45 protein-coding genes and 2 pseudogenes are annotated in these 48265 nt (G+C 65.6%); 33 read left to right on the plus strand and 14 right to left on the minus strand.

The window, feature by feature from the left end; genetic code table 11:
- The 5 genes and pseudogenes from ACIQ3B_RS08205 to ACIQ3B_RS08225 form a co-directional block, all read left to right on the plus strand.
- Positions 1 to 106 (plus strand): annotated as a pseudogene (locus ACIQ3B_RS08205) (IS5/IS1182 family transposase); the annotation flags it as partial.
- Positions 107 to 673: 567 nt separating this feature from the next.
- The gene (locus tag ACIQ3B_RS08210; RefSeq protein ID WP_397401442.1) at positions 674 to 1912 is read left to right on the plus strand and encodes an MFS transporter; all 1239 of its coding nucleotides are present in this window, start codon (positions 674 to 676) and stop codon (positions 1910 to 1912) included.
- Between the two features lie 25 nt (positions 1913 to 1937).
- On the plus strand, positions 1938 to 2885 hold the full coding sequence (locus tag ACIQ3B_RS08215) for a sugar phosphate isomerase/epimerase family protein (protein ID WP_397401444.1): 948 nt from the start codon (positions 1938 to 1940) through the stop codon (positions 2883 to 2885).
- Between the two features lie 26 nt (positions 2886 to 2911).
- Positions 2912 to 4033, plus strand: coding sequence for a Gfo/Idh/MocA family protein (locus tag ACIQ3B_RS08220; protein WP_397401446.1), 1122 nt, complete (start codon positions 2912 to 2914; stop codon positions 4031 to 4033).
- On the plus strand, positions 4030 to 5085 hold the full coding sequence (locus ACIQ3B_RS08225; RefSeq protein WP_397401448.1) for a sugar phosphate isomerase/epimerase family protein: 1056 nt from the start codon (positions 4030 to 4032) through the stop codon (positions 5083 to 5085). Before ACIQ3B_RS08220 ends, ACIQ3B_RS08225 begins: the two co-directional genes overlap by 4 nt.
- On the opposite strand, the gene ACIQ3B_RS08230 is transcribed toward ACIQ3B_RS08225, so the two are convergent.
- On the minus strand, positions 5082 to 6458 hold the full coding sequence (locus ACIQ3B_RS08230; RefSeq protein WP_397401450.1) for an MATE family efflux transporter: 1377 nt from the start codon (positions 6456 to 6458) through the stop codon (positions 5082 to 5084). The genes ACIQ3B_RS08225 and ACIQ3B_RS08230 overlap by 4 nt on opposite strands.
- Before the next feature lie 90 nt (positions 6459 to 6548).
- Entirely contained in the window at positions 6549 to 7364 is an 816-nt protein-coding gene (locus tag ACIQ3B_RS08235; RefSeq protein ID WP_397401452.1) for a DUF1080 domain-containing protein, read from the minus strand.
- A 158-nt stretch (positions 7365 to 7522) separates the two neighbouring features.
- Between ACIQ3B_RS08235 and ACIQ3B_RS08240 the strand changes: the two genes are divergently transcribed.
- Both ACIQ3B_RS08240 and ACIQ3B_RS08245 read left to right on the plus strand, forming a co-directional pair.
- Entirely contained in the window at positions 7523 to 9256 is a 1734-nt protein-coding gene (locus ACIQ3B_RS08240; protein ID WP_397401454.1) for a GMC oxidoreductase, read from the plus strand.
- A complete protein-coding gene (locus ACIQ3B_RS08245; RefSeq protein WP_397401456.1) occupies positions 9253 to 9828 on the plus strand; it encodes a gluconate 2-dehydrogenase subunit 3 family protein in 576 nt (191 codons plus the stop codon). The genes ACIQ3B_RS08240 and ACIQ3B_RS08245 overlap by 4 nt, the downstream gene beginning before the upstream one ends.
- A gap of 8 nt (positions 9829 to 9836) precedes the next feature.
- Here ACIQ3B_RS08245 and ACIQ3B_RS08250 read toward each other — a convergent pair whose 3' ends face one another.
- A complete protein-coding gene (locus ACIQ3B_RS08250; RefSeq protein ID WP_397401458.1) occupies positions 9837 to 10406 on the minus strand; it encodes a DUF1080 domain-containing protein in 570 nt (189 codons plus the stop codon).
- A complete protein-coding gene (locus ACIQ3B_RS08255) occupies positions 10292 to 10690 on the minus strand; it encodes an NAD(P)-binding protein (RefSeq protein ID WP_397401460.1) in 399 nt (132 codons plus the stop codon). The genes ACIQ3B_RS08250 and ACIQ3B_RS08255 overlap by 115 nt, the downstream gene beginning before the upstream one ends.
- 147 nt (positions 10691 to 10837) lie before the next feature.
- Here ACIQ3B_RS08255 and ACIQ3B_RS08260 point away from each other — a divergent pair, with 147 nt between their 5' ends.
- Positions 10838 to 11638, plus strand: a complete 801-nt coding sequence (locus tag ACIQ3B_RS08260; protein WP_397401462.1) for a DUF1080 domain-containing protein — start codon at positions 10838 to 10840, stop codon at positions 11636 to 11638.
- On the opposite strand, the gene ACIQ3B_RS08265 is transcribed toward ACIQ3B_RS08260, so the two are convergent.
- The 3 genes from ACIQ3B_RS08265 to ACIQ3B_RS08275 form a co-directional block, all read right to left on the minus strand.
- A complete protein-coding gene (locus tag ACIQ3B_RS08265; RefSeq protein ID WP_397401464.1) occupies positions 11639 to 12790 on the minus strand; it encodes a GDSL-type esterase/lipase family protein in 1152 nt (383 codons plus the stop codon).
- A 12-nt stretch (positions 12791 to 12802) separates the two neighbouring features.
- On the minus strand, positions 12803 to 13777 hold the full coding sequence (locus ACIQ3B_RS08270; RefSeq protein WP_397401466.1) for an SMP-30/gluconolactonase/LRE family protein: 975 nt from the start codon (positions 13775 to 13777) through the stop codon (positions 12803 to 12805).
- A 206-nt stretch (positions 13778 to 13983) separates the two neighbouring features.
- Positions 13984 to 15261, minus strand: coding sequence for an MFS transporter (locus ACIQ3B_RS08275; RefSeq protein WP_397401467.1), 1278 nt, complete (start codon positions 15259 to 15261; stop codon positions 13984 to 13986).
- Positions 15262 to 15433: 172 nt separating this feature from the next.
- Between ACIQ3B_RS08275 and ACIQ3B_RS08280 the strand changes: the two genes are divergently transcribed.
- From ACIQ3B_RS08280 to ACIQ3B_RS08305, 6 genes are all read left to right on the plus strand, one after another.
- Positions 15434 to 16531 (plus strand): Gfo/Idh/MocA family protein, encoded by a 1098-nt coding sequence (locus ACIQ3B_RS08280; RefSeq protein ID WP_397401469.1) that lies wholly within the window; start codon positions 15434 to 15436, stop codon positions 16529 to 16531.
- A 73-nt stretch (positions 16532 to 16604) separates the two neighbouring features.
- A complete protein-coding gene (locus ACIQ3B_RS08285) occupies positions 16605 to 18863 on the plus strand; it encodes a TonB-dependent receptor (RefSeq protein ID WP_397401471.1) in 2259 nt (752 codons plus the stop codon).
- Positions 18864 to 18907: 44 nt separating this feature from the next.
- Entirely contained in the window at positions 18908 to 19330 is a 423-nt protein-coding gene (locus ACIQ3B_RS08290) for a VOC family protein (RefSeq protein WP_397401473.1), read from the plus strand.
- 23 nt (positions 19331 to 19353) lie between these two features.
- Positions 19354 to 20376 carry a phytanoyl-CoA dioxygenase family protein gene (locus ACIQ3B_RS08295; protein ID WP_397401475.1) on the plus strand — a complete coding sequence of 341 codons (1023 nt, stop codon included), beginning with the start codon at positions 19354 to 19356 and terminating at the stop codon, positions 20374 to 20376.
- A 2-nt stretch (positions 20377 to 20378) separates the two neighbouring features.
- Positions 20379 to 21365 carry an NAD-dependent epimerase/dehydratase family protein gene (locus ACIQ3B_RS08300; protein ID WP_397401477.1) on the plus strand — a complete coding sequence of 329 codons (987 nt, stop codon included), beginning with the start codon at positions 20379 to 20381 and terminating at the stop codon, positions 21363 to 21365.
- Positions 21366 to 21384: 19 nt separating this feature from the next.
- The gene (locus ACIQ3B_RS08305) at positions 21385 to 22830 is read left to right on the plus strand and encodes an MFS transporter (protein WP_397401479.1); all 1446 of its coding nucleotides are present in this window, start codon (positions 21385 to 21387) and stop codon (positions 22828 to 22830) included.
- Between the two features lie 51 nt (positions 22831 to 22881).
- Here the strand turns inward: ACIQ3B_RS08305 and ACIQ3B_RS08310 are convergent, their stop codons facing one another.
- Positions 22882 to 24057, minus strand: coding sequence for an acyl-CoA dehydrogenase family protein (locus tag ACIQ3B_RS08310; protein ID WP_397401481.1), 1176 nt, complete (start codon positions 24055 to 24057; stop codon positions 22882 to 22884).
- A gap of 75 nt (positions 24058 to 24132) precedes the next feature.
- Here ACIQ3B_RS08310 and ACIQ3B_RS08315 point away from each other — a divergent pair, with 75 nt between their 5' ends.
- From ACIQ3B_RS08315 to ACIQ3B_RS08370, 12 genes and pseudogenes are all read left to right on the plus strand, one after another.
- Entirely contained in the window at positions 24133 to 25014 is an 882-nt protein-coding gene (locus tag ACIQ3B_RS08315) for a hypothetical protein (protein WP_397401483.1), read from the plus strand.
- A 143-nt stretch (positions 25015 to 25157) separates the two neighbouring features.
- Positions 25158 to 25649, plus strand: a pseudogene (locus tag ACIQ3B_RS08320) (SLC5 family protein); the annotation flags it as partial.
- Between the two features lie 151 nt (positions 25650 to 25800).
- Positions 25801 to 26523: a hypothetical protein gene (locus ACIQ3B_RS08325; RefSeq protein WP_397401485.1), complete on the plus strand. Its 723-nt coding sequence runs from the start codon at positions 25801 to 25803 to the stop codon at positions 26521 to 26523.
- Entirely contained in the window at positions 26524 to 28638 is a 2115-nt protein-coding gene (locus tag ACIQ3B_RS08330) for an alpha-galactosidase (protein WP_397401487.1), read from the plus strand.
- Positions 28635 to 30587: a beta-galactosidase gene (locus ACIQ3B_RS08335; RefSeq protein WP_397401489.1), complete on the plus strand. Its 1953-nt coding sequence runs from the start codon at positions 28635 to 28637 to the stop codon at positions 30585 to 30587. The genes ACIQ3B_RS08330 and ACIQ3B_RS08335 overlap by 4 nt, the downstream gene beginning before the upstream one ends.
- The gene (locus ACIQ3B_RS08340; RefSeq protein WP_397401491.1) at positions 30587 to 31222 is read left to right on the plus strand and encodes a TetR/AcrR family transcriptional regulator; all 636 of its coding nucleotides are present in this window, start codon (positions 30587 to 30589) and stop codon (positions 31220 to 31222) included. Before ACIQ3B_RS08335 ends, ACIQ3B_RS08340 begins: the two co-directional genes overlap by 1 nt.
- Before the next feature lie 59 nt (positions 31223 to 31281).
- Positions 31282 to 32244, plus strand: a complete 963-nt coding sequence (locus ACIQ3B_RS08345; RefSeq protein ID WP_397401493.1) for a phytanoyl-CoA dioxygenase family protein — start codon at positions 31282 to 31284, stop codon at positions 32242 to 32244.
- Between the two features lie 22 nt (positions 32245 to 32266).
- On the plus strand, positions 32267 to 33232 hold the full coding sequence (locus ACIQ3B_RS08350) for an aldo/keto reductase (RefSeq protein WP_397401495.1): 966 nt from the start codon (positions 32267 to 32269) through the stop codon (positions 33230 to 33232).
- Between the two features lie 92 nt (positions 33233 to 33324).
- Positions 33325 to 35049 (plus strand): IlvD/Edd family dehydratase, encoded by a 1725-nt coding sequence (locus tag ACIQ3B_RS08355; protein WP_397401497.1) that lies wholly within the window; start codon positions 33325 to 33327, stop codon positions 35047 to 35049.
- The gene (locus tag ACIQ3B_RS08360; RefSeq protein ID WP_397401499.1) at positions 35049 to 35798 is read left to right on the plus strand and encodes an SDR family NAD(P)-dependent oxidoreductase; all 750 of its coding nucleotides are present in this window, start codon (positions 35049 to 35051) and stop codon (positions 35796 to 35798) included. Before ACIQ3B_RS08355 ends, ACIQ3B_RS08360 begins: the two co-directional genes overlap by 1 nt.
- The gene (locus ACIQ3B_RS08365; RefSeq protein WP_397401501.1) at positions 35795 to 36709 is read left to right on the plus strand and encodes a 2-dehydro-3-deoxygalactonokinase; all 915 of its coding nucleotides are present in this window, start codon (positions 35795 to 35797) and stop codon (positions 36707 to 36709) included. The genes ACIQ3B_RS08360 and ACIQ3B_RS08365 overlap by 4 nt, the downstream gene beginning before the upstream one ends.
- Entirely contained in the window at positions 36706 to 37323 is a 618-nt protein-coding gene (locus ACIQ3B_RS08370; RefSeq protein WP_397401503.1) for a 2-dehydro-3-deoxy-6-phosphogalactonate aldolase, read from the plus strand. Before ACIQ3B_RS08365 ends, ACIQ3B_RS08370 begins: the two co-directional genes overlap by 4 nt.
- 7 nt (positions 37324 to 37330) lie before the next feature.
- Here ACIQ3B_RS08370 and ACIQ3B_RS08375 read toward each other — a convergent pair whose 3' ends face one another.
- Positions 37331 to 38410: an acyl-CoA dehydrogenase family protein gene (locus tag ACIQ3B_RS08375; RefSeq protein ID WP_397401505.1), complete on the minus strand. Its 1080-nt coding sequence runs from the start codon at positions 38408 to 38410 to the stop codon at positions 37331 to 37333.
- Between the two features lie 9 nt (positions 38411 to 38419).
- Entirely contained in the window at positions 38420 to 39598 is a 1179-nt protein-coding gene (locus tag ACIQ3B_RS08380) for an acyl-CoA dehydrogenase family protein (RefSeq protein ID WP_397401507.1), read from the minus strand.
- A 102-nt stretch (positions 39599 to 39700) separates the two neighbouring features.
- On the opposite strand from ACIQ3B_RS08380, the gene thrB reads away from it, so the two are divergent.
- The 3 genes from thrB (at position 39701) to ACIQ3B_RS08395 (ending at position 41636) form a co-directional block, all read left to right on the plus strand.
- Complete coding sequence (gene thrB, locus ACIQ3B_RS08385; RefSeq protein ID WP_397401508.1) at positions 39701 to 40666, plus strand: homoserine kinase; 966 nt, start codon at positions 39701 to 39703, stop codon at positions 40664 to 40666.
- Entirely contained in the window at positions 40663 to 41115 is a 453-nt protein-coding gene (rnhA, locus tag ACIQ3B_RS08390) for a ribonuclease HI (protein ID WP_397401510.1), read from the plus strand. The genes thrB and rnhA overlap by 4 nt, the downstream gene beginning before the upstream one ends.
- A gap of 74 nt (positions 41116 to 41189) precedes the next feature.
- Positions 41190 to 41636: a MarR family winged helix-turn-helix transcriptional regulator gene (locus ACIQ3B_RS08395; RefSeq protein ID WP_397401511.1), complete on the plus strand. Its 447-nt coding sequence runs from the start codon at positions 41190 to 41192 to the stop codon at positions 41634 to 41636.
- Positions 41637 to 41645: 9 nt separating this feature from the next.
- On the opposite strand, the gene ACIQ3B_RS08400 is transcribed toward ACIQ3B_RS08395, so the two are convergent.
- The 4 genes from ACIQ3B_RS08400 to ACIQ3B_RS08415 form a co-directional block, all read right to left on the minus strand.
- Positions 41646 to 42035 (minus strand): hypothetical protein, encoded by a 390-nt coding sequence (locus ACIQ3B_RS08400; RefSeq protein ID WP_397401513.1) that lies wholly within the window; start codon positions 42033 to 42035, stop codon positions 41646 to 41648.
- A gap of 105 nt (positions 42036 to 42140) precedes the next feature.
- Positions 42141 to 42593 carry a hypothetical protein gene (locus tag ACIQ3B_RS08405; RefSeq protein ID WP_397401515.1) on the minus strand — a complete coding sequence of 151 codons (453 nt, stop codon included), beginning with the start codon at positions 42591 to 42593 and terminating at the stop codon, positions 42141 to 42143.
- Positions 42594 to 42601: 8 nt separating this feature from the next.
- Positions 42602 to 44011 carry a M20/M25/M40 family metallo-hydrolase gene (locus tag ACIQ3B_RS08410; protein ID WP_397401516.1) on the minus strand — a complete coding sequence of 470 codons (1410 nt, stop codon included), beginning with the start codon at positions 44009 to 44011 and terminating at the stop codon, positions 42602 to 42604.
- A 62-nt stretch (positions 44012 to 44073) separates the two neighbouring features.
- Positions 44074 to 45228: a serine hydrolase domain-containing protein gene (locus tag ACIQ3B_RS08415; RefSeq protein WP_397401517.1), complete on the minus strand. Its 1155-nt coding sequence runs from the start codon at positions 45226 to 45228 to the stop codon at positions 44074 to 44076.
- A gap of 137 nt (positions 45229 to 45365) precedes the next feature.
- Between ACIQ3B_RS08415 and ACIQ3B_RS08420 the strand changes: the two genes are divergently transcribed.
- From ACIQ3B_RS08420 to ACIQ3B_RS08435, 4 genes are read left to right on the plus strand one after another with little or no spacing between them, the layout of a single operon-like run.
- Positions 45366 to 46436: an MBL fold metallo-hydrolase gene (locus tag ACIQ3B_RS08420; RefSeq protein WP_397401518.1), complete on the plus strand. Its 1071-nt coding sequence runs from the start codon at positions 45366 to 45368 to the stop codon at positions 46434 to 46436.
- Positions 46437 to 46469: 33 nt separating this feature from the next.
- Positions 46470 to 47435 carry an oxidoreductase gene (locus ACIQ3B_RS08425; RefSeq protein WP_397401519.1) on the plus strand — a complete coding sequence of 322 codons (966 nt, stop codon included), beginning with the start codon at positions 46470 to 46472 and terminating at the stop codon, positions 47433 to 47435.
- Positions 47436 to 47442: 7 nt separating this feature from the next.
- Entirely contained in the window at positions 47443 to 47937 is a 495-nt protein-coding gene (locus ACIQ3B_RS08430) for a GNAT family N-acetyltransferase (protein ID WP_397401521.1), read from the plus strand.
- Positions 47934 to 48152, plus strand: coding sequence for a hypothetical protein (locus ACIQ3B_RS08435; RefSeq protein ID WP_397401520.1), 219 nt, complete (start codon positions 47934 to 47936; stop codon positions 48150 to 48152). The genes ACIQ3B_RS08430 and ACIQ3B_RS08435 overlap by 4 nt, the downstream gene beginning before the upstream one ends.
- Positions 48153 to 48265 lie beyond the last annotated feature (113 nt).

Here is a 48265-nt window from a genome sequence, read left to right on the forward strand (position 1 = left end):
CGGACGCCTCAAGGACTGGCGGCGCATCCACACCCGATACGACCGATGCGCACACACCTTCATGTCCGCCATCGCTCTCGCTGCCACCGTCATCTTCTGGCTATGATCAATGAGTCCTGAGCCTAGCAAGCATCGCTGTATGCGATCTGATCCTTTGCGAGATATTGCGGACGGCAATGCCACCAGCCAACAGGCCGGTCATTCCTTTATCTTCCGGGCAGACCGGAAGAACACCACGACAGAACTCCTGCTAATCCAGAAGTGGAGCCTGCTTGGCGCAGTCCTCGTCCTAGGGGTGGCGATAGTGGGTGCCGCTGCGATGGTCTTTCAACTCTCAGCAGGCGTTCTCTTGGGCCGTGACCGAGGTCTTGCGGTCGTCGTTGTATGCGGGCTGCTGTTCGGCTCTGCGGCGATGTTTGGTATGAGTAGATTGGCCGGGCGGATGCGGTTGGACCGGTCGCGCCTACCCGGCGATTAGGCGGACCAGGCGGGGCCGCTAACGTCCTTTGCGGTCATCCCCCTAGTCCACTCCCGGCGATCCGCCGCCCCGCACCAGCCCCTCACCCCCTGTTGCCCCCCACCACGCCGCTTGCTATCCCTGAAATCGGTTACATCGGACCCGCAGAAGCCGCCCCAATGAGCTTCTGAGCCGCGTAAACCCGGGAGCGCAGACATGACGGTGCAAGTGCGGCTGTTCCTGATGATGGTGCTGCAGCTGGCCGTCTGGGGGGCCTGGGCGCCGAAGCTGTTTCCGTACATGGGCCTGCTGGGCTTCGCGCCCTGGCAACAGTCGCTGGTGGGCAGTTGCTGGGGCGTGGCGGCGCTGGCGGGCATGTTCTTCTCCAACCAGTTCGCCGACCGCAACTTCGCCGCCGAGCGCTTCATGGCGGTCAGCCACGCGTTGAGCGGCCTGGCCCTGATCGGCGTGGCGTTCTCCACCACCTTCTGGCCGTTCTTCGCCTGCTACATGGTCTACAGCCTGCTCTATGTGCCGACCTTGTCGGTCTCCAACTCCATCGCGTTTGCCAATCTGAAGGACCCGGCCAAGCAGTTCGGCGCGGTGCGGATGGGCGGCACGGTGGGCTGGATGCTGGTGAGCTGGCCGTTCATCTTCCTGCTGGGCGCCAAGGCCGACATCGAGCACATCCGCTGGATCTTCCTGGTGGCGGCTATCGTGTCGTTCGCGCTGGCCGCCTATAGCCTGACCCTGCCGCACACCCCCCCGCGCCGTGAGGCCGAGGGGGTCGACAAGCTGGCCTGGCGGCGTGCGGTGAAACTGCTGGGCGTGCCGTTCGTCGGCGTGCTGTTTGCCGTCACCTTCATCGATAGCGTCATCCACAACGGCTACTTCGTGATGGCCGACGGGTTCCTGACCAACCGGGTGGGGATCGCCGGAAACCTCAGCATGGTGGTGCTCAGCCTCGGCCAGCTGGCCGAGATCGGCACCATGCTGATCCTCGGCCCGGTACTGGTGAAGCTGGGCTGGAAGCTGACCATGATCATTGGCGTGCTGGGCCACGCGGCACGGTTTGCGGTGTTCGCCTTTTTCGCCGACAGCCTGCCGGTGATCGTCGCCGTCCAGCTGCTCCACGGCGTCTGCTACGCGTTCTTCTTCGCGACGGTCTACATCTTCGTCGACGCTGTCTTCCCCAAGGACGTGCGGTCCAGCGCTCAGGGCCTGTTCAACCTGCTGATCCTGGGGATCGGCAGTGTGGTGGCCAGCTTCCTGTTCCCCACCCTGATCGGCCGTTTGACGACCAAGGTCACAGACATCAGCGGCGCCGAGACGCAGATCGTCGACTATCAGATGCTGTTCCTGGTCCCGACCGGGATGGCGCTGGCCGCCGTCGTGATCCTGGCCCTGTTCTTCCGTCCGCCCACGCGGGCGCCCGAAACCCCCGACATCGCCTGACCATGACCTTCAACGGAGACGCCGCATGCGCCCGATATCGTCCGACCTGCACCGACGCGGGTTCCTCGCCGCCGGTCTCGCAGCCATGACGGCCACCGGCGCGGACGCCGCCGCCAAGCCGTTCTTTGAGCAGCGCAAACTGCCGATCAGCATCCAGCTCTACACCCTGGGTCCGGACGTGGCGAAGGACCTGGATGGCACGCTCGGGACGGTCTCGAAGATCGGCTACAAGGCCGTCGAACTGGCGAGTTTCCTGGGCCGGACCCCGACGGACCTGCGGGCGGCCATCGACCGGGCCGGCCTGACCTGCCGCAGCGCCCATATCCAGGGACGTGGCGGTCTCGACGGCGACCTGGCCAAGCTGGCCGGAGACCTGAACACGCTGGGCGTCACCAATGCCGTGATGCCGATCTTCTACATTCCGGATCGGTTCGGGCGGGCGCCGGCGGTCGGTGAAACCTTCCCTGGCTTCCTGCGTCGCATCGCCGAGGGCATGACCGCCGACGACTGGAAGATGAACGCCGACTTCCTCAACGCCAAGGGCTCAGTGCTGAAGACGTCCGGGATCACCATCGGCTACCACAACCACAATCCGGAGTTCGCTCCGCTGGGCGATACCACCGGGCTGGAGATCCTGATCAAGAACACCGACCCGGCCATCGTCTCCTTCGAACTGGATGTGGGCTGGGCGGCGGCCGCCGGGATTGATCCGGGCGCCCTCCTGACGAAGCACAAGGGACGGTTCACCCAGATGCACGTGAAGGACCTCAAGGCCACCACCAAGCCCAACTACGTCCTCAGCATGGATCCCACCGAAGTAGGTTCCGGCGCGCTCAACTGGAAGACTCTGCTGCCGGCCGCCTATGCGGCAGGGGTTCGCGGGTTCCATGTGGAACAGGAACCGCCCTTTGCCCGTCCCCGGATCGAGGCGGCGAAGATCAGCCATGACTATCTGGCCGGGGTGGTCGCCTGACCATGTCGGCTCAGGCGCCCTTGAGGATGGCGATGGTCGGCGGCGGGCCGGGCGCCTTCATCGGGCCCGTCCACCGCATGGCCGCCGAACTGGACGGTCGCTTTCGGCTCGTGGCAGGTTCGTTCAGTCGCGACGCCAGCCGTAACGCCGAGGCAGGACGGATGTGGGGGGTCCGCGACGACCGCATCTACGGCGACTACCATCAGATGATCCGCGCCGAAGCGGCCCGCCCTGACGGCGCCCAGCTGGTGGCCGTGGTGACATCCAACGACACCCATTTCGCCATATCGGCCGCGGCCCTCGACGCCGGGCTGCATGTGATGAGCGACAAGCCCGCGACGCTCAATCTGGCGGAGGCCAGGGCGCTGGCCGGCAAGGTGGCGGCCTCGGGCAAGGTCTACGGCCTGACCTATATCTACACCGGCTATCCGATGGCCCGCGAGGCCCGCGAGATCGTGCGGCGGGGCGACCTCGGCGCGATCCGCAAGGTGGTGGTGGAGTATGCGCAGGGGTGGCTGTCGCGTCCCATAGAACGTGACGGGGATCGCCAGGCCGGCTGGCGGGCGGACCCGGCGCAGGCCGGCGTCGGCGGCTGCATCGGCGACATCGGCGTTCATGCCTTCAACATGGCCGAGTTTGTCAGCGGGCTCAGGGTGGAGCGGCTTTGCGCGGACCTCTCCAGCATGGTTGCGGGCCGGGTGCTGGACGATGACTGCAACATGCTACTGCGGTTTGCCGGCGGCGCCCGGGGCGTGCTTATCGCCTCCCAGATTTCGGCCGGCGCGCGCAACGGCATGACCATCAAGGTCTATGGCGAGAAGGGCGGCCTTTGCTGGTCGCACGAGCGGCCGAATGAGCTGTCGCTGGACCTGCTGGATGCGCCCAGCCAGATCCTGCACGCAGCGTCCGGTTACCTGAGCGCGCCAGCCAGGGCGCGGGTGCGGATTCCAACCGGCCATCCGGAAGGTTTCATCGAAGCGTTCGCCAACCTCTACGCCGACCTTGCCGACGCCATAGCTGAGGGCCGGACCGACCCGGCTCCGCTTCCCGGTATCGCCGACGGCGTTCGCGGCATGGCCTTTGTGGAGCGCGCTGTCGCCGCCAGCCGTGATGGCGAAGGCTGGGTTTCGCTGGAGGCTGCGCCATGAAGACGCTGAAGGGGCCGGGCATATTCCTGGCGCAGTTCATCGGGCCCGAGGCGCCGTTCAATTCGCTGGACCGCATTGCCGAATGGGCGGCAGGACTGGGCTATGCTGGCGTGCAGATGCCCACGGGAGACTCGACGTCGTTCTTCGATCTGGAACGCGCGGCCGACAGCCAGGATTACTGCGACGAGATCGCCGAACGGCTGGCGCAACACGGCCTCGTCATCACCGAGCTTTCCACCCATCTGCAAGGCCAGCTTGTGGCGGTGCACCCGGCCTACGACGAGATGTTCGACGGCTTCGCGCCGGCCGAGGTCCGGGGACGGCCGAAGGCCCGGCAGGAATGGGCTGTCCGTCAGCTTCTGGCGGCCGCCAAAGCCAGCCGAAGGCTGGGCCTCACCGCTCACGCCACCTTCTCCGGCGCGTTGGCGTGGCCCTACCTCTATCCATGGCCGCAGCGACCCGCCGGCCTGATCGAGGAGGTCTTCGCCGAGCTGGGCCGGCGCTGGCGCCCGATCCTCGATGCCTTCGACGAAGCCGGAGTCGACGTCTGTTACGAGATTCACCCGGGCGAGGACCTGCACGACGGCGCTACTTTCGAACGGTTTCTGGATGAGGTCGGCGGCCACGCCCGGGCAAACATACTCTACGACCCCAGCCACTTCGTGCTGCAGCAGCTGGACTATCTCGACTTCATTGATCGCTACCACGACCGCATCCGCGCCTTCCACGTCAAGGACGCCGAGTTCCGGCCGAACGGGCGCTCCGGCGTCTATGGCGGCTATCAGGGTTGGCTCGACCGACCGGGCCGGTTCCGCTCGCCGGGTGACGGCCAGGTGGATTTCCGGGCGATCTTCTCGAAGCTGGCGCAGTACGACTATCCCGGCTGGGCAGTGCTGGAATGGGAGTGCGCCCTGAAGCATCCGGAGGACGGCGCCCGCGAAGGCGCACCCTTTATCCGCGACCACATCATCCGGGTCACGGACCGGTCCTTCGACGACTTTGCGGCCTCGGGTGTGGATGCGGATCAGAACCGGCGGCTGCTGGGACTTTAGGCGGCTTTCGACGTCGGGGGTGGACCCCAGGGTGTCATCGCCACGGACGCGGCGGTCACAACGCCCATCACCACCATGCCGGCCGAGACCAGGGCGAACAGGCTCCAGGACGGTGCGCTATTGGCCACCAGGATCCAGCCTCCGGCCGCAACCACCGCCATCCGCGCAGTCCCCGCCAGCAGTGGCCCCATGATCCGCCCCGCCCCTTGAGAGGCGAAGTAGAGCGCCAGGCCAAGGCCGAAGAAGGCGAACGTCGGACCGGCGAAGTGCAGGTAGAGCGCCGCCGCCGTCCGCACCGCCGGATCTTCTGTGAAGATCGAAACCCACAGGTCCGGCGCCAGGCTCAGCACGATGCCGACAGTCCCCAATCCGGCCGCGCCCATGGCGCCCGCCGTCCAGGCCACGCGCCGAGCGCGGGCCACGTCGCCCGAGCCGATCGCCAGCCCCACCATCGGGATCGAGGCCACGCCCACGGAGAACGCGATTGGCACCAGCAGAAACTCAAGCCGCGAGCCGATGCCGTAGCCGGCCAGCGTCTCAACGCCGAAGCGGGCGGCGATGGCTGTGATGATCAATACCGTGGCCACTGTCTGGATCGGTGACAGCAGGGCCGGGCCGCCCACCTTCAGGATATCCATGAAGAGATCGCGCCGTAGCGGGCCGATCACCTGCAGCCTCACCTTGGCCGTCGGAGACCGCAGCATCAGATAGAGCAGCACCACGCTGAGCACCGAGGTGATCACTTGGCCAAGGCCCACCCCCGCGATCCCCAGCTGCGGCGCGGGACCCCAGCCGAAGCAGAGCGCGCCGCCCACCACCACCTGCAGGGCCGCGCCGGCCATCATGATAGCCGATGGGCCGACCATGTTTCCGGAGCCCCTCAGCACCGAGGCCAGGATATTGACCATCCACAGCGCCGAGGCCGCCGCAAAAACGATCCCGGCGTAGAGCGCCGCCAGCCTCAACGTCTCGCCACGTCCGCCCAGGATATGGAAGATTGCGCCGCCGAACACGGTCAACAGCAGGGTGAAGATCAGACCCATCGCAAGACCGATCACCGTGGCGTGCCGGGCCAGCGCCTCGGCGCGATCCACGTCGCCCCCGCCCAGCGCCCGGCTGATCGCCGAGGAGACGCCGCCGCCCATCGCGCCCGCACTCATCATGCCCATCAGCATGATCAGCGGCAGCACCAGCGCCGCCGCCGCCAGGGCCTCGGCCCCCAGCCGACCGATGTAAACGGTCTCGGCGATGGACACGGCGGTGGTGGCCATCATCCCCAAAAGATTGGGCGCCGCCAGCTTCGCCAGCGTGGGCGCCACCGGGGCGATCAACAGTGGATGGATGGGGCGCTCAGCCGAAGGGACGTCAGACATGGTCCACCCTAACGCCGTTCAACTGATCGCTGATAGGCAGTAAATCTGCGAACGCTTCCAACGGAGCCGCGACGCCCCTCAGAACACAGTCTAACGCCTGGACCGGATCACCTGCACCTGGATGTCCTTGAACTCGATCGGGTGGCCCTCGCTCTGGAGCGCGATGTAGCCTTCGGTGACCGGCAGGACACCGCCGCGCTCGGCGATCAGGCGACGTGCGTCGGCGGCGGCCATCGGGTCGGCCGCGTCGAGAGCGATGCTGGCGTAGCGGTGAACGACCACGCCATTGATCCTTTCGGTGACGTCGCCGTCGGGGGTGACTTCCAGCTCGAGCGCGGTCCAGGTTCCGTTGGGAATGGTGGGACCTGAGGAGGTGGTGCAATGAACCGGCTGGCGGACGCCGGCCAGGGTGATGCTGACCCCGGGTGTACAGACCGAGCCGGTGGGCCTGGGGCCGGGGCCGTCAGCGCCCAGGATCTGGAACTCCACAGACACCGGGAACGGCTGGTTCAGGCCCATGCTCTCGGCGCTCTGGCTGTGAAACATCACGCCGCTGTTGCCCCGGGCCCAGCCAGGGGTGTCGGGAAGCGGCGGCTCCAGCACCCGGTAGTTGAGGCGCAGCCGATAGGCCTTGAACGGGGTCTTGTAGAACAGGTGTCCGAACCGCGCGCCGAACCGGTCGTAGCCTGCGTAGGAGACCTGGATCGCGCCATCCTTGACGATGAAGGTGTTCTGGAAATTCTCGCCTGCAGGGTGGCCGACGATCTTGGGGGTCCAGCCGTTCAGGGTCTTGCCATCGAAGATCGACCGCCAGCGCGGCTCCGCCTGCACCGGGGATCCGGCCAGGGTCAGGACGATGGCGGCGGCGCAGAACGCCGCGATCCGGCGTTGGTTGTAACCCGTCATAACGTCCTCCCGGGGGCTAGCCAGCGACCGTTGAATCGACCGTCCGGCGGGTTGAAATGTAATCGATTTCATGGAAGCTTCCAGCGCAATGAGCGGCGGACGTGAAGACCGCTCAATCCCCCTGCCAATTCCGGAACAGCAGGGCGTAAGGGAGCGACATGGCCAACCTCAACACCCGCGCGCGCCGCAAGAACGGCTACGACGCCATCATCGTCGGCAGCGGCATCACCGGCGGCTGGGCGGCCAAGGAACTGACGGAAAAGGGGCTCAAGACCCTGGTGCTCGAGCGTGGCCCGATGGTCAAGCATCTGGAGGACTATTCGACAGCGGGCATGAACCCCTGGGACACGCAGTATCCCGGCGGCAGGCTGCCCCCCGCCCAGATGAAGGCGCAATATCCAGTGCAACAGCGCACCGGCTATACGATCACCGAATACACCAAGCACTTCTATATCAGGGACGATGAGCATCCTTACACAGAGACCCAGCGGTTCGACTGGATCCGTGGCTACCAGGTGGGCGGTCGCTCGCTGAACTGGGGGCGACAGAGCTATCGTCATAGCCCCATCGACTTTGAAGCCAATGCGCGCGAGGGCGTCGCCGTGGACTGGCCGATCCGTTACGAGGATCTGGCGCCTTGGTACGACCATGTGGAGCGCTTTATCGGCGTCAGCGGCCAGGCCGAGGGGCTGGCGCACCTGCCGGATGGCCAGTTCCAGCCGCCGATGGAAATGAACTGCGTCGAGAAGGACTTCAAAGCGCGGGTCGAGGCGAAGCTGGCGGGTCGCCGGATCACGATCGGCCGGACGGCCCACCTGACCGCGCCGACCGACGAGCAGTTGGCGGCGGGACGCGGCAAGTGCCAGAACCGCAACCTTTGCAGCCGGGGCTGTCCCTTCGGGGCCTACTTCAGCGCGAACTCATCCACTCTGCCGGCGGCCGAGCGGACGGGGAACCTGACCTTGCGGCCGGCCTCCATCGTCACCTCGTTGATCCTGGATGAGCGCAAGGGCAAGGCGACCGGGGTCAGGGTGAAGGATGCGGTGACCGGCGAGGAAACCGAGTTCTACGCCGACGTCATCTTTCTTTGCGCCTCGGCGATCAATACCGCCTGGATCATGCTGAACTCGGCCAGCAAGCGGTTCCCCAATGGCTTTGGCAATGACAGCGACCAGGTCGGCCGCAACATCATGGACCACCACCTTGGCGTCGGCGCCCAGGCCGCAGCGCCGGGCTACGAGGAGATGTACTACTCCGGACGCCGACCGAACGGCATCTACATCCCGCGGTTCCGGAACCTTGGCGACAAGGCCAGCGCGCGCAGCGACTATCTGCGCGGCTTTGGCTACCAGGGTGGCGCCGGGCGCCCTGGCTGGGAACGCGGTTTGAACAGCCCAGGCTTCGGCGCAGACCGAAAGGCCGAGCTCACCCAGCCAGGCCCGTGGGCCATCCGCCTCGGAGGCTTCGGCGAGATGCTGCCCTATGCCGATAACCGTATGACCCTGAACGCCGCGCTCAAGGACCAGCACGGTCTGCCGACCATCACCTTCGACGTCACTATTCGTGACAACGAAAAGGCCATGCGCAAGGATATGCGGCTGGCGGCCATGGAGATGCTGGATGCGGCCGGCTTCAAGAATGTAGTGGGCGGCGACACCGGTTATGGTCCGGGTCTCGGCATCCACGAAATGGGCACCGCGCGGATGGGACGCGATCCGAAAACCTCGGTGCTGAACGCCCACAATCAGGTGCACGCCTGCCGAAACGTCTATGTCACCGACGGCGCGGCGATGACCTCGGCCTCCTGCGTGAACCCGTCATTGACCTACATGGCTCTGACTGCGCGCGCGGTGGACCATGCGGTGGCGGCCAGCAAGAGGGGCGAGCTGTGAGGCCATTCGATTTGCCGAACTCACCCAACCGCCGCGACGCCTTGATCGGCGTCGGCCTGAGTTTTGGCGCGCTGTGGGCCACCCTTATCCTGCCGTCCGCTGCCTTTGCGCAGCCGACGCTGACCTGGATTCCGAAAGCCCTGACCTCGGCGCAGGCGCTGACCCTGGACGCCGCGGTCGAGCTGATCATGCCGGCCACGGACACGCCCGGCGCGCGGGCCGCCGGCGTCGCGCCGTTCATCGATCGCGCCCTGGCGACCTTCTATGATCCCGACCAGGTGAAACGACTTCGGGACGGCCTCGACACCATGCAGGCCGATGCCCAGGCCGCCTACGGCATGGCGTTCACCGCCCTGAGCGCGGGGCAGCAGACGGAACTCCTGACACGATACGATGCCGAGGCCGCCCAGAAGCCGCTGTCGCATTTCTTCGCGCTCATGAAGCAGGCCACATTCACCGGCTTCTTCACCTCCGAAACCGGCGCCACGAAGACCCTGCGCTACGATCCGGTTCCGGGCGACTATCGGGGCTGCGTGCCCATGAAGGAGATCGGCCGCGCCTGGGCGACGTGAGGGGCGGGCTACTTCAACACCCGGATCTTGATGTTCCGGAACCCCGCCTCATCCCCGTGGTTCTGCAACGCAATCCCGCCGGTCGCCCCCGTTGCAAACACCGGCCAGCGCTTGAACTTGCTCGCTGCCACCAAGGCCTTGAACTCGGGCGAGCCGATCTCGTAGCGCGCCACTTCCATCCCGTTCAGCCAGTGCTGGACTTTACCGTGGTCGACGATCAGACGGGCCTGGTTGAACTCGCCCACCGGCTTGGTCATGTCCATGGTGGGGGCGACTAGTGCGTATAGCGCTCCCGCCTGCTCCCTGGGCGGTACGCTGCGGCTGTTGTCGAGGATCTGGTACTCCGGCCCGCTCTCGTACGTCTCGGAACCTTCCGGGATCACGTGGAACATCACCCCGGAATTGCCGCCCTTGCTGATCCGCCAATCGAACGAGAGCTGGAAGTTGGCGTAGTCGCCCTTGGTCACGATGTCCTTCGCGACCTTGGGGTCGGGGAGCAGGACGCCGTTCTCGACCTTCCAACCGGGCCCGATTTCCGCCTGTTTGAAGGCCCGCCCAGCATCCGCGGCCGCCACCATTTGAACGGCTCGGAGCCCTCGGCGACGGTGTAGGGCTCGTTCGGAACCTCCCAGCCCCCATCCACCGTGGCGTCATAGAATCCGAACGGCTTGTCCGGCGTTCCGACCCCGCGTAGGGGCGCGTCCGCCGGGATGTTGAACATCGGCGTTTCGGTGGCCGGGTCATAGTGACGGCCTGCCTCGAGCATCAGGACCTTCAGCCCCGACCTGGTCAGGTGGTAAGCGCTCATGCCGCCGCCGGCCCCGGAGCCGACGATGATCACGTCATAGGGTTCAGACGCCATGGGTCCCGTTTCCAGCCACCGTGGCCCTTGTGGACCGCGCCCGCCCTGCAGTTTCGGGAAGAGGCTAGCTCAAGGCGTTGGCGTGACCAATGACTATTCGGGGTTCCGGCTTGACGTGTCCCGGGCGTCAGAGGACGCTTCGCGACCATGACCCATCGATCATCGCTGCGTTTCGCCCCTGTCCCCGCCGTCTTCGGCAGCCTGATGTTGTGCCTTGCGCCGGCGCAGCCCTTGGCGCAGGTCGCGAAACCTGCGGACACCGAGGCCTACCAGCCCGTCCCGCCGATCGTCACCCCCGGCCGCCGCGATGGCGATGCCCCCTCCGACGCCGTAGTGCTCTTCGACGGCAAGGATCTGGCCCAGTGGTTCGCGGTCCGGGGCGGCGGCCCGGCAGGCTGGACAGTGGCCGATGGCGCGATGACGGTGAACAAGGCCTCCGGCAACATCCAGACGCGGCAGGTCTTCACCGACTACCAGCTCCATATCGAATGGAAGATTCCGATGGGTATAACCGGCTCGGGCCAGGGCCGCGGCAACAGTGGCCTCTTCCTGGCGTCGACCGGCGCCGGCGATGGCGGCTACGAGCTGCAGATCCTCGATTCCTTCGAGAACACGACCTATGTGAATGGTCAGGCCGCCAGCATCTACAAACAGTCGATCCCGCTGGTGAACGCCAGCCGCAAGCCCGGCGAATGGCAGTCCTATGACGTGATCTGGACGGCGCCGGTGTTCGGCGCCGATGGGGCGCTTGTGACACCGGCCCGGGTCACAGCTCTACACAACGGCGTGCTGGTGCAGAACAACTTCGTCCTGCCCGGCGAAACCCGCTTCATCGGCAAGCCGACCTACAAGGCTCACGGCCCCACGCCGATCAAGCTGCAGGCCCATGGCGACCCCAGTGCGCCGATCAGCTTCCGCAACATCTGGGTGCGGCCGCTGACCCGCTGACTATCCGAGCCTGAGCCCGCCAGTGAAAACGGCGTCGGCGAACCGGTGGCCCATGCGGATGTAGCCCTCGGGATTGGGGTGCAGGTCGTCGGGCAGGTCGCCGGCATCGTCGGCGCCGAACAAGCTCAGGCCATCCAGATAGTGCAGATTGGCGTCGCCCGCCGCGCGTCGCGCCGCCACCGCCTCGGCCAGGATTGCGCGCACCCGCACCAGGGTCAGACAGCCCGTCTGGATTTCCTCATGCCCCGGCAGGGTGACGAACCTGCCGCTCGCATCGGGCACGGTCGGGCCCGGTCGGGTCTCGGCGCTGGGGCAAAAGATCGGCGAAACCAGCACGATCGGCGTGTCGGGTTTGCCCTCCCGGATGGTGTCCAGAAACCCGTGCAGGGCCGGGGTGAAGGCCCGCTCGCGCAGGGTGTCGCCATTGATCACATTGATGCCGACCTTCAGCGAGATCAGGTCGGCGTCAGATTTGCGGATCGTACGGGCCACGAACTGGTCCAGGTGGCACTGTCCGCCGAACCCCAGGCTGTGCAGATGCATGCCCCCCAGTCGCGCGGCGACGGCGGGCCAGACGCCGGTGGGCTGGAGGGCCTCGAGGCAGTGGCTGATCGAACTACCGTAATGAATCCAGCGTCGCGTGGTCGGAGCCGGGACCGGTGAAAGCGTCGCGCCGTCATCGATCTCCAGCGCGCGCAACTCCACATAGGCGTTGTGTGGCAGCCAGATCTCGCAGGCCTTCAGGCCAGGGGTGAGGTCCTTGAAGACAATCTCGTCAGGCTCGCCGCGCAAGAGCTCAAACTTGCCCGGGTCCGTGCGGTCCAGCCGGATGGTGTTGCCGGCGACGGTCGCGTGAGACTGGACAACGGCGCCGTCCACCACCAGATCAAACACTGCCGGTCGCGCGGGCAGCGGCGAGAACTCCAGTCTCGAGGTCTGCACCGTGAGGCGGATTTCCTGCGCATCCGTGCTGAACGCCAGCCGCACGCCGGAGGGCATCCGCACCATGGCGTCCATCACCTGGGGAACCTGGAGCCGCGTCCAGTCGGGAAGGCGTCTGGGACTGACGCCGTTGGGCCGAACGTCGAAGTCCAGCGCGCCGAAGACGCTGACAACACCGGCCCTCAGCGCCTCGCCCGGGTAACGTTTCACGGTCGTGATCTCCTAGCTGTAGGCCACGCCCTGGGTCTCGACATAGAGCGCATAGATCGACTGCGAGGCGGTGATGAACAGCCGGTTGCGCTTCACCCCGCCAAAGCAAAGGTTCGCCGCGCCTTCGGGCAGATGGATCGCGCCGATCTTGTCGCCGTCGGGTGCAAACACCTGCACGCCGTCATCGTCGGGATCGCCCCAGCCGGTCCCGCACCAGAGGTTGCCGTCCACATCCACGCGGAAGCCATCCGGCGACGACTTCCCGAAATCGCAGAACACGCGCCCGTTGGCCAGGCGCACGCCATCGACCACGTCGTAGACATGGATCTGCCGCGGATGGCCGCGTTTGTGCGACGCGCCGGTGTCGGCGATATAGAGCCGTTGATAGTCCGGCGAGAACGCCAGGCCGTTGGGGCGCTCCAGCGCCTCGTCCACCACGGTGGCCACGCCGCTCGCCGGGTCAAGGCGATAGGTGCGGGTGGGCAGTTCTAGCTCGCCCTTGTCGCCCTCATAGTGGCCCAGCGTGCCGTAGCCGGGATCTGTGAACCAGATGGCGCCGTCGGGATGGGTGACCAGGTCGTTGGGGCCATTCAGCAGCTTCCCTTCAAACCTGTCGAGCAAGACCCTGACTGTTCCGTCGATCTCGGTCCGCGTGACGCGGCGGCTGCGGTGCTCGCAGGTAATCAGACGGCCCTGCCGGTCGCGCGAGTTGCCGTTGGCGTTGTTGGCCGGTTGGCGAAACACGGTGACCGCGCCGGTGATCTCGCACCACCTGAGGAGGCGATCATTGGGAATGTCACTCCAGATCAGACAGCGCTGGTCGCCGAACCATGCCGGCCCCTCGTTCCAGCGCCCGCCGGTCCACAGCCGCTCGACCGCAGCACTGCCCAGGCGGTAGCGGTGGAACCGCTTGTCGATCACCTCGACGGCCGGGTCGGGATACCGCACGGGCTGGCTCCAGTCGCGGTCGAGCATACGATCCGTCATGGCGCCTTCCGGATGGCCGCCGCCAGCGCGCCCAGGCTGATCGCACCCCTGCGTGCGGTGTCCATGGTCTTTTCTCCCCCGCGCGGGTGACTGTTCGTCGCCCTGTCAGACCCTACTTTCGCCCATGGATCGCGGCTGGCAATGGGAATAATCCATGACGACCGAAGTGAGGTCTGTATGCCCCGCAAACTGAGCCGCAACGCCGGTTAGTGAAGAGACGTCGGCAGCACGTCTCCAGCCTCCGCCCCGATATCTACCGTCTTGATGTTGGGCAGCAGCAGGTGGATCCAGGCCAGCGCCATGAGGTACGAGGCGCCCGCAAACACGAACAGCGGGTAGTAGCCAAGCCCCGCCGTCAGCACGAGGCCGGCCACCTTGACGATCGTCATGCCGCCGATGTTGCCGCAGAAGGCCGCGAAGCTGGTCACCTGTCCGACCTTGGTCTTCTCGGTTACATCGGCAATGAGCGCGAACAGATTGGTGGAAAAGCCCTGATGCGCCGCCAGCACCACAGCCAGGATCGCGGCCGCGCCCCAGGCGCTGTCTGCCTGTGAAGCCAGGGGCAGCACCAGTACCATCAGGCCGCTGATCAGCATCGCCAGCTTGCGTACGCGGTTCACCGGATAGCCGCGTGTCAGGAAATGGGTGGCGGCAGCCCCGCTGACCAGCGCGCCCAGCGCGCCGCCGGCATAGGCCAGGGCGAGGGGTGGACCGATGGCGACACCGCTGATCCCGTACTGGCGGTGCAGGAAGTCCGGCATCCAGAACAGCAGCAGCCACCAGGTGGAATCGCTCAGCAGCTTGGCGCCGGAGATCGCCCAGGTGGCCTTGTCCTTGAGAATGGAGAGTTTGGGTCCGGCGGGTGTGGCCGCGACCTGTGGCGGCGCCTTGACCGCGACGTCGCCGAAGTTGGTCTTCCGGGTGGAAACCAGCCAGACCACCGACCAGACAATTCCGGCGATCCCGGCGATCACGAAAGCCCCGCGCCAGCCGAACGGGATGGCCATGAAGGGGATCAGGATCGGCGCACTGATGGCGCCGACGCTGGAGATGGCGTTGATCAGGCCAAAGCCCACCGAACGCTGGTTGGGCGGCAGGATGGTGGCCACTGTCTTGACCGCGGAGGGCGTGGCCATGGCCTCGGTGACGCCCAGGCCGATCCGGCACAGGACGAACTGGTTCATGGTGTGGGCCAGGCCGTGGAACATCGCCGCGATGCTCCAGGTGAAGACGCCCAGCACATTGGCCCACTTGACGCCGATCCTGTCGACCAGCGGTCCGGAAACCAGCAACGCCACGGCCATGGAGCCCTGGAACCAGGCGCCGAGCGTACCGTAGTCGTCATCGGTCCAGCCCAGTTCGGCGGCCATCTCCGGCTTCAGCACCGAGATCACCTGCCGGTCCACAAGAGCCAGGATACCGGCGATCGCCAGCAGGATGAACAGGAACCATTTGTTGAAGCTGACGGGTTTTGGGTCGCTCATGCGCCAACACCGTCGTTGTGGTGGATCCGCCCCGTCATGCTCCGGCCCTCCCTGGATATCCGGCGACGCGACCGGCCCCCGTTTTTACGACTAAAGGCTTGCCCGGCGCATCAGACTGCGAGAATGCTCACAATAAGTCAGCGCTGTCATATTGGTTTTTGTGGAGATGCAGGTGCCGCAGGTGGTTCGCTACGGTCTGGTCGGAACAGGCATGATGGGGGTCGAGCATCTCAACAATCTGGCTGTGACGCCGGGTGCGGTGGTCACGGCCATCGCCGACCCCGTCGAAACCTCGCTGGGCTGGGCGCGGCGCGCGCTGGGCGACAAGGCTGACGGCGTGGCTGTCTTTGCCGACGGCGCCGCGTTGGCCCGCAGCGGGCAGGTGGATGCGGTGATCGTGGCCAGTCCGAACTATACGCACCGCAGTGTTCTGGAGCCGCTGTTCGACGCGGGTCTGCCGATCCTGTGCGAGAAACCCCTGGCCACGACCCTCGAGGATGCCCGCTGGGTGGCAGAGCATGCGGCCCGCTCGCCCGCGCCGTTCTGGACGGCGATGGAGTATCGCTACATGCCGCCGGCGGTGGAATTCATTGACGAGATTCACAGCGGCCGCATCGGCGCGCTCCGGATGCTCGCGATCCGCGAACACCGGTTCCCGTTCCTGAAAAAGGTCGGGGACTGGAACCGCTTTTCACAGAATACGGGCGGCACCATGGTGGAGAAGTGCTGTCATTTCTTTGACCTGATGCGTTTCATCATTCGGTCCGAACCCGTGCGCGTCTACTGCTCGGGCGCCATGGACGTGAACCATGTGGACGAGAGTTACCAGGGTCGCCGGCCCGACATCATCGACAACAGCTATACGACCGTTGAGTTCGCCAACGGCGTCCGCGCCATGCTGGACCTCTGCATGTTCGCCGAGGGCGCCGAGAACCAGGAAGAGATCACGGCCGTCGGCGACAAGGCCCGGCTGGATGTTCTGATACCGGAAGGCGCCATCGTCTATTCGCCGCGCGTGGGGTTCAGGAATCCAAAGCAGGTGGAGCGCCGGGTCGTTGATGTGGACGCGACGGCGCTGGCGGCCGGCACTCATCACGGATCGACCTTCTACCAGCATCAAAAGTTTATCGCCGCCGTGCGCGGCGAGGGCCCGGTTGAGGTTTCAGCGCACGATGGGCTTATGGCTGTTGCGATTGGAACCGCCGCCGAGATGAGCGCTCGCGAACGCCGCGTCGTCGAAATGACCGAACTGGGGTTTTTGACGCATTGAGCGCAATTGCGCTGTCATGTATGACAGCGTAGGACAGAAACCAGATTCCAACAAAAAGTGCCGGGGAGGCGACATGTACAAGTCCAAATTGGTGGCAGGTGCTGGCATAGCAGCCGTCTTGCTGGGGCTCCCGGCGGCCGCGCAGTCGCAGGAAGCGACGTCGTCGGACCAGGGTGTCAATCAGATCGAGGACGTCGTGGTCACCGCCCGCCGACGCTCAGAATCGCTCCAGGAGGTTCCGATCGCCGTGAGTTCGCTGGGCGGCGATGTCGTGCGCGAGCAAAACCGAAACAGCGTCCCGGACCTGATCACGCTCATCCCCACGATCACGCTCCGGCCTCAGAACTCGGCCAAGGACACCGTCCTGCTGATCCGTGGCTTGGGGACAATTACGACATCGCCGGGTGCGGAGCCCAGCGTGTCGATGGTTCTTGATGGCGTCGTGCTCGCGAGGCCGGGCCAGATGGTTTCGGAATTGGTCGACCTGGAGCGCATTGAAGTTCTGCGTGGTCCCCAGGGAACCCTGTTCGGCAAGAACGCGTCAGCCGGCGTGATCAACATTATCACGGCGAATCCGACGGCCGATACCAGCGCATTTATCGAGGCCAGCTATTATGGCGGTGACGAGCATCGGCTTACGATGGGCGTCAACGGTGAGATCATCCCGGGCCTGCTGAGCGGCAGGCTGTCCGGCGTGACCTCCGGATTCAAGGGGGATGTCCGGAACATCTTCCTGAACGAGACCCTCAGTGATCGCCAGTCCGACGGATTTCGCGGCAAGTTGCTGTTCACGCCCAACGAGGATCTGAGCATCCTCGTGGGTGCGGACTATCTCTACGTGGAGAACCGCGGCAACGGTGGAATGTACATTGCGACTTCGACGGTGGCCTATCCGACCGGCGTACGAACCCAAAGCGCGATACTGCCGACCGTGCTGCAAAGCGTCGGGATCACACCAGGCTTCAGAAACCGGCAGGTCGCCCAGAACACGCTTCCCCAGTTCAAGGACGCCTTCGGGGGCGCAGTCGCCCAGATCGACTACAGGATGGGCGAGTTCGATCTGACCGCGATCAGCGGCTATCGCTTCTGGAGGAGCACACAAGGGGGTGACCTCGACGGATTCGCGACGCTCACGACGGCCACGCCGACGCAGCAGATCGACCTCGGCCACGTCAACTCGAAACAATACACCCAGGAGATCAGGCTCGCCTCGCCCAAGGGTGGCATGATCGACTACCAGATCGGGGTCTACTATTTCCGAGCCGTCAATCGCGAAGACTACAGCCGCGAGACGACCCAGCTCATTGCTGGCAACAGGGTCAGGAACTTCGGCCTCAACAATTTTGGGACCATCCAGAACAACTATTCTGTGTTCGGTGAGGCAAACGTCAACTTCTCGGAGGCGTTCCGCGCCATCGCGGGAGTTCGTCTGGTGAAGGACAAGTTGAGCTACTACAGCGACCGGGTTTCCACCTCGGCGGCTGCCGTTCCTGGCATTCTACCCGCGTTCGCGGGCAAGGACTCCACCAGCGTCACTGACTACGCGAGCCGTTTCGGCTTCCAGTATGATGTGAGCGACGACATCCACGCTTACGCCACGTACTCCCGTGGCTACAAAGGCCCAGCATTCAACGTGTTCTTCAACTTCTCCGCCCGCGAGACGAACACACTCAAGCCCGAAACATCGGATGCGTTCGAGCTGGGTCTGAAGTCCAGCCTGCTGGACCGACGACTTCAGGTGAATGTCGCGCTCTTCAACGATCAAGTGGCGAACTTCCAGGCCAACCAACCTGACCTGGTGGCCGGAACCGTTGTCACGCGCTTGATCAATGCCGGCGACGTGTCGACCAAGGGCGTCGAAATCGAAGCCATTGCAAATGTCACCAACAATCTGACGATCAGCGCCGACTACGCCTACGTGAAGGCCAAGGTCGACGACTTCCTTTGCCCGGTTGGGGCGGCCGTCAGCTGCGACATCGATGGAAAGCCTCTACCCTATGCGCCCAAGCACAAGATTTCGGTGCAGGCGAAGTACGAGGCATATGACTCGGAGAGATATCGCGTCAACCTGACCGGAAACTATACTTATCAGTCAAGCCAGCAGAACAGCATCGCCCAGACGCCAGACACCATCGCACCGGGATATGGTATCGTGAACGGCATCATCTCGGTCATGGACAAGAAAAGCGGCTGGGAAGGCCGGGTTCTTGTCAGGAATTTGTTCGACAAGTTCTATCGCACGACCTACGCGCAGGGTAACGGCGGCCTGGTTGGCGGATTGCCTCGCGACTACAAGCGATACTTCGGCGTGACGGTTCGCAAGGACTTCTGATCGGAGCGTAACACGGGGGTCCCGGCCCAAGACGGATAGGTTCGATGGCGCTGAAAGAGCTGGATCATGTGGTGCTGCTGGTTCGCGACATCGAACAGGGCGTCGAGACCTGGACCCGACTTGGGTTGTCTCTGAGTCATCGCGTGAACAATCCGGACAATGGGGTCGCGATCGCGTTCTTTATTCAGCCGGATGGGACATTTCTGGAGCTGGTCGCTCCAACGAGAGATGATTCCCACTACGCCCAGATGTTGCGGGAACACGGCGAGGGGCTTCGCCTGCTCTCCTTCAAGGTGGACGATCTGGATCAAGCGGTCGCTGACCTTGCGGCCAGGGGCGTCAAACTCCGCGGCGTAGGGACTGACCGGGTCTTTATCGAACCGGACTCGGCGAGCGGCATACTGGTTCAGTTGTGGCCGAGAGATCGGCCTCACAGGTGGAAAGCCTTGGTCTCGCCAACAGCCTAGAAGTCAGCAAGGGAGTATATCAGGTGGGATACCAGATTACCGCGACCGAGAGTGCGGATGGGACGATCGCCCCTGAGAAACTTGCCGCTATTGTTCGGGATATCGAAACCATCGGTTTCGCTGTCGTTGAGGACATCGTTACGGTCGAGAGCTGTGACATGCTCATGGGCTCGGTGCTTGAGGACGTCGAGAAGGTCCGGGCGTTGGGGAAGCCCACCCGACACGAGGAGAACACGGGTCCGGGACACCTGCAGCTGGGTCTCCGCCGATATGCTCCCTACGTCCGCCCCGATCTCGTAGCGAACCCTCTGATCGAATGTGTCGTTGAGGGCGTGCTGGGCGACGGGGCCTGGCTTGGATTCTACAATGGTAATGTGAACTGCGTGGATAGCGGTTATCAACCACTGCACTTTGACCGGCCCTACTCATGGAAGTCGCCGGAAGATGCGGCGCGCGACGGTCAGAGTTGGCCTCCGCCGATGACAACACTAAGCTGTTCAATCGCGTTCGATGAAATCACCGTCGCCAATGGCGCCACGGAGATCTATCCCAGGTCGCAGTTCGAAACCGAGGTCGTCACCTGGGCAACTACCAGGATCAAGGACAGGCCGGACCTCCTCGAGAAGTGGGGACCGCCATCGCGCATGACAATCCCGGCGCGCAGCGTCTGTTTTCGAGACCCGAGGATGTGGCACCGTGGCGTGCCCAACACCGGAATAAGGGCGCGCGCCATGATCGCGGCGACCTATCACGCGGGGAAGTGCAGGAATTGGCGTGGCCGGTACATCCAGGACCTGGATCCGGCGTTGTCGGCCCGCCTTGACGCCGACCCGACGCTGCGCGTGATGGACGATGGACAGCTTGGCGATGGTCGGATGGTGTTCCAGTCGGATGTGCGGGAGGTGTTCGATGCGCCGAGCCTGCACGGCGTAAATCGGAATGTGCGGTTCGTGGAGGACCCTGAACGGGTCAACCACTTCCTGGATTCGCACCAGCTGGGCGGCGCGCGGATTGTGAGAGGCGCGATATCGCCCGTTGACGCCTGACCATGCGGGTTCTGTACGTTGGTGGAACCGGCGAGATATCCTTTTCGTGTGTTGAGGAGGCAGTTCGCGCCGGGCACGACGTTACGGTCTACAACCGGGGCGCCAGACCGGGGTTCGGGACGCCTCTTGTAAATCACGTGGCCGGCGACATCGCCGATGACGCGCTCTATGCCGAAGTCGCGAAGCAGAATTTCGATGTCGTCTGCCAGTTTCTCGCGTTTGAGCCGACGGATATTGATCGGGATATCAGCATGTTCGGCGGCCGCTGCGGCCAGTATGTCTTCATATCTTCGGCGTCGGCCTATGCGAAGCCAATCAGTGTTCCGCTAATTCGGGAAGACACGCCGCTGGGCAATCCCTTCTGGGAGTACAGCCGCAAGAAGGCGGCATGCGAGGCCCGGCTGCGGGCCGCGGAAGAAGCGGGCGATATCAGGGTGACGATTGTTCGTCCCAGCCACACCTATCGCACAAATCTGCCGAGCACGGTCGTTCGTGGAGATCACCTGGCCTGGCGCCTGGTGAACGGAAAGTCCGTCATCGTGCATGGAGACGGCGAGTCCGTATGGACGCTGACGCATGCCGAGGACTTCGCGCGGGCGTTCGTACATATCTGCGGTCATCAGGATGCGCCTGGCAGTGTATTCAACATAACCGACAGCGTAGGGCACACGTGGAATAGAATACTTCGCACCGTTGGGGCTGTGATCGGGGCCGAGCCGAACATCGTCAACGTTTTGTCGAATACGCTGGTGAAGTACGAGCCTTCATGGACAGGTACGTTGCTTGGCGACAAGTCCAATTCCATGATCTTCGATGTCAGCAGCATCTCGCGCGCTGCGGGCGGCTGGCGTTGCGAGATATCCCTGGAAGAGGGTGTCGAGCGTGCCTGGAGATTTACGGAGCGGCGGTTGAAGAGCGGCTATCGGCCTGATCCGGAACTCGATGCGCGTATCGACCAAATCATAGCAGAAAACAGTTACGACGTCTGAATGTCGTCTGGGAGAGTGTGTGACCACAGCCGCAACCGACGTTGAGCGCGCCCCGCCCCTCGGCCTGGGCGCGAAGCTGCTCTACGCCGTGGGCGGCGCCGCCACCAATCTCAAACACAGGGCGATCTCGTCGTTCCTGGTGATTTTCTACAATCAAGTGGTCGGCCTCCCGCCGCAGGTGGTCGGCGGCATCCTGATGATCGCTCTGGTATTCGATGCGGTGCTCGACCCGCTCATCGGCCAGGTCTCTGATAATCTTCGCTCCCGCTGGGGCAGGCGCCATCCGTTCATGCTTGTCTCTGCGGCGCCCTACGCGGTGGCTTTCTTCTTCCTGTGGAATCCACCGGAAGGTTGGAGCCATGGGGCGCTGGCGATCTATCTGGCGATCTGTCTGTTCTCGGTGCGGTTCTTCGACACCTTCTTCGAAGTCCCCCACCAGGCGCTCGTACCTGAGCTGGTCAAGGGCTACGACGAGCGCACCAATCTGATCGCGCTGCGCCAGATCTTCGTGTTGTTCGGTGGCGCGGGCATGATGATTGTGGCGCTGCAGTTCTTTCTCAAGGAGAACGCCGATGGCTCGGGCGGGGTTTTGGCGCGGGACGGCTACTTCCTCTACTCGATGACCGGCGCACTGATCATCTTTGCCGCCATCATTCTATCAACGGTGGGGACGGCGCACCGGATCCCCTACCTGTCGACGGCGCCGAACCGGCCGATCACTTTCCGGGGCATGTTGTCCGAGGTCGTCGCGACCCTCAGCAACCGGGCCTTCATCGTCGTGTCGCTTTCGGGTTTGTTCATAGCCGTGGCGGCGGGCGCTCAGAGCGGGCTCGACATGTACGTCGGCATCTACTTCTGGCAGCTCAGTCAGAGTCAACTCGCTGTGCTGGCGACGATGAGCCTGACCGGGGGGTTGGCCGGCGTGGCGCTGGCGCCCGTGCTCGGCCGAATGTTGGGCAAGAAGTACGGGGTATTGCTGGCCTCGATGACAGGCCTCCTTGTCCACATCACGCCCATGTCCCTGCGGCTACTGGGACTCGCACCGGAGAACGGGACGCCGGTCCTGTTCCTGGTGCTGTGCAGCCAGGAGTTTGCCCACGCGACTTTGGCGGCCGCGTCCGGGATCCTGACGGCCTCCCTCATCGCTGATGTGGTCGAGGATGCTGAGGTGCGCACCGGCCGGCGCTCCGAGGGCCTTCTGCTGTCCGCCAATGGGCTGGTCCGGAAGATGGTCTCCGGCGCCGGCGTGTTCACAGCCACGACCATTCTGGCGTTCAGCCAATTTCCTGACGACGCCAAGCGCGGTCAGGTGCCGGAGTCGGTGTTGACCAGCCTGGGCCTGACCTACATCCCCACCATAGTGGCGCTCCAGGGGAGTGCGATACTGCTTCTGTTTGCCTTCAACATTAATCGGCGGAAGCACGAGGCCAACCTGGAAACGCTGCGGTCGCGAGGCTTGCACTAAACTCCGATTCAAGGGCGTACCGGCTCCAGCATGCCCGGCTTACGCCGGACCTCACAGCTTCAGCACGTGCTTGGCGATGATGTTGCGTTGCACTTCATCGGATCCGCCGGCGATGCTGGCGGCGCGGGCTTCCAGGTAGCGGGTCACTTCGGGTTGGGCCCAGTCGGGACCGATGGTCTGGCGCTGTCCCGCTGTCTCCGGGAACCAGGGCGCGGCGTAGGGGCCGGCGCACTCCACGAAGAACTCCGTCACACGCTGGACGATGTCGGTGCCCTTCAGTTTCAGCATCGACGACTGGGCGCCCGGCGCGCCGCCGGCTTCCACTTCGGACAGCGTGCGAAGTTCCGTCATCGCCAGCGCCTGAAGCTCCACCTCGGCCCAGCCCAGCCGGGCGGCGAAACCCGCGTCGTCCATGAGGCTGCCGCCGTCCGACCCCGGCAGTCCGCTGGCCGCCAGCCGGATCCGCGCCAGCATATCGAGGGACAGCGAGACAAAGGCCTGACCGGTCCGCTCATGGGTCAGCAGCCCCTTGGCGACCGTCCAGCCCTCGCCCTCGCGCCCGATGCGATTCCCGGCCGGCACGCGCACGCCATCAAACGTCACGCCGTTGAACATATGCCGCCCGTCTATCGAGATGATCGGTCGTACCGTCACGCCCGGCGCATGCATGTCGAGGAGCAGGAAGGTGATCCCGTCCTGCCGCTTGGGCTCGTCCGAGGTACGGGTCAGGCAAAACATCATGTCGGCGCGATGTGCGCCGCTGGTCCACACCTTTTCACCGTCCACGACATAGTGGTCGCCTGTCAGCACCGCCCGGGTGCGGAGCGAGGCCAGGTCAGACCCGGCCCCGGGCTCGGAGTAGCCCTGGCACCAGCGCACCCGGTCATGCAGGATGTCCGGCAGGAAGCGGGCCTGCTGTTCCGGCGTGCCGTAGGCGAACAGGATTGGCGCCAGCATCCCGGGGCCCATGCCGCCCACCGGGGTCGGCAGGCCGGCGGCCATCATCTCGCGCTCCCAGATGAAGCTCTGGGTCGGTGTCCAGCCGGGGCCGCCGAACGCGACAGGCCATTTGTTGACGGCCCAGCCGCGATCCAGCAACGCCCTGTGCCAGCGTTGTTCGTGCGCCCGGCTCCGGTCGAATGTCTCGCCATTGGGAAAGGCGCTGGCGGCCAGGGCGCGGACCTCGTCGCGGAACGCGATTTCAGCTTCCGAAAGGCTCAGGTCCATGGACAGCGTTCCGCAGGTTATTATAGTCGAAGTCAATAAGAGCGTTCCCAAAGGCCGGTCAAGGGAGAGACCTCAGTGACGACAGACACCTTCGTGTGCGAGGATCGCGACGGGATTCTGGCGGGGCCCGTGCGCCGTCCGGTCAACTTCTCGCGGGACGCCAAGGGTTCGATCCACGACGATGCGACCGCGCAGAAGCTGGGCTTTCGCGGCGGCACTGTGGCCGGGAACATCCACTTCGAGCAGTACACGCCCCTGCTGCTGGAGCGCTTCGGCTCGGACTGGCGTCGGCGCGGCGGGCTTTCCCTGCACTTCGTCAACGCCACGACGGACGGTGAGCCGGTTCAGGTTTTCGCAGGCCCGGTTGAAGAGCTCGGGGCCGACTTGCGTCGTGCGAACGTCTGGATGGAGACGCCGGAGGGTTTGCGGGTCAACGAAGGCACCGCCTGGGTCGGGGGCGACGATCCCAATTCGACCCTGCGTCTGAAGGTCGCCGCGCAGCGTCCGGCGGTGGATCTCAGAATTCTGCGAAGCTCGAAGGTGGGCGATCTGGTGAGCGATGTTCCAAGCCGGCTGGACAGCGAGAGATGGCTGGCGCGGATCGATCACCTTACCGAGATCATGCCGGAGTACCGCGACGCCAGTGTCTTCGGGGAACGGGTGGCCGCGCCCGCGACCGCGATCGACGCGCTGCGCGCTGTGGAGGGACCGCTCTACGCGTGCGTAAAGGACTTCGTCGGCATGTTCGGCGCGATCGAGCTGCAGTACGTCGACGGGCCGATCTACCTCGATCACGACTATCTGGCGGACGCCACGGTGATTGCCGTCGGTGAATCTCCCAAGACCGAAGTCACGTGGTACGAGGCGACGCTGCGTGACGCGGCGGACAAGCGGGTAGTGGCCCGCATGCTGATGATGAGCCGGGTCCTGAAGGCCTCGTCGCCACTCTGGACGTAACGGCAGGTCTGTCGGTGGCGGTCGGGCGCTCCTAGAGTGCGTCGAGGCGGGGGCGGAAGATGACATCGGACACAATCCAGTGGGGCGTTTTCGCCGGCCTGACCCTGGTCATGGCCCTGGCGACCTGGTGGCAGGTGAACCGGATGGGCGGGCGCTCCTCCGACAGCAACAGCGAGTACTTCCTGGCGGGACGCAACCTGACCTGGCCGTTCGTCGCCGGCTCGATCACTCTCACCAATCTCTCCACCGACCAGTTGGTGGGCATGAACGGCAACCAGATGCTGCTGCTGGCATGGTGGGAGCTCTCGGCGGTGGCCGGGCTGGTGATGCTGGCGTTCGTCTTCCTGCCGATCTACTACCGCAACAACTGCACAACCACGACCGAGCTTCTGGAGCGGAAATATGGTTCGAAGCACTTGAGAGCGACGGTCTCGGTGCTGTTCCTGCTGGGCAATGTGTTCATCTATCTGCCGATCATGGCCTATACCGGCGCGCTTTTCCTGAAGACCATGTTCGTCTCCAGTCCCCCATTGCTGGTGATGGCCGGCGGCATCGCGGTCGTGGGCGCAGCCTATACGATCCTGGGCGGCCTGCGCGCCGTGGCGGTCTATGACACCCTTTCAGGCGTGGGCGTGCTGGGCATGGCGGCGGCGGTGACCATCCTGGCGATGGCGGCGATCGGTTTCGACTTCTCGGGCATTCCAACGGAGCGACTGTCGATGATCGGGGGGGCCCGACAGTCCGATCCCCTGGCCGACGCTGCTGACGGGCATGATCTTCATCCAGATGTTCTACTGGTCCACCAACCAGACCATCACCCAGCGGGCCATGGCCTCGCCCAGCCTGCGCGAGGGGCAGAAGGGCGTGATGGCGGCGGTGGTGATCCGCATCCTGTTCGTGCCGGCGATCGTGGTGATCCCGGGGGTCTGCGCCTACAAGCTGTTCGGCGATATCGGCGACGCCACCTATGGCCGGATTGTCGCCGAGGTGATGCCGAGCTGGCTGTCCGGGGCCTTCGCCGCCTTCATGGCCGCCGCCGTGCTGACCAGCTACACCTCGGTGCTGAATTCGTCTGTGACCCTCTACGTCTGCGACCTGCATGAGAGCTTCATCGCCGCCAAGCCGGATGTGAAGCGTCTGAACACCATCATCTCCCTGGTCTTCATGGTGTTGTCGATCATGCTGGTGCCCGTCTATTCCGGCGCGGCCTCGATCATCAATCTGGTGCAACAGCTGAACGGCCTCCTCTCGATGCCGATCCTGTCGGCCTTCATCCTGGGGCTGGCCTTCCGCAATGTGGATGCACGCGCGGCGATGACGGCCGTGGTGTTCGGCGTGGCGCTCTATGCCGTGTTCACCTTCGTCTGGACGCCCATCCACTACATCCACCTGATGCTGGTGACGCTGATCGCCTGCCTTGGCGTGGGGTTGTCCGTGAACCGCTGGCTGTTCGGACGCCGGGCCACACTGGGTTTGAGCTTCGGCAACCAGACTGCGGCGGCGCCCTGAATGTCTGATGTGCTGAGACTCGACGGCGGCGGCGACACCCTGCTGGTGGGGGTGCGCGAGGGACGGCCGTCCATCGACTACTGGGGTCCGGCCTTGCCCAACGGGTCCGTCGCGGACCCGCGGCTTATCGAGCGCGCCGTGTCCCACGGCATGCTGGATCATGGTGAAGTCTTCAGCCTGTTTCCGGAGAGCGGCTGGGGCTTTACCGCCACCCCGGCGCTGCAGGTTAGCCGTCCGGACGGCCGGTTCATCACCCAGATGACCTCTCAGGGAGTGCGGCAGTTTGCAGGCGGTATCGAACTGGCGCTGGCGGACAACCGCGCCGGGGTCGAGGTGACGATCCGGATCGATATGGACGCCGCCACCGGCGTGGTCGGCTTCAGGACTGTCCTGCGCAATGCCGACCCGGAGCCCTTGCGGGTCGACTGGATCAGTCCTGTCGCCCTGTCGGCGCCGGACGGCGACATTCTGGGCTTCGGCGGGCGATGGGCCCGGGAGTTCTCCAGCCATCGCTTCAGACTCGCCTCGGGTCTATGGGCCTCGGAAGCCCGAACGGGCCGCACCTCACACCATGCGCCGCCGTTTCTGGTGGCGGGCGAGGCCGGCTTCGACGAGCATGACGGCGAGGTCCTGGGTTTGCATCTGGCCTGGAGCGGCGACCACCGCATGTTGGTCGAGCGGTTGCGCGACGGGCGCATACAGGTTCAGGCGGGCGAACTGTTTTGGCCTGGCGAGATCATTCTCGGGACAAATGAAACCCACCAGACCCCGACCCTCTATGCCGCGCGAGCATCCGACGGCCTGAACGGCCTCAGCGCGCGGCTGCATCCGTTTGTCCGGGACCAGATCCTGAGCGGACGCCTCCGAAAGAAGCCGCGGCCGGTACACTTCAACACCTGGGAAGCGGTCTACTTCCGCCACGACCTCGCTGAACTGAAGGCGCTCGCCGACCGTGCGGCCGAAGCCGGCGCAGAACGGTTCGTCCTGGACGATGGCTGGTTCCGGGGCCGCAATGACGACACCGCAGCGCTTGGCGACTGGACGCCGGATTCGGCCAAATACCCCGACGACCTGACACCCCTGATCGACCATGTTCGCGGCCTGGGCCTGGAATTCGGTCTCTGGGTCGAGCCTGAGATGGCGAACGCCGACTCCGACCTGCTGCGCGCCCATCCGGACTGGATCCTGGGCGAGCCGGGCCGCGTCCAGCCGCTGGGACGCGGTCAGTACGTGCTGGACCTCACGCGGCCCGAGGTGAGCGAGAACCTCTTCGCCCAGCTGGACACCCTTCTGGCGGCCAACGCCATCGGCTATCTGAAGTGGGACATGAACCGTGACCTGACCCACTCGGCCAGTGGCGGACGTCCGGCCAGCCATGCCCAGACCCTGGCGGTCTACGCCCTGATCGATCGGCTGCGCGCGGCCCATCCCGGCGTGGAGATCGAAAGCTGCGCCTCGGGCGGCGGGCGGGCCGACTACGAGATCCTGCGCCGGACCGACCGGATCTGGACCTCGGACTGCAACGATCCGATCGAGCGGCAATCCATCCAGCAGGCCTTCTCGATCTTCTTCCCGCCTGAGGTGATGGGCGCCCATGTCGGGCCGGCGGATAGCCACACCACGGCGCGGACCGCCACCCTGGACCTGCGCGCGATGACCGTTCTGTTCGGCCACATGGGCATTGAGGCCGATGTCCGGGCGTTCTCCCCCGAGGAGTTCGAGGCGTTGAGAGCCGCGATCGACCAGCACAAGCGTTTGCGACCCCTGCTGCACTCCGGCCGCCTCGTCCGCCAGACCCCCGCGGATCCTGGTGCGATCGCCTTCGCCGTCGTCGGCGAGGGCGAGGCATTGGCAAGTCTCGCCCAGATCGAGACCCCGCGAATCGGGGCCGCAGCGCCTTTCCGGGTTGTCGGCCTGGAGGCTGACGTGACCTACGAGGTGCGCCTGATCAATCCGCCCCGCCGGCCACGCGCCTCGATGAAACAGATTCCGGCGCTTGTCCGTGGCGAGACGCTTCAGGCCACCGGTCAGTGGATCGGGCAGATGGGCCTGCCCATGCCGATCCTGCGCGCGGGCGAGATCGCTGTCTTTCACCTGACCCGGAACCCCGCATGAAGCTTGGCGTCTGTTACTATCCGGAACAATGGCCGGAGGACCTCTGGGCGGATGACGCGCGCCGGATGGCGGAGCTCGGCATCACCTGGGTCCGCATCGCCGAATTCGCGTGGAGCCGGATCGAGCCGGAGCCCGGCCGGTTCGACTGGGCCTGGCTGGACCGTGCGGTCGAGACCCTGGCGGCGGCAGGCTTGAAGATCATCATGTGCACGCCCACCGCCACGCCGCCCAAGTGGCTGGTGGACAAGCACCCTGACATGCTGGCCGTGGACGCCGAGGGCAGGCCACGCGGCTTCGGGTCGCGCCGCCACTACTGTTTTTCCAGCCAGGCCTACCGCGTCGAATGCGCCCGGATCACCGAGGCCGTGGCGGGCCGCTACGGGCGCCATCCCGCAGTCGGCGCCTGGCAGACCGACAACGAGTTCGGCTGTCACGACACCACAATCAGCTACTCGCTGAACGCGGCCCGGGCCTTCCGCATCTGGCTGGCCCAGCGCTACCAGTCGGTCGATGCGCTGAACCGCGCCTGGGGCGCGGTCTTCTGGTCCCAGGAATATCGGGATTTCGATGAGGTCCAGCCCCCCAACCTGACCGTCACCGAGGCCAACCCCAGCCACTGCCTGGACTACAACCGCTTCGCCTCCAACGAGGTGGCCAGCTTCAACCGGCTTCAGGTCGACGTTATCCGGCGGCTGTCGCCCGGCCGCGACGTCACCCACAACTTCATGGGCTTCTATACCGAGTTCGATCATTTCGCGGTCGGGCGCGATCTGGATCTGGCGACATGGGATTCCTATCCCCTGGGGTTCCTGGAGCAGTTCTGGTTCCCGGATGACGAAAAGCTGCGGTATCTGCGACAGGGGCACCCCGACATTTCGGCCTTCCATCACGATCTCTACCGTGGTGTCGGTCGCGGACGTTGGGGGGTCATGGAGCAGCAGCCCGGGCCGGTAAACTGGGCCCGCTACAATCCGGCCCCGCTGCCCGGAGCGGTGCGGTCGTGGTCCTGGGAGGCGTTTGCGCATGGCGCCGAGCTGGTCTCCTATTTCCGCTGGCGCCAGGCGCCCTTCGCCCAGGAGCAGATGCACGCCGGTCTCAATCGTCCGGACAATGTACTGGACCAGGGCGGCCATGAGGCTGCGGCGGTCGCGCGGGAAGTCGAGGCTCTGGGCCAGCTTGCGGCCTGCGCTCAGGCCCGTGTCGCCTTGATCTTCAGCTACGAGGCCGACTGGCAGTTCGGGATCCAGCCGCATGCCCGGGGATTCCGGTGGCTGCAGCTGGCGTTCGAGTTCTATTCGGCGCTGCGTCAGCTGGGCCTCGATGTGGATATCGTGCCGCCCGACGCGGACTTCACCGGCTATGCATTGGTGGTGGCGCCCTCGCTGCCGATCCTGGATCCAGCCACCGTTGCGGCGTTGACGGCTTCGGGCGCGGTCGTACTGTTTGGCCCCCGAACCGGTTCACGGACCCGAGATGGCCACATCTCTCCGAACCTGCCGCCCGGACCACTGCAAGCGCGCATGCCCCTGCGGGTGGTGCGTGTCGAAAGCCTTCGGACAGGGGCGGAACCCGCCATTGCACTGGATGGACAAAACGTTTCGGTTTCGGGCCGGCTCTGGCGTGAGATTGTCGAGACAGACCTGGCGGCGCTTGCGACCTTCGTGGACGGCGGCCCCGCCTGGATGGCTCAGTCGGGATGGCACTATCTGGCGACCTGGCCCGATGCCGATCTGCTGGGTGCGGTGATGCGCCGGATCGTCATGGAAGCGGGATTGCCGACCACCGCGCTCCACGCGGATGTGCGACTTCGCCGTCGGGATGACTTGCAGTTCGCCTTCAACTTCGCGGCCGAACCACGTCCCACCCCGGCGCCTCTGGGCGCTGCCTATGTTCTGGGTGGCCCCGAACTGGCTGCGGCCGGTGTCGCCGCCTGGCGAGTAGGGTCGTGATGAACGCTGTCATTCCCCGCAAACGCACCCGATTGAGCCCCGAGGCGCGTCGGGAACAGATTCTCGACGAAGCGTCCCGCCTCGTGCTCGACGAAGGCCTGCATGCCGTCAGCATGGAACGGCTGGCCCGCGATGTGGGGATCAGCAAGGGGCTGGTCTACAACTACTTCCCCACCCGCGACGCCCTGCTGGCCGAACTGCTGCGTCGCGAGCAGACGGAACTGCGCGACCGGGGGATGGCCGAGGCGCTCGCCGCCGGCAGCTTTGCCGATATGATCCGCCAGACCACCCGGCTTTACCTGGAACAGACCCGTGATCGCGGCGCCCTGATCGCCGCTTTGCTGTCCGATCCGTCGGTCGCCCGACTGATGGAGGACGACAACCGCGCCGACCGCGAACGAACCTTCCGCTACTGCGTGCAGGCGACCCGGCGCGAGTATGACTTGCCACTGCCGCTGGCCATTGCGGCGGTGGACATGCTGATGGCGATTACGGGTCGGGCGGGAAGGCAGGTCGCCGAGAGCCAGATGGATGTCGGCCCGGCGACGGAGATCTGTCTGGAACTGATTCTGGGCGCACTGGGCGGCTTGAGCCGGGATCGGGAGATCAAGGCGCCTGCGATCGGCGACTGGTAGTTATCGACGGATGGTATAATAAGAAGCTGGCTTCGGACAGCTGCGCGGGAGGAAACAAGGTGGATCAAGCGATTGCGCCAGACGAGGCGCGCGACGCCTGGATGAACGATCCCGAGGTCGCGGCACTCCGGGCTCATCTCGAGGCGCACAACGGCATCAAGGGGCTGGATATCCTGATGCCGGGCGACACGAAACACGCTGTCGATCTGTTTCGCCGGGATGGCTGCGTCGTCATCGCCAATGTTCTGAACGACGAGCAGACGGAAATCCTGCGCAACGGCTGCAACGCGGTGGTGGACGAGGTCCTGGCCCTCGACAATGACCGCAAGGGCAATCGCGGCTCACATCGCTATTCCTTCGGCGGATCGAGCCTGACGCGCAGCCAGCTGCATCGGCCTGAATGGCAGATGCTGCTGGACATCCCGGCGGTCACCGAGATCGTCACGGCGATCTTCCAGTCCCCGGACTACACCCTGCGTGCAGCCAGCGGCGACTTCTGCCTGCCCGGCGCGATCGAGTATCAGCCGCTGCACTCCGACGTGCGCGACTGGCGCGACGCCGCCACAACGCCCTTCAGCGCCTTTCATGACCCCCGCCGGCAGCTGACGATCCGCGACCTGCCGTGCCCCTACGTCTGTGTGAATTTTCTGCCGCAGGACGTGACGCCGCTCAACGGCCCGACACGACAGATCCCCGGCACCCAGCATTCGCGCACCCCGATCCCGACCCTGGCTGACGAGCCGGAATGGATGCGGTTGAGCACCGTCTGCCCGGCGCCGGCCGGCGCCATCATGGTCCGCGACGTGCGCGCCTGGCACGGCGGCACGCCGAACATCGCCGACGCCGTGCGCTCGATCCCCAATCTGGAATTCTATGCGCCCTGGTTCCGGGAACCCATCGTGCCGGGAATCACCTACGCCGATGCGCGCAAGCTCTCCGATCAAGCCCGGCGGCTCGTCCGATACTGTGTGGCGGACTCCAGCGAGACCCTGGTGACCGGCCCGACCCTGCGCGCGCCATGAACCGATCCTCCGGGGAGCCACAATGAAGTACCGTCAGCTCGGTCGATCCGCCCTGAAGGTCAGCGAGCTCTGCCTGGGGACGATGAATTTCGGCCCGCGGACCTCCGAGCCGGACAGCTTCGCGATCCTGGATGCAGCGGTCGAGGCGGGCGTCAACTTCGTCGACACCGCCAACCAGTACGGCGGTCGCCTGGGGGTCGGAACCACCGAAACGCTTCTGGGCAAATGGCTCGCCGAAGACCGCGCCCGTCGCGACCGGATTGTGCTCGCCACCAAGGTCCATGAGCCGATGTCCGACGACATCAACGATCGGGGCCTGTCCGCGCGGCACATCCAGATGGCGTGCGACGCCAGCCTGAAACGCCTCGGCGTCGACCACATCGACCTCTACCAGATGCACCACATCGACCGCACTGCGCCCATGGAAGAGATCTGGCAGGCGATGGATCGGCTGATCGCTCAGGGCAAGATCACCTATGTGGGCTCCAGCAACTTCCCGGGTTGGGCGATCGCCCGGGCCAATGAGAAGGCGGTCGCGCGGGGGCGGCTGGGGCTGGTCTCGGAGCAAAGCCTCTATCACCTGATCGAGCGGCGGCTGGAGCTGGAGGTTCTGCCGGCCTGCCAGGCCTATGGCGTGGGCGTCATCGTCTGGAGCCCACTGGCCGGCGGACTGCTGGCCGGGCCTCGCCAGGACGGCGGGCACCGTCGCGAGACCGAGGCTATGGCCAACGCCAGAGCCACCCGCGCGGCTCAACTGGAGGCGTTCCATTCGATCTGCACAGACATCGCAGAGGTGCCCGGCGTCGTCGCCCTGGCCTGGTTGCTGCACCAGCCCGGGGTGACATCGGCGATCATCGGCCCAGCCGCCCTTGACCAGCTCCGATCCGTTCTGAAGGCCCCGCAGGTGGTCCTGGAGCCTTCGGTCCTCGAAAGGCTGGACCGGGTTTTCCCGCCGAGCGGTCCTGCGCCGGAAGCCTATGCCTGGTGACGCATACTCGCAGGGATGAAATCGGAAACTGAGCGTCGCCGACGCGGGGCAGCCGATGTAAGACAGCGCCATCGCCTTTCAGGAATCCCCACATGGCTGACAAGCCCGCCCGCAGTCAGAAGAATTTCGGCAAGCTGGATCGCGACGGATTCATCCATCGCAGCTGGATCAAGGGCACGGGCCTGCCCGAGCATGTGTTCGACGGCCGCCCGATCATCGGCATCTGCAACACCTGGTCCGAGCTGGTCACCTGCCAGTTCCACCTGCGTGACCTGGCGGAGTTTGTGAAGCGCGGCGTCTGGGAGGCGGGCGGCGTACCCATCGAGTTCCCGGCCATGTCGCTGCCCGAGACCCAGATGCGGCCGACGGCCATGCTGTTCCGAAACCTGCTGGCCATGGAGGTGGAGGAGAGCATTCGCGCCAATCCCATCGACGGAGTGGTGCTGCTGGGCGGCTGCGACAAGACCACGCCTGGCCAGCTGATGGGCGCGGCCAGCGTAGATCTGCCCACCATGGTGCTGTCATCCGGCCCTATGCTGAACGGCAAGTTCCAGGGCCGCGACATTGGCTCTGGCACCGACGTGTGGCGTTTCTCCGAGGAGGTGCGCGCCGGAACCATGAGCCTGGCGGATTTCATGGGCGCCGAGGCCGGCATGAGCCGCAGTCATGGCACCTGCAACACCATGGGCACAGCCTCAACCATGGCTAGCCTGATCGAAGCGCTGGGCGTCAGCCTGCCTACCAACGCTGCCCTGCCGGGCGTGGATGCGCGGCGCAAGGCCCTGGCCCACTTGACCGGCATGCGCGCCGTGGAGCTGGTGAAGCAGGACGTCCGGCTCTCGCAGATCCTCACCCGCGAGGCGTTCGAGAACGCCATCCTGATGCATGCGGCCATCGGCGGTTCGACCAACGCCGTGGTTCACCTGCTGGCGCTGGCGGGCCGGGTCGGCGTGCCGCTCAGCCTGGAGGATTTTGACACCATCGCGCGCGACGTGCCGCTGCTGGTCAACCTGATGCCGTCGGGCAAATACCTGATGGAGGACTTCTGCTACGCGGGCGGTTGCCCCGCCGTGATGAACGAGATGGGCAACCTGTTCCGGCGGGACGCGATCACGGTCTCCGGCCACACCCAGGGCCAGATCGCCGACGCCGCCCAGGTCTGGAACCGCGACGTGATCAGCACGCGTGAGGCGCCGTTCGGGCCTTCCTCTGGCGTCTGGGTTCTGCGCGGCAACCTCTGCCCCGATGGCGCGATCCTGAAGCCCAGTGCAGCGACGCCGGAGCTCTTGACCCACCGGGGCCGCGCTGTGGTGTTCGAGAGCATCGAAGACTATCACGCCCGCATCGATGATCCCGATCTGGAGGTCGACGCCACCTCGATCCTGGTGCTCAAGGGTTGCGGACCCAAGGGCTATCCGGGCATGCCCGAGGTCGGCAACATGGCCCTGCCACCAAAACTGCTGCAGCAGGGGGTGCGCGACATGGTCCGCATCTCCGATGCCCGGATGAGCGGGACGGCCTACGGCACCGTCATCCTGCACGTGGCCCCCGAAACGGCCGCCGGTGGGCCGCTGGCACTGGTGCGCAATGGCGATGAGATCGTCTTCGACGGGCCGGCCCGGACACTCGATCTGCTGATCGATGACGCCGAGATGGCCCGGCGTCGCGCTGAATGGGAGGCTGTCCGCGAAGCTCCAACGCCTACGCGCGGCTGGTCCAGGCTATATGTGGACACCGTGCTGCAGGCTGACCGCGGGGTCGACCTGGACTTCCTGGTAGGCAAGACGACCACCGAAGTCACCCGCGAGTCTCACTGATGGCCTTCGCTGACTATCCCAGCCTCAGAGGGCGGGTGGTCTTCGTGACCGGCGGCGCCTCGGGGATTGGCGCCTCGTTCGTCGAACAGTTCCACGCCCAGGGCGCCAGGGTCGCCCTTGTGGACCACCAGGCCGACGCGGGTGAGGCGCTGGCCGCCGGCCTGCCCGGAAGCTGGTTCGCGCCCTGTGACGTCACCGATGGCGATGCCCTGAGAACTACGATCCTGGCGGCGGCCGATGCTCTGGGGCCGGTCACCGTCCTGATCAACAATGTCGCCGACGATACCCGCAGCAAAGCCGCCGAGACCTCCGCCGAGGCCTGGCGGGCCGGACTGGCCGTGAACCTCGATCCCGTGTTCGCTGCCGCGACGGCGGTCCAGCCGATGATGCGCCACGCCGGCGGGGGCTCGATCATCAATGTCAGTTCGATCAACGCCCTCTGGGGGCCGGCCGAGATGCCGGCCTATGTGGCGGCCAAGGGCGCCATCAACGCCCTGACCAAGAGCCTGGCGCGCGAGTGGGGCCCGGACCGGATCCGCGTCAACGCCCTGTCCCCCGGTTGGGTGGTGACGCCCCGCCAGCTGGAGCTGTGGCTGACCCCCGAGGCGGAGGCCGACTGGGCGCGGCAGGTGGCGTTGAAGGACCGGATCCAGCCTGAGGATATCGCGCGGGCGGCCCTGTTTCTGGCGGCTGACGACAGTCGCATGATGACCGGGCAGAATCTGGTCGTGGACGCAGGGCGCACATGATGGCCGCCGCGCTGCTGGCCTGCGACTGGGGCACCACCAACCTGCGGGCCTGGACGCTGGATGCGTCAGGCGCGGTGGTGGCCGGGCGTGAGTTTCCGTTCGGGGTCTCGAAACTGGCCCCCGGCGAGGCGCAGAGGCGGTTTGTGGACGATGTCCGCCCGGGGCTCGGCGCGGAAGCCCTGCCGGCCATCCTCTGTGGCATGGTCGGGTCGAACCTGGGCTGGAGGCTCGCGCCCTACGCCGACTGCCCGGTCAATCTGGCGGATCTGGCGATGCATCTGGTCCAGCCCTCCGGCGCGCCGGATGTGCGGATTATTCCCGGCGTTCGCTCCCTGGGCTTCAACGGCCAGGGCGACGTTATGCGCGGGGAGGAGACACAGCTGTTCGGCTGGCTCGCGGCCCACCCCGAGCGCGCCCGGGGTCGACACCTGGTCTGTCACCCCGGCACCCATGCCAAGTGGATGGTGGTCGAGGACGGCCGCCTGACCGCCTTTGTCACGGCCATGACCGGCGAGCTGTTCGCGGTGCTGGGTGCGCACAGCGTGCTCCGCAGTGATGTCCCGCCGGACGACCTCGACGCCTTCGATCAGGGGGTCGCGGCGGCGGGCGATGGCGGCGGGCTGGCCGCCCGCCTGTTCACGGCCCGCGCGCGCGTGGTGGGGCTGGGCGCATCGGCTGACAGCGCCTCCAGCTATCTCTCCGGCCTGCTGATCGGCGCAGATGTCGCCGCAACACCGGGGCTGCTGGGCGCCGGCGCCTTCGACTCCCTGGCACTGCTGGGCGATGCCCGTCTCTGCGGCCTCTACGACCGAGCGCTCAGGGCCAGAGGCCAAGTCGCAGAGACATTCGATGGTGAGGCGGCGGCCAAAGCCGGCCTTTTCGCCCTTCACAACATGGGGCAGCGCACATGACGCTCGACGGCGCTCTTATGGAATGCCCGGTCATTGCGATCCTGCGGGGGATCAAGCCGGACGAGGCCCTGGCCCACGTTCAGGCGATCCATGACGCGGGTATCCGTGTAGTCGAGGTTCCGCTGAACTCTCCGGATCCGCTGGAATCGATCGCCCGCCTCGCCAGGGCCTTCGGCGATCGAATGGTGGTGGGCGCGGGCACCGTCCTGACCGAGGCCCAGGTGGATGCGGTGCATGCGGCGGGCGGCAAGCTGATCGTCTCGCCGAACGTGGATGTGGGCGTGATCCGACGGACGGTCGCGCTCGGCCTGTGGTCCGCGCCTGGCTTCGCCACCGCCAGCGAGGCGTTCAGCGCGGTTCACGCTGGAGCACAGCATCTGAAACTGTTTCCGGCGACTACCTATGGACCCGGCCATTTGAAGCAGCTTCAGGCCGTTTTGCCGTCGGATGTTACCGTGGTGGCGGTGGGCGGTGTCGGCGCGACCAACATGAGCGAATGGCGCTTGGCGGGCGCGAAGGCCTTCGGCATCGGCGGCGAGCTCTATCGACCCGGCCAGAGCGTGATCGAAACCGCCGGGCGCGCTGCGAAGGTCGCCGCCGCCGCTGCCGCTTGATAGGTCATCAGCCCGACAACACCATCTGCGCCGCTTCCTCCCGCACCCGCTGTGGCCCTCCCAGCATCTGGCGATTGAAGCCGATTCGTTTGAACCAGTAGTGCAAGCCCACCAGGTCGGTGAATCCCATGCCGCCATGCACCTCGGTGGCTGTGCGCGCCACCATCGTGCCAACCTCGGCCAGATGCGCCTTGGCGTGACAGGCGGTAAGTGAGGCTTCGTCGGGCAGGGCGCCCAACGCGTGGCCGGCATACCAGACCAGCGCGCGGCACGGTTCCAGCCCCGCCGCCATCTCGGCGCACATGTGCTTCACCGCCTGGAATGATCCGATCGGGCGACCAAACTGCTTTCGATCTGCGGCATAGGCCACCGCACGGTCCAGCATCTCCTGCGCCGCACCCAGGGTGTCGGCGGCGTACATCACACGTCCAGCGTCGATCAGGTCGCGGATGAGCGCCGGGCTGGCGCCTTCCAGAGGCTCGGCGGCGACGCCGTCGAGGCGTAGCTCGCCGGTGGGCCGCGTCACGTCGATGGTGTTGAGGCGTGTCCGGGTCAGTCCCGCCGCATCGGCGGCGATCAGATGCAACCCGCCAAGCCGGTCAGCAATCACATAGATGTCGGCTTCATGGTCGATCACGAACAGGGCGCGGCCATGGAGGCGTCCGTCCCGGGCTTCGACGCCGGCATCCTCGCGGGCGCCGGCGTGTTCCGACAGGGCGACCCCCGCCGTGACCGTGCCCGCCGCCAGACGGGGCAGCCAGTGGTCGCGCTGGCCGGGGCTGCCCGCACGCTGGAGGGCCATCGGCGCCAGAACCGCCGCGCCGACAAAGGCCGTCGGCGCGACATGCCGGCCAAGCACCTCGGCCACAAGGGCAGCGTCTAGTAGCGTGAGGCCGCTGCCGCCATATTCCTCGGCGACAAGCAACCCGGTGACCCCCAGCTGGGCCAGGCCCGTGGCCAGATCGACTGCCCGGGCTTCGCCCCCGGCGGCAAACGCGCGCGCGCGCTCAAGCCCGCCCGCCTCGGCCAGGAACCGGTGAACGGTGTCCTGCAGCATGGCCTGTTCATCGGAGAGATCGAATTGCATGGGGCGGCCTCAGGTGCTGACGGTCTTGGGCTCGCGGGGCATTCCCAGCCCGCGCTCGGCGATGATGTTTTTCTGGATCTGCGAGGTGCCGCCGCCGATGATCAGCCCCAGGAAGAACATGTAGTCGCGCTGCCAGCTTCCCTGCGTCCGTAGCTGCGGCGAGCCTGTATAGAGCAGGCCGAACTCCCCCATCACATCGATGGCCAGCGCCTCGAGTTCATGCCGCAGTTCTGTGCCCTGAAGTTTGACCACCATGCCCGCCAGGCTGGCCGGGGTGTTGTTAACCGCCGCCGAAAGCAGGCGCAGATCGTTGCACCGCATGGCCAGCACTCGACCGTGGACCTGCATCAGCCGGTCGCGGAACATCGGGTCATCGATAGCCCGGCGGCCGTCCACCGTCTCCGTTTTCATCAGCTCGCTGAGTGTGTTCAGCCGCGACAGCATGGTGTTGGGGTCAGCCAGCGACCCGCGCTCATGCTTGAGGATCGCGTTGGCCACCTTCCAGCCTTCGCCGCGTCGCCCGACGATCTGGTGCTTCGGCACGCGTACGTCTGTGAAAAAGACCTCGTTGAAGTTGGCCACGCCGGTCATGTCCACCAGCGGCCGGACCTCGATCCCGGGCGTCTTCATGGAGAACAGCAGGAAACTGATCCCCTCATGTTTCGCTGCCTCCGGCTCGGTCCGCACCAGACAGAAAATCCAGTCAGCGAGGTGCGCCGTGCTCGTCCAGATTTTTTGGCCGCTTACGACCCAGTCGTCGCCGTCGAGCACCGCCTTGGTGCGCAGGCTGGCCAGATCGCTGCCGGCGTCAGGCTCAGAGTATCCCTGGCACCACAGCAGATCACCACTGAGGGTCGGACCGATGAACTGCCGCTTCTGATCTTCCGATCCCATCTCCAGCAGAGTGGGGACCAGCATCGATATCCCCTGGCCGCCCATGCCGGGCGACGTCTGGGCGCGCGCGAACTCCTCGGCGATGATGCGCGACTTAAGGATGTCCGGCTCTGCGCCATAGCCACCGTAGCCACGAGGAATCGTCCTGGCCGCATAGCCGTGCGCGATGAGCAGCTTCTGCCATGCCTTGGCGTCGCCCTTGCCGGCACGGGGCGCGGCATCAGCATGTTCGCGCAGGAAGGCGACCACCTCGCTCCGGAAGGCTTCGTGCTCCTGACTGTAAGATAGATCCATGGGGTCTCCGATGCGTGCCTAGTCTGTGCGGAGCGGTGGCCCGGAGTCCAGCCTGCTTGACCAGACCCTTGACCGGCGCGGCGGCCTCGCCCATCGGAAACCATGGCGGTTTATACGGACATCACCGACGAGGATCTGGCGGGCCTGCTGGCCGATTACGATCTGGGCGCTGCCCTGTCGTTCAAGGGGATTGTCGAGGGGATCCAGAACTCCAACTTCCTGCTGGAGACCGAGACGGGGCGCTATTTCCTGACGGTCTACGAGCGTGGCGTCCAGGCCGAGGACCTGCCCTATTTCCTCGGGCTGACGCGCTGGCTGTCCGAGCACGGGTTTCCCTGCGCCACACCGATCGTCGACCGGCAGGACAGAATGCTCAAGACCATGCGCGGCAAGCCCTGCGCGCTGGTGTCCTATCTGCTGGGCCTTTCAGTGCGCCGGCCCGGCGTGGCCCACTGTCGCGAAGCCGGCGAGAGCCTGGCGGCGTTGCACCTGGCCGGCGCCGGCTTCCCCATGCACCGCGAAAATGATCTGGGACACGCGGTATGGGCTGGACTGTTCGCGCCGCTCAGGGACGCTGCGGAGGGACTGAAACCAGGTCTGGCCGCCACCATTGAGGCCGATCTGGCGCTGTTGGCCGCGCGCTGGCCAGCGGATCTGCCGCAGGGCGTGATCCACGCGGACTATTTCCCGGACAATGTCTTCTTTCAGGGGGGCAAGTTCGCCGCAGCCTTCGACTTCTATTTCGCCTGCAATGATGCGCTGGCCTATGACGTAGCGGTGGCGCTGAACGCCTGGTGTTTCGAGCCGGACGGCAGCTTCAACATCACCTCTGCGCGGGCGCTGCTGAGCGGCTATGAAAGCCGCCGGCCCCTGAGCGACGCAGAGCGCAGGGCGCTGCCGATCCTGGCGCATGGGGCGGCGATGCGGTTCTTCCTGACGCGATTGTACGACTGGGGCACGACGCCCGCTGGCGCCCTGGTGCGGCCCAAGGACCCGCTGGAATATGAACGCAAGCTGGCGGTGCACCGGTCGTCTCCGGATCTGGTGCTGTTCGGGAACGGCGCATGACCCCGGGCGTGGTGATCTACACTGACGGCGCCTGTTCGGGGAATCCAGGGCCGGGCGGTTGGGGCGCCATCCTCATGTTTGGCGAAAAAACGAAGGAAATTTGCGGCGGTGAGCCCGACACCACCAACAATCGCATGGAGCTGATGGCCGCCATCCAGGCGCTGGAAACCCTGACCCGCCCCTGCCAGGTCGAGCTGCATACCGACAGCCAGTATGTCATGAAGGGTATCTCGGAGTGGATCCACAACTGGAAGCGCCGGGGTTGGCGAACGGCGGACAACAAGCCAGTGAAGAACGACGACCTCTGGCGGCGTCTTGACGAAGCGCGGTCGCGTCACAATGTGCAGTGGCGCTGGGTCAAGGGCCACGCCGGCCACGAGCACAATGAGCGTGCTGACGCGCTGGCGGGGCAGGGTCTGAAGGACGCCCTTGAGGTCGTGTCGCGCTAAACATTCGACATTGAATTATTTCGTTCGATGACGAATTATCAGGTGTCCCAAGCAGAGGATTCGGCGGAGGGCGCATGGCGGCGGTTATTGAGGACCATCCCGAGGTCCAGGTATTTGACGAGATCAGCCTGATCGAGCACGGCGTGCGGATGTCGATCACCCGCAGCTTGCCGGTGGGCCTGACCTACCCGCAGTATGAAGTGCTGAACCTGATCGCCCGACGTCGCGAGGATCTGACGCCTGCGATGATCTCCACAGCCCTGAAGATGACGCCCGGCGCCATCACCAACACCCTGCAGCGGCTTGAAGCCACGCAACTGATCTCTGTGGAGGCCTGCGAAACAGATCGCCGCAAGAAGCGTGTCCGGTTGACCGCCGGCGGACGTGAGGCCTACGCCCGCTCAATGGCAGCGATCCGGCCCAAGGTGGAAAAGCTGCGGGAGGGCTTCACCCAGAAGGAGTTCCGCGAGGCCCTGCCGTTCCTGCGGGCGCTGCGGGTCTGGATGAACGAACTGTCCTGAGCGGACCGATCAGGCCGTTTCGGGCCCGGCGTAGGCCAGATAGCCCCGCTCCACCATTCGGCGCAGTCCATCATAGACCCCGGCCAGTTCCTCATAGGCTTTGCGGAGTTCGGCCAGCGCCGTGATCTGGCCGGGCGTGGGATAGGGTTCAGCCTCGGCCAATGCCAGCCCCGCCGCCACCCAGCGCGTCCGCGCCAGCGCGGTCGCCGAGGCCAGGCTCTGAAGTTGGGCAGTATCCACGCTGGACAGCGTGGCGTTCAGCACCTTGCGGTTGGCGGAATAGGCTGTGTAGTCGATCTGTTCCAGATGCCCGCGCAGCTGGCGCTGGAGCTTCGGATCGACGTTGTCGTCCGGCTCGAAGTGATCGCTTGCGTGCCTCGCGGCGATGATCCGGCTCATCGGCGGTCTCGTTCCTCGGCGACCCTGACAGGGCCAGGAAAAGCAAGGATGCCGCAAAATGAATAACAAACCTTTCGGGTGGAAGGTCCGGCCGACTGCCGCACCCTACAGACCCCTCACCTTCGCCAGGTTTGTCTTCGGAATCGCCGCAGAGAAGGCGCCGCCCGTCTTGGCCTTCTCTGACGCCATGTTGGCCCAGGCGACGGCAAAGCCATAAGGCGTGATGGCGTCCGGATCACCGACCGAGAGCGTCCAGGCACGCCCGGTCAGGGCCTTGGCGAGCATAGCCCGCAGGTCGAGGTCGTCGGTCGGCGGGTCAGCCGGAGGTTTCAGCAGGGTCTGAAGGATCAGGGCGTCGGGTCGCGGGGCCACAACCGAGAGGGCCTCGCCCGCCGCTACATCCTTCAATGCCGCCGCAAACCCGCTCAGCGCCGTCCGGGCCCGGGTGGTGCGGCGATCCCCGCCGGCCACGCCATGAACCTCCGTGCCAGCGCGAACGAACGCCCAGCCACCGTTGAGGTGGGCCACGTCATGGGCCGCCGCGATCCAGATGCGCATGGGCCGGATCAATCCTTCCGGGAGGCGTAGATCTTCACCAGCCGATAGCTGAATTCCCGCGCATCAAAGAGCGACTTCACGCCGATGCGCTCGTTCAGGCCATGGATGTGGCCCTGATCCGGCTCATAGGCGATGCCCGAGACGCCATAGGTGGGAATGCCGCCGGCGATCAGCGCCTTGCCGTCGGTGCCGGCGGCCAGCAGGAACGGGATCACCGGTACTCCCGGCCACATGGATTGCGAGACCTGGCGGATCGGTCCCATCACCCGTGATGTGAGCGGGGGGCCAGCGTCGGCTGCCCCCGGACGCCCCTGGGCCGTCGAGACTGACACCGCCGGATTGTCGATCACCTTGATCAGGGCGTCTCGTACCTCTTCGCCGGATACGCCGGGGAAGATCCGGCAGTTGATGGTGGCGTTGGCGCGTTGGGGCAGGGCGTTCGGCGCATGGCCGGCCTGAAGCAGGGTGGCCACGCAGGTAGTGCCCAGCATGGCGTTGACGCTGGGGTCCCTGCGCAGGATCGTCGCGGCCCAGGCGTCGGCCGGGTTTGCCACGATGGCGGTCATGGCGGCTCCCGCCTCACCACCGGAGATCGCCGCCATCTGGGTGAAGTAGCTGCGGGTCGTCTCGTTCAGCATCACCGGGAAGCTGTAGGCCGAGATCCGGTCGATGGCGCGGGCCAGGTGATAGATGGCGTTGTCCGGCACCGGACGCGAGGAGTGTCCGCCGGGGTTGGTGACCTCAAGCTTGTACGACGTGCTGGACTTCTCGCCGGCCAGCACGGTGTGCGCCACCGGCTTGCCGGACCCGTCAAGATTGACGCCGGCGCCCTCGTTCAGTGCGAAAGCCGCGTCGATCAGATCGCGCTTGTTGGCGACCAGCCAGGCCGCGCCATTCACATGCCCGCCGCCTTCCTCGCCGCAGGTGAGCGCCAGCTTGATGGGGCGGCGACCCTTGAAGCCTTCCTGACGGAACCGGATCAGCAGGTCGGTGAAGATCGCGGCCTGCGCCTTGTCGTCCGAGGATCCACGCGCATAGAAGTAGCCGCCCTCCTCGACGAGCGTGAAGGGATCCCTCGTCCAGTCTTCCCCTGTCGCCTCCACAACGTCGATGTGGGCCAGCAGCAGGATCGCCTTCGCCTTGGGATCCTTGCCCGGATAGACCGCGACGAGGCCGCCGTCCTTGGGCCGGCCGGGCGGGGTGAATACAGTCAGGTCACTGTCAGGGAAACCCGCCGTCTTCAGGCGTGCAGCCATCCGCTGGGCGGCCAAGGTGCAGTCGCCGGCCGAGAAGGTGGTGTTGGTCTCGACCAGCTCCTTGTAGAGGCTGCGGAATGCGGCTTCGCCCGGCTGCGGGGTCTGGGCCGCGGCGGGCGCGGCGATGGCGAGCGCGACGAGCGTGGCGGCAAGTTTCTGCATCTGATGTTTCCCCCTGGTGCGGGGTTATTCCACTTCGGCCCGGACGAACACAAGCGGCGCGCTCAACCTGCCATTACGGCGGCCGCCAGATCGCGGGAAGTCTGGCCGCTCATGCCTTCGGTGGAGGTGTTGGTCATCAGAACGAAAGTGGTCTCGCTGGCCGGGTCGACGAACCAGCTGTGGCCATAGACACCTGCCCAGGTCCAGGCCCCGGCGGGCAGGTGCGAGGCGGTAGGTTCCGGGTCCAGCATTACCGCGCCGCCAAAGCCGAAACCCCAGCCGGGGCCGCTGGTGACGATGGCGTGGGTTCCGGTCTGGTTGGTCATCATGTCCTGGGCGGTTTCCGCCGAGACCACTGCGCCGCCGCCGGTGCGGATCGCCTCCAGGAAGGCCAGCATGTCGGGCGCCGAACAGGCCATACCTGCGCCGCCGGAGGGAAATGACGCCGGGTCGAAAATCCGGTCCGGGGCGAACTGGATGCCCGAAAGTTCGGCGAAGGGCACGGTGTGACTGGTCCCCATCTTCACCGGCGGCGCGCCATCGGCATAGGCTGTCGCCAGCCTCCCGCGGTCTGTGACAGAGAAGCCGGTATCGGCCATGCCGACCTTGCTGGTGACGCGTTCGGCCACCACCTCGGGCAGGGTGCGACTGGTGGCGGCCTCCATCACGGCCCCCATCACATCCATGCCGACCGAATAGAGCCAGGCGGCGCCGGGCGGGAACATCAGGCCGGCGCTGCTGATCCGCCGGAGTTCCTCAGGGAAGCCCAGGCCGGGCTGGTCCATGCCGTCGGAGACGCCAAGCTTCAGATAGGGGCCGTCCGCTGGCTGCATGAAGCCGTAGGAAAGACCCGCCGTGTGCGTCAGAAGGTGGCGCAGTGTGATCGTCGGGACCTGTCCCTGGAATGCGGGCTGAAAATCCGGCAGCCAACGGATCACCGGATCATCCAGACCGATCACCTCGCTTTCCACCAGGCTGAGGGCGGCGGCGGTGACAATGGGCTTGGTCAGCGACGAGGCTCGGAAGATGGTGTCCAGCGTCATCGCCCGACCGGCCTCTCGGTCGGCCTGGCCGGCGGCGCGGGCGTAGGCCAAAGCGCCGCCGCGGGCCACCAGCGCCACAGCGCCGACGATCTTGGTTGCGGCAAGCGCGGCGTCCAGGATCGGGTCGAGGCGGGCCGCCAGCATCGCATTTATCCGGCGTTCCAGGGTGGCCATGACCGTCTCCTCCAGTATTTTTCTTCGCCGTCATAGAGCTTGCGACGCGGCGTTAATCAACTGCGCGCGCATTGGCGTTTGCCCTTATCTGCGTCGAAGTCCGATAATGGGGGTCGAAAACAGGGGAGCCCAGGGCTTTGCGGGACGGGATTGAAGAGGCGGCGGCGTGGGAAAGCCACAGGCCGAAACTGACCTATCCGCTGGAGGCGTCGCCCGGGACAGGCGAGGCGGTGGATATCGCGCCGGGCGTTAAGTGGATGCGGATGCCGCTGGGCGGAGCGCTGGCGTTCATCAACGTCTGGGCGATCGCCGAGGGCGACGGCTGGGCCATCGTCGACACCGGCATTGGCGGGGTCGAGACCCGCAACGGCTGGCGCGCCGTGCTGAAGGGCCCGCTGGAGGGCAAGCCGGTGACGCGGGTGTTTGTCACGCACATGCATCCCGACCACATCGGCATGTCGGGTTATCTGACGCGCAAGTTCGACGCTGCCCTCTGGATCACCCGGCTGGAGTACATCACCTGCCGGTCCCTCGCGGCGGACACAGGACGTGAGGCGCCGGAGGATGCCCTGCGCTTTTTCCAGGGGGCCGGTTGGGACGAGGACGCGCTTGAGAACTATCGGGCCCGGTTCGGCGGGTTCGGCCGGGGATTGCACGCCCTGCCGGACAGCTTCCGCCGTCTGAGCGACGACGACGAGATCCGGATAGGCGATCATGTCTGGCGCGTGGTGGTTGGCTCCGGCCACAGCCCGGAGCATGCCTGCCTCTATTGCCCGGACCTGAAACTGATGATTTCGGGTGACCAGGTGCTGCCGAAGATTTCCTCCAATGTGTCGGTATTCCCGACCGAGCCCGATGGTGATCCGCTCACCGACTGGCTGACCTCCCTGGCGCGCATCAAGACCAGGGTGCCGGATGATGTCCTGGTTCTGCCGGCGCACAACGAGCCATTCCACGGCCTGCACGCGCGTATCGATCACCTGATCAGCGGCCATGAGCGGGGGCTGGAGCGCCTGGCCGCGCTGCTGTCAGAACCCCGGCGGGTGGTCGACGTCTTTTCGGTGCTGTTCCGGCGCAAGATCGATCAGAATCTGCTGGGGCTGGCGACGGGCGAGAGCCTGGCGCACCTCAACTGCCTGATCGCCCGCGGCCAGGCCGTGCGCGAGCGTGACGCCTCGGGCGTCGACTGGTACCGCGCGACCGCCTAAGACGCTCAGCCAGAGACTTGGGGAGACACCAGCATGACCGACCGCATCACCTCGCCCTTCGGAGCCAGGTCGACCGCCCGCGACGTCGTCAAAGGTCATGACCTATCGGGGCAGACCATGATCGTGACGGGCGGAGCATCCGGCCTGGGCGTGGAAACCGCCCGTGCCCTGGCCGAAGCCGGCGCCGACGTCACCATCGCCGTGCGCAATGCCGAGGCCGGTGCGATAGCGGCCGCAGACATCAACACGACGGCCGGCGGACGGGTATCGGTAGGCCTCCTGGATCTGTCGGACCTGCCCACTGTTGCCGCCTTCGCCAGCGCCTGGGGCGACAAACCGCTGAGCGCCCTGATCAACAATGCTGCCGTCATGGCCTGTCCGCAGACCTATACGGCCCAGGATCTGGAGATGCAGATCGGCACGAACCACTTCGGCCACTTTGTGCTGACGACCCTGCTGGCCCGGGCCCTGATGAACGGCTCCGAGGCCGATCGCGCCAGTCGCGTGGTGTCGCTGTCGTCCATCGGCCACCGTCGCAGTCCGGTGAATTTTGATGACCCGCACTATCGCAATCGGCCCTACGATAAGTGGGAGTCCTACGGTCAGGCCAAGACCGCCAACGCCCTGTTCGCGGTGGGCTTCAATCAGCGGTTCGCCGACCTGGGCGTCAACGCCAATTCGGTGATGCCGGGTGGCATCATGACGCCGTTGCAACGGCACCTGCCCCGGGAAGAGATGATCGCCATGGGCTGGATTGACGAGGCCGGCAAGATCAACGAGCGTTTCAAGTCCACCGAGCAAGGCGCCGCCACCAGCGTATGGGCGGCAGTGGGGCTGGAACTGGAAGAAGTAGGCGGGCTTTATCTGGAAAACTGCGCCCAGGCTCTGCCCTGGTCCCAGGAGAGCCCCTTCGAAGGGGTTATGCCCTATGCTGTTGATCCTGAGGCGGCCCACCGCCTTTGGGCCCTAAGCGAAGAGACCACGGGTGTCCGGCTTTGAGGCGGTGATGAGTACGGTTCAAAGCCCCGTGGTCGTCCGGGTTGCGACTATCGCCGACGTCCCGCTGATCCATCAGTTCATCCGCGAACTGGCAGAATACGAACGCCTGCTCCACGAGGTGGAGGCGAGCGAGGCCGATATCCGCCGCGATCTGTTCGGTGAGAACCCTCGCTGCTTCTGCGAGATCGCCGAGTACGAGGGCCAGCCCGTGGGCTTTGCCCTGTGGTTTTACAACTACTCCACCTTCCGGGGGCGCGCGGGCATCTATCTGGAAGACCTGTTCGTGCGCACGGAGGCGCGCGGCGTCGGGGCGGGCAAGGCCCTGCTGCGGCGGCTGGCGCAGCGCTGCATCGACGCCGATCTCGGGCGGCTGGAGTGGGCCGTGCTGAACTGGAATGCGCCCTCTATCGCCTTCTACGACAGCCTGGGCGCCTCGGCGAAAACCGAGTGGACGGTCCGCCGTCTTGACGGTGAGGCGCTGGAGACCCTGGCCGCGTCATGAGCATGCCTCCAAAAACCGTGCTCGAGGTTTCGGCGGAAGAGGTCGAGGCGATCCGTCAGGCCGTGCGCACGGCGGATGTTACGACGCTGGGCGATGGACGGGCGCGCGCAGACCTGACTCACGTTGAAGGGCTTGTGGCCTTGCTGTCGGACGAACGGGTTTCCGGACCGATCTATGACCTGCCCCGGCCCATCAATGCCGAAAGTGTTGTCTAATTGGTTTCACGGTTGCCTCAGGTTCGTTGTTGGACTGACCTTGGTCTATGGTTGTCTACGGGGTCATGGCCTGGCTGGGGAGCCTTGATGGCCGTGCCGCAAGATCGCGGTCA

This window comes from Phenylobacterium sp. (assembly GCF_044358365.1).
Taxonomy (GTDB): Bacteria; Pseudomonadota; Alphaproteobacteria; order Caulobacterales; family Caulobacteraceae; genus Phenylobacterium.

Bases quoted from the DNA above. Each gene is read 5' to 3' on its own strand.
- ACIQ3B_RS08310 (WP_397401481.1), bottom strand. From the start codon at position 24,057: ATGGACCTGAGCCTTTCGGAAGCTGAAATCGCGTTCCGCGACGAGGTC.
- ACIQ3B_RS08325 (WP_397401485.1), top strand. From the start codon at position 25,801: ATGTTCTACTGGTCCACCAACCAGACCATCACCCAGCGGGCCATGGCC.
- ACIQ3B_RS08255 (WP_397401460.1), bottom strand. From the start codon at position 10,690: ATGGCGTCTGAACCCTATGACGTGATCATCGTCGGCTCCGGGGCCGGC.
- ACIQ3B_RS08210 (WP_397401442.1), top strand. From the start codon at position 674: ATGACGGTGCAAGTGCGGCTGTTCCTGATGATGGTGCTGCAGCTGGCC.
- ACIQ3B_RS08220 (WP_397401446.1), top strand. From the start codon at position 2,912: ATGGCGATGGTCGGCGGCGGGCCGGGCGCCTTCATCGGGCCCGTCCAC.
- ACIQ3B_RS08435 (WP_397401520.1), top strand. From the start codon at position 47,934: ATGAGCATGCCTCCAAAAACCGTGCTCGAGGTTTCGGCGGAAGAGGTC.
- ACIQ3B_RS08350 (WP_397401495.1), top strand. From the start codon at position 32,267: ATGAAGTACCGTCAGCTCGGTCGATCCGCCCTGAAGGTCAGCGAGCTC.
- ACIQ3B_RS08395 (WP_397401511.1), top strand. From the start codon at position 41,190: ATGGCGGCGGTTATTGAGGACCATCCCGAGGTCCAGGTATTTGACGAG.
- ACIQ3B_RS08275 (WP_397401467.1), bottom strand. From the start codon at position 15,261: ATGAGCGACCCAAAACCCGTCAGCTTCAACAAATGGTTCCTGTTCATC.
- ACIQ3B_RS08430 (WP_397401521.1), top strand. From the start codon at position 47,443: ATGAGTACGGTTCAAAGCCCCGTGGTCGTCCGGGTTGCGACTATCGCC.
- ACIQ3B_RS08225 (WP_397401448.1), top strand. From the start codon at position 4,030: ATGAAGACGCTGAAGGGGCCGGGCATATTCCTGGCGCAGTTCATCGGG.
- ACIQ3B_RS08330 (WP_397401487.1), top strand. From the start codon at position 26,524: ATGTCTGATGTGCTGAGACTCGACGGCGGCGGCGACACCCTGCTGGTG.
- ACIQ3B_RS08335 (WP_397401489.1), top strand. From the start codon at position 28,635: ATGAAGCTTGGCGTCTGTTACTATCCGGAACAATGGCCGGAGGACCTC.
- ACIQ3B_RS08365 (WP_397401501.1), top strand. From the start codon at position 35,795: ATGATGGCCGCCGCGCTGCTGGCCTGCGACTGGGGCACCACCAACCTG.
- ACIQ3B_RS08285 (WP_397401471.1), top strand. From the start codon at position 16,605: ATGTACAAGTCCAAATTGGTGGCAGGTGCTGGCATAGCAGCCGTCTTG.
- ACIQ3B_RS08215 (WP_397401444.1), top strand. From the start codon at position 1,938: ATGCGCCCGATATCGTCCGACCTGCACCGACGCGGGTTCCTCGCCGCC.
- ACIQ3B_RS08375 (WP_397401505.1), bottom strand. From the start codon at position 38,410: ATGCAATTCGATCTCTCCGATGAACAGGCCATGCTGCAGGACACCGTT.
- ACIQ3B_RS08380 (WP_397401507.1), bottom strand. From the start codon at position 39,598: ATGGATCTATCTTACAGTCAGGAGCACGAAGCCTTCCGGAGCGAGGTG.
- ACIQ3B_RS08300 (WP_397401477.1), top strand. From the start codon at position 20,379: ATGCGGGTTCTGTACGTTGGTGGAACCGGCGAGATATCCTTTTCGTGT.
- thrB (WP_397401508.1), top strand. From the start codon at position 39,701: ATGGCGGTTTATACGGACATCACCGACGAGGATCTGGCGGGCCTGCTG.
- ACIQ3B_RS08230 (WP_397401450.1), bottom strand. From the start codon at position 6,458: ATGTCTGACGTCCCTTCGGCTGAGCGCCCCATCCATCCACTGTTGATC.
- ACIQ3B_RS08355 (WP_397401497.1), top strand. From the start codon at position 33,325: ATGGCTGACAAGCCCGCCCGCAGTCAGAAGAATTTCGGCAAGCTGGAT.
- ACIQ3B_RS08400 (WP_397401513.1), bottom strand. From the start codon at position 42,035: ATGAGCCGGATCATCGCCGCGAGGCACGCAAGCGATCACTTCGAGCCG.
- ACIQ3B_RS08290 (WP_397401473.1), top strand. From the start codon at position 18,908: ATGGCGCTGAAAGAGCTGGATCATGTGGTGCTGCTGGTTCGCGACATC.
- ACIQ3B_RS08360 (WP_397401499.1), top strand. From the start codon at position 35,049: ATGGCCTTCGCTGACTATCCCAGCCTCAGAGGGCGGGTGGTCTTCGTG.
- ACIQ3B_RS08235 (WP_397401452.1), bottom strand. From the start codon at position 7,364: ATGACGGGTTACAACCAACGCCGGATCGCGGCGTTCTGCGCCGCCGCC.
- rnhA (WP_397401510.1), top strand. From the start codon at position 40,663: ATGACCCCGGGCGTGGTGATCTACACTGACGGCGCCTGTTCGGGGAAT.
- ACIQ3B_RS08270 (WP_397401466.1), bottom strand. From the start codon at position 13,777: ATGACGGATCGTATGCTCGACCGCGACTGGAGCCAGCCCGTGCGGTAT.
- ACIQ3B_RS08405 (WP_397401515.1), bottom strand. From the start codon at position 42,593: ATGCGCATCTGGATCGCGGCGGCCCATGACGTGGCCCACCTCAACGGT.
- ACIQ3B_RS08370 (WP_397401503.1), top strand. From the start codon at position 36,706: ATGACGCTCGACGGCGCTCTTATGGAATGCCCGGTCATTGCGATCCTG.
- ACIQ3B_RS08240 (WP_397401454.1), top strand. From the start codon at position 7,523: ATGGCCAACCTCAACACCCGCGCGCGCCGCAAGAACGGCTACGACGCC.
- ACIQ3B_RS08340 (WP_397401491.1), top strand. From the start codon at position 30,587: ATGAACGCTGTCATTCCCCGCAAACGCACCCGATTGAGCCCCGAGGCG.
- ACIQ3B_RS08410 (WP_397401516.1), bottom strand. From the start codon at position 44,011: ATGCAGAAACTTGCCGCCACGCTCGTCGCGCTCGCCATCGCCGCGCCC.
- ACIQ3B_RS08260 (WP_397401462.1), top strand. From the start codon at position 10,838: ATGACCCATCGATCATCGCTGCGTTTCGCCCCTGTCCCCGCCGTCTTC.
- ACIQ3B_RS08425 (WP_397401519.1), top strand. From the start codon at position 46,470: ATGACCGACCGCATCACCTCGCCCTTCGGAGCCAGGTCGACCGCCCGC.
- ACIQ3B_RS08415 (WP_397401517.1), bottom strand. From the start codon at position 45,228: ATGGCCACCCTGGAACGCCGGATAAATGCGATGCTGGCGGCCCGCCTC.
- ACIQ3B_RS08250 (WP_397401458.1), bottom strand. From the start codon at position 10,406: ATGGTGGCGGCCGCGGATGCTGGGCGGGCCTTCAAACAGGCGGAAATC.